This is a genomic window from Flavobacterium sp. CFBP9031, from assembly GCF_034044945.1.
GTDB lineage: Bacteria > Bacteroidota > Bacteroidia > Flavobacteriales > Flavobacteriaceae > Flavobacterium.
The window spans coordinates 344,897-401,781 of record NZ_JAXCWF010000004.1; the positions used below are offsets into that span (position 1 = coordinate 344,897).

At 32.8% G+C, this 56,885-nt stretch carries 61 protein-coding genes, 4 tRNA genes and 1 riboswitch (2 of these 66 running past the window's edge); of the genes, 21 read left to right on the forward strand and 44 right to left on the reverse strand.

Features of this window, described 5'->3' with window-relative positions; genetic code table 11:
- Positions 1-67, forward strand: partial view of a carbamoyl-phosphate synthase large subunit gene (gene carB / locus SOM12_RS09350; protein ID WP_320493185.1) — the end only. Its footprint begins 2,789 nt before the window's first position; only the last 67 of its 2,856 coding nucleotides appear in the window; its start codon lies off the left edge, out of view; it ends in the stop codon at positions 65-67.
- 77 nt (positions 68-144) lie between these two features.
- On the opposite strand, the gene SOM12_RS09355 is transcribed toward carB, so the two are convergent.
- The 7 genes from SOM12_RS09355 to SOM12_RS09385 all read right to left on the reverse strand — a co-directional run bounded on the left by SOM12_RS09355 (position 145) and on the right by SOM12_RS09385 (position 4,705).
- Positions 145-666 carry a hypothetical protein gene (locus SOM12_RS09355; RefSeq protein WP_320493186.1) on the reverse strand — a complete coding sequence of 174 codons (522 nt, stop codon included), beginning with the start codon at positions 664-666 and terminating at the stop codon, positions 145-147.
- Positions 667-755: 89 nt separating this feature from the next.
- Positions 756-1,802 carry a virginiamycin B lyase family protein gene (locus tag SOM12_RS09360; RefSeq protein WP_320493188.1) on the reverse strand — a complete coding sequence of 349 codons (1,047 nt, stop codon included), beginning with the start codon at positions 1,800-1,802 and terminating at the stop codon, positions 756-758.
- Positions 1,803-2,027: 225 nt separating this feature from the next.
- Positions 2,028-2,426: an inner membrane protein YiaA gene (yiaA, locus tag SOM12_RS09365; protein WP_250837242.1), complete on the reverse strand. Its 399-nt coding sequence runs from the start codon at positions 2,424-2,426 to the stop codon at positions 2,028-2,030.
- A gap of 185 nt (positions 2,427-2,611) precedes the next feature.
- A complete protein-coding gene (locus SOM12_RS09370) occupies positions 2,612-3,151 on the reverse strand; it encodes a DUF4252 domain-containing protein (RefSeq protein WP_095929517.1) in 540 nt (179 codons plus the stop codon).
- 2 nt (positions 3,152-3,153) lie between these two features.
- A complete protein-coding gene (locus SOM12_RS09375) occupies positions 3,154-3,729 on the reverse strand; it encodes a DUF4252 domain-containing protein (RefSeq protein WP_320493190.1) in 576 nt (191 codons plus the stop codon).
- Between the two features lie 18 nt (positions 3,730-3,747).
- Positions 3,748-4,209 (reverse strand): hypothetical protein, encoded by a 462-nt coding sequence (locus SOM12_RS09380; protein ID WP_320493191.1) that lies wholly within the window; start codon positions 4,207-4,209, stop codon positions 3,748-3,750.
- Positions 4,196-4,705 (reverse strand): RNA polymerase sigma factor, encoded by a 510-nt coding sequence (locus SOM12_RS09385; RefSeq protein ID WP_008464858.1) that lies wholly within the window; start codon positions 4,703-4,705, stop codon positions 4,196-4,198. Before SOM12_RS09385 ends, SOM12_RS09380 begins: the two co-directional genes overlap by 14 nt.
- A gap of 168 nt (positions 4,706-4,873) precedes the next feature.
- Here SOM12_RS09385 and SOM12_RS09390 point away from each other — a divergent pair, with 168 nt between their 5' ends.
- Positions 4,874-6,334, forward strand: coding sequence for a S41 family peptidase (locus tag SOM12_RS09390; RefSeq protein ID WP_320493192.1), 1,461 nt, complete (start codon positions 4,874-4,876; stop codon positions 6,332-6,334).
- A gap of 82 nt (positions 6,335-6,416) precedes the next feature.
- Here the strand turns inward: SOM12_RS09390 and SOM12_RS09395 are convergent, their stop codons facing one another.
- The 8 genes from SOM12_RS09395 to SOM12_RS09430 form a co-directional block, all read right to left on the reverse strand.
- Entirely contained in the window at positions 6,417-7,475 is a 1,059-nt protein-coding gene (locus SOM12_RS09395; protein ID WP_320493194.1) for a YncE family protein, read from the reverse strand.
- Between the two features lie 4 nt (positions 7,476-7,479).
- Positions 7,480-9,333: a TonB-dependent receptor plug domain-containing protein gene (locus SOM12_RS09400; RefSeq protein ID WP_320493196.1), complete on the reverse strand. Its 1,854-nt coding sequence runs from the start codon at positions 9,331-9,333 to the stop codon at positions 7,480-7,482.
- Positions 9,334-9,361: 28 nt separating this feature from the next.
- A riboswitch (cobalamin riboswitch) is annotated at positions 9,362-9,569 on the reverse strand.
- Between the two features lie 65 nt (positions 9,570-9,634).
- A complete protein-coding gene (gene cobC, locus SOM12_RS09405) occupies positions 9,635-10,168 on the reverse strand; it encodes an alpha-ribazole phosphatase (RefSeq protein WP_320493198.1) in 534 nt (177 codons plus the stop codon).
- Positions 10,153-10,950: an adenosylcobinamide-GDP ribazoletransferase gene (locus SOM12_RS09410; RefSeq protein ID WP_320493200.1), complete on the reverse strand. Its 798-nt coding sequence runs from the start codon at positions 10,948-10,950 to the stop codon at positions 10,153-10,155. Before SOM12_RS09410 ends, cobC begins: the two co-directional genes overlap by 16 nt.
- Before the next feature lie 179 nt (positions 10,951-11,129).
- Positions 11,130-12,809, reverse strand: coding sequence for a nicotinate-nucleotide--dimethylbenzimidazole phosphoribosyltransferase (cobT, locus tag SOM12_RS09415; protein ID WP_320493202.1), 1,680 nt, complete (start codon positions 12,807-12,809; stop codon positions 11,130-11,132).
- Positions 12,810-12,952: 143 nt separating this feature from the next.
- Positions 12,953-13,462 (reverse strand): bifunctional adenosylcobinamide kinase/adenosylcobinamide-phosphate guanylyltransferase, encoded by a 510-nt coding sequence (gene cobU, locus SOM12_RS09420; RefSeq protein WP_320493203.1) that lies wholly within the window; start codon positions 13,460-13,462, stop codon positions 12,953-12,955.
- Positions 13,463-13,482: 20 nt separating this feature from the next.
- A complete protein-coding gene (locus SOM12_RS09425; protein ID WP_320493205.1) occupies positions 13,483-13,863 on the reverse strand; it encodes a four helix bundle protein in 381 nt (126 codons plus the stop codon).
- A gap of 30 nt (positions 13,864-13,893) precedes the next feature.
- Positions 13,894-14,256, reverse strand: coding sequence for a DUF5522 domain-containing protein (locus tag SOM12_RS09430; protein ID WP_320493207.1), 363 nt, complete (start codon positions 14,254-14,256; stop codon positions 13,894-13,896).
- A gap of 94 nt (positions 14,257-14,350) precedes the next feature.
- Between SOM12_RS09430 and SOM12_RS09435 the strand changes: the two genes are divergently transcribed.
- From SOM12_RS09435 to SOM12_RS09445, 3 genes are all read left to right on the forward strand, one after another.
- Entirely contained in the window at positions 14,351-15,493 is a 1,143-nt protein-coding gene (locus tag SOM12_RS09435) for an ABC transporter substrate-binding protein (protein WP_320493209.1), read from the forward strand.
- 2 nt (positions 15,494-15,495) lie between these two features.
- Complete coding sequence (locus SOM12_RS09440; protein WP_095929527.1) at positions 15,496-16,521, forward strand: iron ABC transporter permease; 1,026 nt, start codon at positions 15,496-15,498, stop codon at positions 16,519-16,521.
- Positions 16,522-16,607: 86 nt separating this feature from the next.
- Entirely contained in the window at positions 16,608-17,384 is a 777-nt protein-coding gene (locus SOM12_RS09445) for an ABC transporter ATP-binding protein (RefSeq protein WP_320493213.1), read from the forward strand.
- Positions 17,385-17,493: 109 nt separating this feature from the next.
- Here the strand turns inward: SOM12_RS09445 and SOM12_RS09450 are convergent, their stop codons facing one another.
- The 3 genes from SOM12_RS09450 to SOM12_RS09460 form a co-directional block, all read right to left on the reverse strand.
- Positions 17,494-17,949 (reverse strand): tRNA (cytidine(34)-2'-O)-methyltransferase, encoded by a 456-nt coding sequence (locus SOM12_RS09450; protein ID WP_320493214.1) that lies wholly within the window; start codon positions 17,947-17,949, stop codon positions 17,494-17,496.
- Positions 17,950-18,018: 69 nt separating this feature from the next.
- Positions 18,019-18,591, reverse strand: coding sequence for a pseudouridine synthase (locus SOM12_RS09455; RefSeq protein WP_095929530.1), 573 nt, complete (start codon positions 18,589-18,591; stop codon positions 18,019-18,021).
- Positions 18,592-18,637: 46 nt separating this feature from the next.
- Entirely contained in the window at positions 18,638-18,844 is a 207-nt protein-coding gene (locus SOM12_RS09460; protein ID WP_320493215.1) for a hypothetical protein, read from the reverse strand.
- 143 nt (positions 18,845-18,987) lie between these two features.
- Between SOM12_RS09460 and SOM12_RS09465 the strand changes: the two genes are divergently transcribed.
- The 3 genes from SOM12_RS09465 to SOM12_RS09475 all read left to right on the forward strand — a co-directional run bounded on the left by SOM12_RS09465 (position 18,988) and on the right by SOM12_RS09475 (position 24,027).
- Positions 18,988-19,362 carry a hypothetical protein gene (locus SOM12_RS09465; RefSeq protein ID WP_320493216.1) on the forward strand — a complete coding sequence of 125 codons (375 nt, stop codon included), beginning with the start codon at positions 18,988-18,990 and terminating at the stop codon, positions 19,360-19,362.
- A gap of 155 nt (positions 19,363-19,517) precedes the next feature.
- Positions 19,518-20,270 carry a glucose 1-dehydrogenase gene (locus tag SOM12_RS09470; RefSeq protein WP_320493217.1) on the forward strand — a complete coding sequence of 251 codons (753 nt, stop codon included), beginning with the start codon at positions 19,518-19,520 and terminating at the stop codon, positions 20,268-20,270.
- 310 nt (positions 20,271-20,580) lie between these two features.
- Positions 20,581-24,027: a T9SS type A sorting domain-containing protein gene (locus tag SOM12_RS09475; RefSeq protein WP_320493218.1), complete on the forward strand. Its 3,447-nt coding sequence runs from the start codon at positions 20,581-20,583 to the stop codon at positions 24,025-24,027.
- 273 nt (positions 24,028-24,300) lie between these two features.
- Here SOM12_RS09475 and SOM12_RS09480 read toward each other — a convergent pair whose 3' ends face one another.
- From SOM12_RS09480 to SOM12_RS09500, 5 genes are all read right to left on the reverse strand, one after another.
- The gene (locus SOM12_RS09480) at positions 24,301-24,810 is read right to left on the reverse strand and encodes a MepB family protein (protein WP_320493219.1); all 510 of its coding nucleotides are present in this window, start codon (positions 24,808-24,810) and stop codon (positions 24,301-24,303) included.
- A 45-nt stretch (positions 24,811-24,855) separates the two neighbouring features.
- Positions 24,856-26,601 (reverse strand): hypothetical protein, encoded by a 1,746-nt coding sequence (locus SOM12_RS09485; RefSeq protein WP_320493220.1) that lies wholly within the window; start codon positions 26,599-26,601, stop codon positions 24,856-24,858.
- Entirely contained in the window at positions 26,598-27,113 is a 516-nt protein-coding gene (locus SOM12_RS09490) for a sigma-70 family RNA polymerase sigma factor (RefSeq protein ID WP_320493221.1), read from the reverse strand. Before SOM12_RS09490 ends, SOM12_RS09485 begins: the two co-directional genes overlap by 4 nt.
- An 87-nt stretch (positions 27,114-27,200) precedes the next feature.
- Positions 27,201-27,602: a hypothetical protein gene (locus tag SOM12_RS09495; RefSeq protein ID WP_095929538.1), complete on the reverse strand. Its 402-nt coding sequence runs from the start codon at positions 27,600-27,602 to the stop codon at positions 27,201-27,203.
- A gap of 7 nt (positions 27,603-27,609) precedes the next feature.
- Positions 27,610-28,485 carry a protease complex subunit PrcB family protein gene (locus tag SOM12_RS09500; protein WP_095929539.1) on the reverse strand — a complete coding sequence of 292 codons (876 nt, stop codon included), beginning with the start codon at positions 28,483-28,485 and terminating at the stop codon, positions 27,610-27,612.
- Between the two features lie 184 nt (positions 28,486-28,669).
- Between SOM12_RS09500 and rmuC the strand changes: the two genes are divergently transcribed.
- The 5 genes from rmuC to SOM12_RS09525 all read left to right on the forward strand — a co-directional run bounded on the left by rmuC (position 28,670) and on the right by SOM12_RS09525 (position 32,447).
- A complete protein-coding gene (gene rmuC, locus SOM12_RS09505; RefSeq protein WP_320493222.1) occupies positions 28,670-30,043 on the forward strand; it encodes a DNA recombination protein RmuC in 1,374 nt (457 codons plus the stop codon).
- Positions 30,044-30,187: 144 nt separating this feature from the next.
- The gene (locus SOM12_RS09510) at positions 30,188-30,736 is read left to right on the forward strand and encodes an acyl-CoA thioesterase (protein WP_095929541.1); all 549 of its coding nucleotides are present in this window, start codon (positions 30,188-30,190) and stop codon (positions 30,734-30,736) included.
- A 42-nt stretch (positions 30,737-30,778) separates the two neighbouring features.
- Positions 30,779-31,174, forward strand: coding sequence for a VOC family protein (locus SOM12_RS09515; protein ID WP_095929542.1), 396 nt, complete (start codon positions 30,779-30,781; stop codon positions 31,172-31,174).
- 15 nt (positions 31,175-31,189) lie between these two features.
- Positions 31,190-31,648 carry a hypothetical protein gene (locus tag SOM12_RS09520; RefSeq protein ID WP_141248135.1) on the forward strand — a complete coding sequence of 153 codons (459 nt, stop codon included), beginning with the start codon at positions 31,190-31,192 and terminating at the stop codon, positions 31,646-31,648.
- Between the two features lie 232 nt (positions 31,649-31,880).
- Positions 31,881-32,447, forward strand: a complete 567-nt coding sequence (locus tag SOM12_RS09525; protein WP_172426887.1) for a YceI family protein — start codon at positions 31,881-31,883, stop codon at positions 32,445-32,447.
- A gap of 3 nt (positions 32,448-32,450) precedes the next feature.
- Here SOM12_RS09525 and SOM12_RS09530 read toward each other — a convergent pair whose 3' ends face one another.
- Positions 32,451-33,362: a TIGR01777 family oxidoreductase gene (locus tag SOM12_RS09530; RefSeq protein WP_095929545.1), complete on the reverse strand. Its 912-nt coding sequence runs from the start codon at positions 33,360-33,362 to the stop codon at positions 32,451-32,453.
- A 98-nt stretch (positions 33,363-33,460) separates the two neighbouring features.
- Between SOM12_RS09530 and SOM12_RS09535 the strand changes: the two genes are divergently transcribed.
- Both SOM12_RS09535 and SOM12_RS09540 read left to right on the forward strand, forming a co-directional pair.
- Positions 33,461-34,120, forward strand: a complete 660-nt coding sequence (locus SOM12_RS09535; protein ID WP_095929546.1) for a TetR family transcriptional regulator C-terminal domain-containing protein — start codon at positions 33,461-33,463, stop codon at positions 34,118-34,120.
- Positions 34,120-35,424, forward strand: coding sequence for an ABC1 kinase family protein (locus tag SOM12_RS09540; RefSeq protein ID WP_095929547.1), 1,305 nt, complete (start codon positions 34,120-34,122; stop codon positions 35,422-35,424). Before SOM12_RS09535 ends, SOM12_RS09540 begins: the two co-directional genes overlap by 1 nt.
- 238 nt (positions 35,425-35,662) lie before the next feature.
- Here SOM12_RS09540 and SOM12_RS09545 read toward each other — a convergent pair whose 3' ends face one another.
- From SOM12_RS09545 to SOM12_RS09615, 15 genes are all read right to left on the reverse strand, one after another.
- Positions 35,663-36,958, reverse strand: a complete 1,296-nt coding sequence (locus tag SOM12_RS09545; RefSeq protein WP_095929548.1) for a cryptochrome/photolyase family protein — start codon at positions 36,956-36,958, stop codon at positions 35,663-35,665.
- Positions 36,959-37,170: 212 nt separating this feature from the next.
- The gene (locus SOM12_RS09550) at positions 37,171-37,641 is read right to left on the reverse strand and encodes an SRPBCC family protein (protein WP_095929549.1); all 471 of its coding nucleotides are present in this window, start codon (positions 37,639-37,641) and stop codon (positions 37,171-37,173) included.
- 62 nt (positions 37,642-37,703) lie between these two features.
- Entirely contained in the window at positions 37,704-38,144 is a 441-nt protein-coding gene (locus SOM12_RS09555) for a sterol desaturase family protein (RefSeq protein ID WP_320493225.1), read from the reverse strand.
- Positions 38,145-38,379: 235 nt separating this feature from the next.
- Positions 38,380-39,219, reverse strand: coding sequence for a phytoene/squalene synthase family protein (locus SOM12_RS09560; RefSeq protein WP_095929551.1), 840 nt, complete (start codon positions 39,217-39,219; stop codon positions 38,380-38,382).
- A gap of 3 nt (positions 39,220-39,222) precedes the next feature.
- Complete coding sequence (locus SOM12_RS09565) at positions 39,223-40,689, reverse strand: phytoene desaturase family protein (RefSeq protein WP_320493228.1); 1,467 nt, start codon at positions 40,687-40,689, stop codon at positions 39,223-39,225.
- A 39-nt stretch (positions 40,690-40,728) separates the two neighbouring features.
- A complete protein-coding gene (locus tag SOM12_RS09570) occupies positions 40,729-41,628 on the reverse strand; it encodes a MerR family transcriptional regulator (RefSeq protein WP_095929553.1) in 900 nt (299 codons plus the stop codon).
- Between the two features lie 217 nt (positions 41,629-41,845).
- The gene (locus tag SOM12_RS09575; protein ID WP_253251808.1) at positions 41,846-42,346 is read right to left on the reverse strand and encodes a tetratricopeptide repeat protein; all 501 of its coding nucleotides are present in this window, start codon (positions 42,344-42,346) and stop codon (positions 41,846-41,848) included.
- A gap of 133 nt (positions 42,347-42,479) precedes the next feature.
- Positions 42,480-43,196 (reverse strand): hypothetical protein, encoded by a 717-nt coding sequence (locus SOM12_RS09580; RefSeq protein WP_320493231.1) that lies wholly within the window; start codon positions 43,194-43,196, stop codon positions 42,480-42,482.
- A gap of 124 nt (positions 43,197-43,320) precedes the next feature.
- A tRNA-Lys gene (locus tag SOM12_RS09585) sits at positions 43,321-43,393 on the reverse strand.
- 156 nt (positions 43,394-43,549) lie between these two features.
- Positions 43,550-44,698 carry a DUF6438 domain-containing protein gene (locus tag SOM12_RS09590; protein WP_320493233.1) on the reverse strand — a complete coding sequence of 383 codons (1,149 nt, stop codon included), beginning with the start codon at positions 44,696-44,698 and terminating at the stop codon, positions 43,550-43,552.
- Positions 44,699-44,900: 202 nt separating this feature from the next.
- Positions 44,901-45,638 carry a hypothetical protein gene (locus tag SOM12_RS09595; protein WP_320493235.1) on the reverse strand — a complete coding sequence of 246 codons (738 nt, stop codon included), beginning with the start codon at positions 45,636-45,638 and terminating at the stop codon, positions 44,901-44,903.
- 33 nt (positions 45,639-45,671) lie between these two features.
- Entirely contained in the window at positions 45,672-46,229 is a 558-nt protein-coding gene (locus SOM12_RS09600) for a suppressor of fused domain protein (RefSeq protein WP_320493237.1), read from the reverse strand.
- Between the two features lie 257 nt (positions 46,230-46,486).
- Positions 46,487-46,569 (reverse strand) — tRNA-Leu (locus SOM12_RS09605).
- Positions 46,570-46,613: 44 nt separating this feature from the next.
- Positions 46,614-46,686, reverse strand: a tRNA-Lys gene (locus tag SOM12_RS09610).
- Between the two features lie 40 nt (positions 46,687-46,726).
- Positions 46,727-46,799 (reverse strand) — tRNA-Lys (locus tag SOM12_RS09615).
- A gap of 126 nt (positions 46,800-46,925) precedes the next feature.
- Between SOM12_RS09615 and SOM12_RS09620 the strand changes: the two genes are divergently transcribed.
- Positions 46,926-47,444, forward strand: a complete 519-nt coding sequence (locus tag SOM12_RS09620; protein ID WP_320493239.1) for a shikimate kinase — start codon at positions 46,926-46,928, stop codon at positions 47,442-47,444.
- Here the strand turns inward: SOM12_RS09620 and SOM12_RS09625 are convergent.
- Positions 47,436-47,936, reverse strand: a complete 501-nt coding sequence (locus SOM12_RS09625) for a phosphoribosyltransferase domain-containing protein (protein ID WP_320493241.1) — start codon at positions 47,934-47,936, stop codon at positions 47,436-47,438. The genes SOM12_RS09620 and SOM12_RS09625 overlap by 9 nt on opposite strands.
- Before the next feature lie 177 nt (positions 47,937-48,113).
- On the reverse strand, positions 48,114-48,506 hold the full coding sequence (locus tag SOM12_RS09630; protein WP_320493243.1) for an RNA-binding S4 domain-containing protein: 393 nt from the start codon (positions 48,504-48,506) through the stop codon (positions 48,114-48,116).
- A 79-nt stretch (positions 48,507-48,585) separates the two neighbouring features.
- Here SOM12_RS09630 and SOM12_RS09635 point away from each other — a divergent pair, with 79 nt between their 5' ends.
- Together SOM12_RS09635 and SOM12_RS09640 are read left to right on the forward strand one after the other, a co-directional pair.
- Entirely contained in the window at positions 48,586-49,779 is a 1,194-nt protein-coding gene (locus SOM12_RS09635) for an FKBP-type peptidylprolyl isomerase (RefSeq protein WP_320493245.1), read from the forward strand.
- 192 nt (positions 49,780-49,971) lie between these two features.
- Positions 49,972-50,922: a hypothetical protein gene (locus SOM12_RS09640; RefSeq protein ID WP_320493247.1), complete on the forward strand. Its 951-nt coding sequence runs from the start codon at positions 49,972-49,974 to the stop codon at positions 50,920-50,922.
- Between the two features lie 77 nt (positions 50,923-50,999).
- Here SOM12_RS09640 and SOM12_RS09645 read toward each other — a convergent pair whose 3' ends face one another.
- The 3 genes from SOM12_RS09645 to SOM12_RS09655 form a co-directional block, all read right to left on the reverse strand.
- A complete protein-coding gene (locus SOM12_RS09645; RefSeq protein WP_095931689.1) occupies positions 51,000-51,953 on the reverse strand; it encodes a transketolase family protein in 954 nt (317 codons plus the stop codon).
- 78 nt (positions 51,954-52,031) lie between these two features.
- Positions 52,032-52,880: a transketolase gene (locus tag SOM12_RS09650; RefSeq protein ID WP_320493251.1), complete on the reverse strand. Its 849-nt coding sequence runs from the start codon at positions 52,878-52,880 to the stop codon at positions 52,032-52,034.
- 231 nt (positions 52,881-53,111) lie between these two features.
- Entirely contained in the window at positions 53,112-53,411 is a 300-nt protein-coding gene (locus tag SOM12_RS09655) for a hypothetical protein (RefSeq protein ID WP_320493253.1), read from the reverse strand.
- A 375-nt stretch (positions 53,412-53,786) separates the two neighbouring features.
- Between SOM12_RS09655 and tgt the strand changes: the two genes are divergently transcribed.
- The 3 genes from tgt to SOM12_RS09670 form a co-directional block, all read left to right on the forward strand.
- Entirely contained in the window at positions 53,787-54,917 is a 1,131-nt protein-coding gene (tgt, locus tag SOM12_RS09660; protein WP_095931686.1) for a tRNA guanosine(34) transglycosylase Tgt, read from the forward strand.
- Positions 54,918-55,015: 98 nt separating this feature from the next.
- Positions 55,016-56,104 (forward strand): LptF/LptG family permease, encoded by a 1,089-nt coding sequence (locus SOM12_RS09665; protein ID WP_095931685.1) that lies wholly within the window; start codon positions 55,016-55,018, stop codon positions 56,102-56,104.
- On the forward strand, positions 56,091-56,885 hold the 5' portion of the coding sequence (locus SOM12_RS09670) for a DMT family transporter (protein WP_320493258.1). It continues 96 nt past the right edge of the window; 795 of the gene's 891 nt are visible here — the first part of the coding sequence; the start codon lies at positions 56,091-56,093; the stop codon falls past the right edge of the window. The genes SOM12_RS09665 and SOM12_RS09670 overlap by 14 nt, the downstream gene beginning before the upstream one ends.

A 56,885-nucleotide genomic window follows, 5' to 3' on the forward strand; every position in this document is an offset into this window, starting at 1 on the left:
TGATGACTTAAAAGACGATCAATTTTACGAATTGTACTCTAGAAGAAAAATGTATTTGAGTAAATAATCTCAGATTCTATTATAAAAGAAAAAGCTCCAATGAAGATTGGAGCTTTTTCTTTTATAATGTCAAGATACTGAAAGTTAGCCTCTGTTTTTAGTGTATTCTTTTTTAGCATGATTATAATTAAAGTATCTGTTTTCGTTTGCTATCCATGAAGAATTTAAGCCAATGAGATTATTGTATTTTTCGCGATTATTAGAATTTCCAATATATTTTTCATCTTCAAGTACAATAGAATCTCTTTTTATTTCTCCATTTACTATTGCAATATAGAAATCATCATCGGGGATATCTGCCCATTCTGTATAATATCGAATTGAAAAAGTCTTTAATTCATATGTTTCAATAATGTCAACTATTGATTTGATATTATGTTCATAATCGGATGAGTTTGCTTGAGTTTCATAAATTGGAAGTGTTTTTAAATATTGTAAGTACTCTTTTATAGTATTAAAACTGTCAGCTTCCTTAATGAAATATTCTATTGTACTTCCGTTCAAATCTAAAGGTATAATTACTATGCTCTCTTCAAAAAAATGAACTAAATCTTTATTGTATTGACTTTTTTCATTAGTTAAAATTGCGCAAATTTTTTGTCCCATGATTTTATTACTTATTGAATTAAGTATTGGTTTTGTTATTAAAAAAAAGCTCCAACGTAAATTGGAGCTTTTTGTTTTAGAATGTTTTATTACTTCACAATAATCTTCTTAGTCGTATTGTTTATTTTTAGAATATAATTTCCTGGAACTACATTCGATACAGAAATAACATTGTCTTTTACATCTGCAGATTTGTAGCTTTTAACGTTTCTTCCTGTCACATCATACAAATCAATAGTTTCGATTGTAACATCACTGCCATTTTCAATGTGTACCAAATCTGTTGCTGGGTTTGGATATATTGCAAGACCTTTTTCAGTTTTTTTGATATCACCTAATCCTAAAGTTGGAGATGTGATTTTAATAACTTTTTTAGTGCTAGAGCTTGTACTAACATAAAGAGCTCCATCATAAATTGCCATTTGAGCTGCATTGTCGTTGATACTCAATTTGATAAATAGTTCTTCGTCTCCGTCTACTCCTCCAGCAGGGAAACGGTAAATATTTCTTAGTGAACCTGTAGAAATATACAAATCGCCATTTCCTGCGACAATTAAGTTCGTCGGGTTACTAATTCCTGAAATTAATGTACTTACGACACCTGCTGGTGTGATTTTTTTAACTACACCATCTAGTTTGTCAGCAACAAGTAAATTACCTGATTTGTCAAATGCTAAACCATTAGGCTGGGAAAAATCTGTAGCAAAAGTTGAAGTTACTCCTGCAGCAGTTCTTTTTTTGATGTTTCCTGAATTTGATTCAGAGTAAAATACATTGTCGTCTGCATCGATGGCAATTCCGTAAGGGCTTCCACTTGCTGGATACGCGGTAACTACTCCTGATGGCGTAATTTTTTCTATTTCCTGAATGAAACCAGATCCTGCCATCCAAAGATTTCCACTCTTGTCAAAAGCAATTTGTTGTGGTGTACCATTTACTGTTGCAAAATTGCTTTGTACTAATTGAGGTGTAACTTTTGTTACTTTGTAAGTGTAGAAATCAGCAACAAATAAATTTCCAGAAGCATCAAAAGCAATTCCGGTTGGAGTGTTAAATCCTGTAGTTACGTAATCGGTTGGAGTTTGTGCATTTGCGCCAAATGCTGATAATAATGTAAGGAGTAAAATTTTTTTCATATAGTATATTTAGGGTTTGGTCAAAGATATAATTTTAAGTGAATAAATTATTTCTTTTGTAAGAAAATATATTTTGAAGATTGTATTTTTAATTTACTATACTATTGAGACACTTTTGTTTAGTTAAAAAGAAGTCTGATTTTAATGCTAACAATTGAAATTTCGCACAAAAAAAGCCTCATTTTTTTAAATGAAGCTTAGTGCTGTTTTTTATTGATTTAAACTTTACTCAACCTGATTAAAGCTCATATTATCTCGAGTATTTTTTTGAACTGAAATAGCACCGAACAATGCTAGTAAAAAAGCAAAAGCATAGAAACCTTTTTCGCTAGGAAGAATTGTTGCATTCCATAATCCAACAACCAAAAGAACGATTGAAAGCAATGTTCCGAACCAGCAAATTCCGTAATAAATATCTGTCACAGGAAGTTTCTCAAGTCTGTCTCTTACGCTTTTTTGCAAAGAAACTACGGCAAAAAGACCGAACATTAGAACGGTAAAATAGTATCCTTTTTCATTTAATAACATTTCAGCTCTTGCTAGTCCAACGATAAAACCGACAGTTCCAGCTCCAAGAGCTACCCAAGATGCCGCAATAAAGGCATTTGATGTTTTTTGTATCATATTAATTCTGGTTAAATTAGATTTTTGAGATTTGTTTTTTTGGTAATCTCAGTTCGTAAATGTAATTAAATTTGATTAATGGCAAAATGAAAACGCAAACAAATTAATAAGTATAATCTTAGCAGATGTTATAAAAAAAGCTCCAATATATTGGAGCTTTCTTAATTTTAAAAAGTAAGATTGTATTATTTTTTAAGCAATTGTTCTAAAGGTTTTAACTGTTCCATATCTATTTTAGATTTCTGTAAAACAGACATTAAAGTCATAATGTTGTTTGGATTCATATTTTCGCCTAAAACCCTAACTACGGCAAACCCATTTTCTTTTCTATTGGCAAAAATGATAAACTCTTTAATATTATCATCACTACCAACATAGCTAACAGAAGCACCGTCTTTGCCAGAACCAATTTTCATTAACTCTTGATATTTCGGATCTTTTAATATGGCTTTTACTTTGTTTCGTTCTGTCTCAAACTGTGCCTGATTGTTTTGATCAGCTTTGAAAGCTAGAATATTCATTTTGTCAAACGAATTTAAAGCTTCGTTTTGTTCTGCTGATAGATTTGTTTTATCCACATTCAGGATGTTTGGTGAAACATCTAATGCTATGAAATCTTTTTTCTCCGAATTTTCAACAAAATACTTTTGTAATGTTGGTTCAGAATTACAGCTTCCTAAAGTTAGAAGAGCCGTAAGTGCTAAGATGAAAATATTTGTTCTCATTGTTATTTTTTGCCTTTAGAAGCTTTCTTTAAGTCTGTACCGCCAGGAAGTTGCATCTTATCTGTTAATACTGAGATTTCGTTTAGATCAAAATTACCAGTTAAAGATAATAAAACAGTTTCGTCGTTTTTTGCACCATCCACATACATTAATAATTCTTTTATTTGAGTATCTGTAGCACCAGATTTCACCATTATTCTAACATTTTTTCCGCCATCATTTACACGCATTAATTCTTCTAGACCGGCAGTTTTTACGTATTTGTCGGCAGTAGCTTTCATGTCTGCTTCGATTTTTGGATTTTTAGTGGTAAACACTTTTAAGTAATCCAGTTTTTTAATTAGAGCAATATACTGCTGTGTTTCTTTATCAGAAGCGTCAACTTTTACTTTGCTCATTAAATCGAACATTTTTTTGTTTACAATTACAGAGGTTACTTCATCCTGACCATCAAATTTGTCAAAAGCGCCTTGTGCGTAGAATGTTGTGGTAACAAATGCGAATACTAAAGTTATAATGAAATTTTTACTCATACTTAGTTTATTGCTTTTTTGGTATTCGTGAATCGTTGATTTCATGACTATTTTTGTGTTTAATTACTGTTTAAAAATTTTGTTTTTTGATTGTTCGAATTCATTAATGTACTGTACACTTTCAATACCTACATTAACATTGTTTGATAATAAAGCCAAAGCCTTTTGAGTTGCTTTTAAAGCTTCTTCGGGATTATCGTAAGTTCCTAATTCTGTTTGCGATGCCACTGCAGTTGCTTCTTTTTGCTCGCTCATAAAAAAGTAGGTTCCAATTCCCAGCAAAACAACAGCTGATGCCGCAATCGATAACCACGCTACGTTACGTTTCTTAGATTGTAGTGGAATTTCATACGTTGATTTCTGTTCTTTTGCTTGAGAGAAATAGCCAAACATAGGTTTGTATTGCTCCAAATGCTGCGCAACATTTGGTGAAGAGAAATATTCTTTTAATTGATTTTCCTCAGCAATAGAAGTTTCTCCCTGAAAGTATTTTTCTAATATATCTTCTATTTTATTTAGTTCCATAAAGGTGTGTATTTGTCATTGATTCTCTAATTTTTTTTCTCGCTCTCGAAAGCGCCACTCGTATTGCCGTTTCATTCATATTTACGATTTTGGCTATTTCTTCAAATTCATATTGCTCCACATCTCGTAGCTGAATTAATAATTGCATTTGTTCAGGCATCTCATTTATAATTTTTTCAACCCATTCTAAACTGTCTTGATCTTCCAGTTTTTTATCCAATTGCGGCTGCCGATCGGTAAAGTTGTTGTGAACAATTTGCAGATTGCTAGCCCTTTTAGATTTTAGCTGATCGAGACAATAATTTTTGGTCATAGTCATCGCCAATGCTTCTACGCTATTATAGCTTTGCAGATTGTCTTTTTTGTTCCATAATTTTACCATTACTTCCTGAGTTGCATCTTCTGCTTCTTCGGTGCTAGTAAGCAATCTTTTTGCCAGACGAAAAACTTTGTCTTTAAAAGGATTTATTAATTCTATAAATACAACTTGGTTCATTAATCTGATGGTTAATCGTTAGCTTATATATTCAAGACGAGACACAATTATATTTGTTACAACAAAAAAGAAAATATTTTTTTATGTAAAAAAAATACTGCTTTTAAGATAAAGCTAAAACTAAAGATACTATTTTTACGTTTATTCAGAATATATAACCTACACGATATGAAAACAAATTTAAAGAGTGTTCTTCTTCTCTTTTTATTCGCATTTTCTTTACAGTCTTGTGAAGATCAGGATGATGTTGCAGCTCCAGCAGACTTGCAGATTAATAATTTTATTTGGAGAGGACTAAATGAAGTCTACTTATGGCAGGCTGATGTGCCCAATCTAGCAGATGGCCGTAATTTGCAGCCCAATTTTAATCAGTTTTTAAGAGGATATTCTCATTCAGAGGATTTGTTTGAAGATTTATTGAACAGGCCTGTGAGTAAATATCCAAATGGCGATGCCATTGACCGTTTCAGTTGGATTGTTGAAGATTACACTGTTTTAGAACAGGAGTTAAGCGGTGTTACAAAAAATAATGGGGTCGATTTTAGATTGAGCCGCGTATCTTCAGGATCGAATGATGTGGTAGGTTTTGTACGATATATTATTCCAAATTCTGATGCTTCTACTAAAGCCATTAAGCGTGGTGATTTATTTACGAGTGTAAATGGTGTGAAACTTACGGTTTCAAATTATCAGGAATTATTATTGAATAAGGATAGTTATACGCTAAACTTGGCAGATTATAACGGAAGCACTTATGTTTTGAATGGAAAATCGGTTGACTTGACGAAAACTGTTTTAGAAGAAAATCCTATTTTAATCAGTAAAGTGATTCCTTCTGGAAGCCATAAAATTGGTTATTTAATGTATAATGGTTTTTATCCAGGATATGATGATAAATTGAATCAGGCTTTTGGCGAATTCAAATCGCAAGGAATAACAGACCTAGTTTTAGATCTTCGATATAATGGAGGAGGATCTGTTACATCTTCTATTAGACTTTCTAGTATGATTACAGGACAGTTTGACAACCAGATTTTTGCTAAAACGCAGTTTAATACAAAGTGGATGAAAGATATGACTGCTGATGATTTAGAAAGTTTGAATTACAGATTTGTAAATAATATTGATGGAAAAGCGCTAAATAGCTTAAACTTAAATACAGTTTATATCATTACAACGGCTAGTACGGCATCTGCCAGCGAATTGGTTGTTAACGGATTAACGCCTTATATTAATGTCGTTCAGATTGGAGAAACTACGACAGGTAAAAATGTGGGTTCGTATACGATATATGATTCAGAAACTTTATTTACTAAAAAAGGAATTAATCCAAATCATAAATATGCAATGCAACCTTTAGTGTTTAAGATTTCAAATTCTGCAGGTTTTGGAGATTATACTCAAGGTTTGCAGCCTACTTATGTACAAAGAGAATATTTGGATACCTATGGTATTTTAGGTGAAACGTCTGAGCCTTTGCTTAATCTAGCTATTTCAAAAATTACAGGTGTTTCTGCTAGAAGAGTTCTAAACGATTCTGAACCGGAACATCCTTATTTGACCGATTCAAAAATTATAAATGGATTAAGACACGGAATGTATTTTCAAAATGCTCCAAAGAATTTTTAAAAAATCATGTAATAAATAGAAAAGGCTTTCATCACTGAAAGCCTTTTCCATAAAAAAACAAAAACTAATTCTAAAGGTAAAATTAATCGTTAAAGTAGAATCCGTTTGGACCTAAACCAACAGTTAATTCTTTTAATAAGCTTCCGCTTAAGTTATAAATATAAGCTTTACTGCTTGAAGCAAAATCACCACCATCTGCAATAAAAATTCTATCATCTTTTACAGCAAAACCATACATTTTTCCGTACTCAGAAGTTGAACTGTATTCGAAAATTGGAGTTGTAGAAGCTGATGTTGCTGTGTAATCCATAGCGTAAACTGCCGTTTCTAGAGTATAGTATATTTTATTGTTGTAAATGTCTAGGTTTTTAACTCCATCAAGAGCTTCTGGAAAAGTAATTTTACTGATAGAATTATCAGATAATTTTACTTTTACAATTTCACTTCTTTCTCCGTATGAGCTTCTAATAGTGTATAAAACACCATCTTTAATTTCCATTGTATCTGCTCCTTGACCAAGAGTTAGAGAAGTTTCAAGTTTGTTTGTTGCATTATTTACTATAAGTAATTTGTCATTGTTGTATGGTTCTGTTACATAGAGTTTATTGTTGTAAACTTCGATATGATTAGCCGTTGCGTTTAAAGCAATTGTAGATTCTACTTTGTTTGTAGCTAAATTGATAACAGCTATAAAATCATCTGTATTACCAGCTGGGTTTGTGTTCGACGCATAAGTATTGGCATTAGTTACATAAGCTTTTCCGTCTTTTACAACACCGTATCTTGGAGTAATTAAGCCAGTCTCAATCTTTGCTTCAAGTTTAAATGTATAACGATTTACTACATTTATAACATTAGAACCGCCAGCAATGATGTATGCTTTATCTCCATCAAAAAAGATATTCTGAAGATATTTTCCAACAAAATCAGAACCATTTACAGTATTGTATACATCTTTTGTGAAAGTATTTAAATCGTCGCTAACGAAAGAAACAGAACCTCCATCAGTAAAATTTCCCTCATTTAAGATGAAAATTCCATCATCATAAACTCCTTTTGGATCATTGGAGTCATCGTCATTAGAACAAGAAACAAAAAGCGAAACGCTAAGTGCTACTAAAAATAATCTAGTTAGTTTCATTATATTAAAATTTAAGGTTTAAGTACAAATTAAAATTCCTTCCTGGCATTGGTCTATATTCTAAACTTTGATAAAATGTATTCCAAAGATTTAAAACCTGAAATCCTACTTTAAAAGAAGACAAAAGTTTAAAATCGTAGTCAATTCCAATATTTGATACATTGTAGGCATCAACAATTTTATCAGGATCGTTGTCAGATTGTGTATAGACAAAGCCATTGTAAAGAAATTGATAATAGGCAGAAATGTTTTTTCTTGAATAAGCAACAGAAGCAGTGACTTTATTAAAAGGGACAAAAAACAATTGTTTTTTGGTTTCAACATTTTCTGAAACTGTATAAGCGTAAGTTGCATTTGCAGTCAGGTTGTTTTTGCCAAAACTTTTTTTCCAGCCAAACAATGTTTCTGCTCCATAGCTATCTACTTTGTCTGTATTTTGTGGCATCCAAATACCATTTGTTCCAGGAACCCATCTTAGCAAATCTTTTATTTTCATATAATAAAAGGTCTGAGTTATACTAAAATTTTGAAAAGTAAAAACATTGCCAATTTCTGCCTGATAAGAACTTTCGGGTTTTAAGTCTGGATTTCCGCCTTCTTCCCAATACAAATCATTGAAGGTTGGAATTCTGAAATTTCGTGATGCATTTAATTTCAAATTATATAATTTCCCAAACTGATAAGAAGAACCAACTGAAAATAGGACAGGAGATTGGTAGTTGTCTGTGAATTCTTTTCGAATGCCAAATTCGTTTTTCCAATTAACTGAAGCATCTTGTTTAAGAAGCAAAGCTGCGGAACTTATTTCTCTTACATTGTCGCCAAAACCACTGCCATATCCTTTTGTTCGATTATATTCTAGGATTCCATTGGCTTGTAATGATTTGAATATTTGATACCCCAGATCTGCTTTTGTGATTAAGCTTTCTGTTTTTCCGTACGTATAAATATTACTCGAATTATCGGCATAATATTGATAGTTCTCGAAAATATAAGCAGTTTTTAAATTGGTAGTAAACTTCCCAAAGTTACCATCGTATTCTAGTAAATTTCTATTAAAGCCATTAACATATTTACTCTTCATTTCAGATTCAGAGACCAAAGACGTATTTCTATCTGTGTTTGAGGTTTGGGTGTATAGTTTTAGAGTGTTTTTGGCATCAATTTTATAGCCAGCATTAGCACTTAAAGTAATAACGTCATATTGGCCATTTTGGTTCCAGCGCTGTTCGCCTTTCCAGTTGTACTGGTTCAGATATTTATAATCGTTTGTCGAGCTATTTTTAGAAAATCCGATTTGAGCACTCCATTTTTTGTTAGAAATAGAAGTTTTATAATTAATCCCAATCGTATTAAAACTACCGTAATCTAGTCTTAAATTATTCTCAAACCGATTAAAAAACAACAGATCGTTATTTAAATGTACGGTTCCTCCAACAGCACCGCTTCCGTAAATAACACTTCCACCACCCGCTTTTACGCTTATCGAATTATAATCGGAACCCGAAATGGTATTAAAATCGGTGCTTCCGTTCATTTGGGAATTAATGTTAATTCCGTTCCAGATTACTGCGGTCTGAGAAGAGGTAGTTCCTCTAAAAGCTACGGTAGATAACATTCCGCGACCGTATTCTTTAAAGTAAATCGTAGAATTAAAGTTTAATAAATCGGTTAGAAGAGCTTCGTTTTTGCCAATGACAGAATCGTTTAATTTTAAAACAGATTGTGAAACTGAATATTTTTTTAAATTTTTGTCTGAAACCAATACTTCTTTAAGACTAGTAATAGAATCGCTCTGCGCCGAAATAATTTGGCACATTACAAATAAATAAAAAGCAAGAAGTCGTTTTAAAGTCATAATTCCTTCACTCTTTTTCCCGAGAGCTCGATAAATTGTTACAAAGGCAGGTCTCCTGGCTTGCGTCTTGCTGTTTACCTTCCCATCACGCAGGGCGTGACAGTGGTGATGTAGTTACAGCAAGCATTCATTTTTGTGAACTTAGCTTACAGTTGCGGGTACAGCTCAAGAAATTACTTGATTCCCTTTTAATGTGTTTTTGAATTAAAAACACAACCTTAATTTGCTGCAAAGATAAAGTTAAAAATACTGATTATTCAAATTTCTTTTACGTTTCATGGAAAATTATAAATTATTTGCATTAAAAATCGATTTTTATAACTTCTCCGAAATCAACTTTATTATTGAAAGCTTCTTTTAATGGCAGTGAACTCTGATGGCATAAAATACTTCTAATGATTCCGGCGTGGGCTACAATAACAATTGGCTGGTTTATTTTTGAAATGGTATCAGATAAAAAAATGCCAACTCTTTCATGTAATTCAACAAAAGATTCTCCGTTTGAAACTTTGATATTTACAAAATCTTCCATCCACGGATTGAGTTCTTCAGACGGAATTTCGTTCCAGCTTTTCAATTCCCAATCGCCAAAATTCATTTCCTTTAAACGTTCGTCTTCGTAATAAGAAATGGTTTTAATATTTTCTTGAATATGTTTTGCTAAAATGACACAGCGCTTTAACGGACTAGAGAAGATTATTGCCTCCGAAGGAAGTTCAGAAATAATTCTGCCGAAAATTTCATCAAATGGAACTGCAATATCAACATCTGATTGTCCGTAACAGATTCCTTTTTCGCAGATGGTTTCGGTATGGCGAACTAGATAAATTTCCATAAAAATAAAATGCTTAAGTAAAATATCACTTCGCAAACTTGTTGTGTTGCGCCAAGACAATCTCCTGTATAACCGTCAATCCATTTCTGAAAATATCGAGCTAAAAAGTATCGAGTTATAAAAACGGGAATTATAGCCAGAAGAAATTTTAAATCAAAATAAGAAAATACAATCAACGGAATTAAACCAAAAAAGAATGATCCAAAAACTTCTTTCCAAGTGTATTGTTTCGCAATTGGTTTGCTTTTGCTAGAAGCATCTTCGCGCGAATATTCGTGTGTAAAAATAATGCTTATTGCTGCCAGACGACTTAGTGAATGAGCAGAAATGAACAAGAGGTAAATTTTTAAAACGGCTATAGAATCATAATCGTTGAATAATAAAATAGATTCTGAAAGCAGTTTGAATTTTAGTAGAAAAAGTAAAACCAATCCGATTGCTCCATAAGCGCCAATAGCGCTGTCTTTCATAATCATTAGGATTTTTTCTTTGGTCCAACCTCCGCCAAAACCATCACAAACATCGGCAAATCCGTCTTCATGAAAGGCACCGGTAGTTAAGATAGAAGCAATAATTGCCAATATAACAGCAATTTCCGTTGAAAGAAAAAATGAAAAAAGATAAAAAGCCAGAAAGGAAATACTCCCAACAATCCAACCAATAAATGGGAAATATCTTGTGGCTTTATTTAAATAATCTGGATGATGTGTAATGTTTTTTGGACACGGAATTCTGGTGTAAAACATTAAACAGGTGAAGAAAATATGTAGTTCTTTTTTCATTTATATAATTAGTTTTCCATTTAGTATGTCATTTCGACGAAGGAGAAATCTCCACGAGAAGCTCGACAAAGCTTGGCGTCTGTTTGGACGGAGTTACTTGCTGAGATTTCTCCTTCGTCGAAATGACAAAAATGAGAATAAATCACCATGAAACATAATTGTTTTTTAGAAATACAAAACTATTTGCGACTTATCCCCGCACTTTCAAAACTCGCCATTTCATTCAAAAAAGCTTCAGCCGATTTTAAAATAGGAAACGCGACAGCACAGCCTGTTCCTTCTCCCAAACGTAAATCGAGATTTAAAATAGGTTTAGCTTCTAAATAATTTAGCAATTCCGAATGCGCTTTTTCAGCAGAGCAATGGCAAAAAACAGCATTTTGTTTGATGTTCGGATTTATTTTAAAAGCAATTAAATAGGCCACAGTACAAATGAAACCATCAACGAGAATTAGCATTTTATGATCAAAAGCAGCGATCATTCCGCCAGCCATTTGAAGAATCTCAAAACCGCCAAAATAGGAAAGTTGCGAGATTAATTCGGCTTGACCAGAATAATTATCTAATGCTTTTTGGAGTAAATTTTGTTTTAGAAGCAGTTTTTCGTTTTCAACTCCAGTTCCTTTTCCGATACATTCTTGAATAGGGAAGCCGGTTAAAAGGCTCATTAAAACAGAAGCGGTTGAAGTGTTTCCAATTCCCATTTCGCCAAAACCAATGCAGTTTGAACCAGATTTTGCAATATTTTCAACAATCGATTTTCCTTTCTCAAAACAGAAATGAACTTCCGATTCGCTCATTGCGGGAACATGGAGGAAAGACTGCGTTCCCTTTGCAATTTTAGCATCGATTAATTTGGCATTAGTTGGAAAATCATAGTTGACGCCTGAATCTACAATAGACAACTCAATATTGTTTTGTTTGCAGAAAACGTTTATTGCTGCACCGCCATCGAGAAAATTATTGACCATTTGTCTTGTAACATCCTGCGGATAATCACTTACGCCATGATTTGCAATTCCGTGATCTGCTGCAAAAACGACAATATTTGGTTTTACGATTTTCGGATTTAAAGTTTCAAAAACCGTTGCCATTTGAAAGGCCAGAGATTCTAAAGTGCCTAAAGAACCTACAGGTTTTGTTTTTGAATCTATTTTTTCTTGTAAAAGTGTATTGAAATCAGATTTGTTTCCGATTTCGTTTTCTGATTTCAAATCAAAATCTGGAACATTTATTTGATGAATTTCTTTGATTTCAGTGCAAATAGGCGCTTCCGATTTTTGTTTCCAATGCAATTGCTGCAGCATTGGCTGATTGTTGTAATTGGTGGCTGGTTTTCCGATGCAGAAATATCCCAGAGGTTCTATATTTTCGGGTAAATCAAGGATTTTTTTAAACTGATAATAATTGAGAATCGAAACCCAGCCCATTCCATAACCTTGTTCTGTCAGCGAAAGCCAAATGTTTTGCGCGGCACAAACCGAGCTGAATTTTACTGCTTCGTTACTGCCAATTGTTCCAATCGTAAACTGATTGAGAACCGAACGGTCGTAAGCAATGACGAGCCCGATGGGTGCTTCTTCGATTGCTTCGAGTTTTAGTGATCTGTAAAGTTCTTTCTGTTCAGGATTATCGGTAAGTTCTTCGGCTTTTTTATTATAGTCTAAAAAAAGTTTTTTAATAGACGTTTTAACCTCGTCTGACTTAATCAGAAAATATCTTGTAGCATCGGTCAATCCGACAGAAGGTGCCCAATGCCCAGCTTGTAAAGCTTTCTCAATTACTTCATCTGGAACTTTATCGGCTGTAAAATGTCGTGTGTCTCGGCGGGATTTTAATATATCGTCTAAATTACTCATAATTTTCAATTTCAAATATCAATATCAATATCAATATCAATTTACTCTTTATGTAAAGATACTTCACGATATTGGAATTTGAAGTTTAAAAATTCAGAATTTGTTTTATTGATTTTTGAAATTGACATTGAATTTTGCCATTGTTACCCTTTTATTTTAACTGGAATTCCCGAAAGCATCAGCACAACTTGATCGGCATTTGCAGCAAGAAATTGATTCATCCAACCCTGAAGTTCAACAAATTTCCTCCCTATGTGAGTTTCTGCATGAACGCCCATTCCGATTTCGTTTGTTACAATAATGATATTGGCATTTTCATGTTTGGCAATGGCAAGAAATTCTTTTTTTGCTTCTTCCAAACTAAGCTCCACATCGTTTTTAGTATCAATAAAAAAATTAGTCAACCAAAGCGTTACACAGTCAATTAAGGCCGTTTTTCCAGAAAAATCAATTTCGCTTAAGTATTTCTCTTTTTCAATATTGGTCCAATGTTCGTCTCTTTCCTGCTGATGACGATCAATTCGGTTTTGAAAATCTGCATCCCACTTTCGAGCAGTCGCTACATATAAAGGAGAGTCGGAAAGTTCTAAAGCTAATTTCTGAGCATACCCGCTTTTTCCAGAACGCTCGCCGCCAGTTATTAAGTAAAGCATTTTTATATAATGGTTAATTATTAATTGTTAGTTGTTAATTTTTTTATGTTTAATTGACTTTTGGAAGTTTTAAGTATGCTAGTAATTAACTTTAATATAGCAATCGCATCATTAGAAATGTTTTGAAATTCCTTTTCGTTAAGATAATCAGTTGCTTTTAATAATTCCAGCCAATAGACAGTTTCATTAGCTTCTTTTTGAGCAATTGCAAATTTATGAATAAAATCGCTTTTACTTTCGGCGTGTTCTGCTTCTCGAATCATTGCACCAACACTCGTTCCAGATCTTAAAAGTTGCTTTGCTAGAATAAATTCTTTTTTATCATTATTTAAATATTGATATAGTTTGACAATTCTTACAGCGAAATCAAAACTTTTATTTCGAACAATATTATTTTTCATAATTTACAATTAACAATTTATAATTAACAATTAAAACGGGCAATGTCGGCAGTTGTTTCCGCAGCAAGTTCCTCTTTTTAAATGAAACCAAGCTTTAAAAACGTAATTGCCATTTTCGATATAATAGTCAATTCCTTCAATTAAATTGTCGTTTTTCGGCAATAGCATTGCCTTATTATTAAGAGCCTTTTTTGGAGTTACGGTTTCGACATAAGCATCAATTTTATCTTCGCAGGCTTCCTTAAAGCACACAGGACAAAGGCAATCGCCTCCTTCAGAAAGATTGAAAATGGGTGGGTAATCATTACACCAACACTTGTTTTCGGGTGAAGTGTCTCCGCATGAAAAAGCGGTTTCACAACTGGAGCAGATTTTTGTTTTTGGTGCATTCATCAAATAAAAGGCTATTTGTTTAAATTTGTACGAATAAAGGTAAACAAAAAAAATAGAAATTAATTTACCTTTGTGGCTACACAAAACATAAAATATGAAATATTTTTTCCATAAATTACCTGTCGTTTTTGTACTACTTATCCTAATCGGGTGTAAAAAAAATGAAGCGCAAGATGTTGTAAAATCTGCTACTGCCAAAGAAAGTATCGAATTTGCTTCTGGACTTTCGATTGTGAAAAACGAAGGCTATTCGATTGTAAATGTGAGTAATCCATGGCCAAATGCTAAGACGAAATTTACTTACATTTTAAAAGAAAAAGACGTACAAATTCCAGATAGTTTAAATAAATATATTGCTATAAAAGTTCCTCTAGAAAGTGTTGTTGTAACTTCAACTACAAATATTCCTTTTTTAGAAATGTTAGAAGTTGAGAATAAATTGGTCGGATTTCCACATACTGATTATATTTCTTCGGAAAAAACAAGAGCGTTAATTGACAAAGGTTCTGTAAAAAACGTTGGACAAAATGAAAAACTGAATATCGAACAATTAATAGAATTATCCCCAGATTTGATTGTTACGTTTGGTGTAGATAACAATAACCCGATGCTGGATAATCTTAAGAAAAGCGGTTTAAATGTTTTGATTCAAGGTGATTGGATGGAACAATCTCCGCTAGGAAAAGCAGAATGGATTAAACTTTACGGCGCTTTATTCGGAAAAGAAGAAAAAGCAAAAGAATTGTTTGATAAAATTGTAGAAAGCTACAATCAGGCGAAAAAATTAGTTAGCGATAAACCAGCAACTTCAAAAGTGCTATACGGTTCTATGTACGAAGATGTTTGGTATGTTGCCAAAGGGAATAGTTGGGTGGCAGAGTTTATGAAAGATGCAAAAGCCAATTATTTATGGGCTGATTTGAAAGGAACTGGAAGCGAAGGTTTGTCTTTTGAAAAAGTTTTGGACAAAGCAAAAGATGCGAATGTTTGGATTGCTTCTGGATCTTTTAAAAGTATGGATGAATTGCAAAAAGCAAATCCGCATTATGCTGAATTTGATGCTTTTAAAAATAAAAGTGTTTATAATTTTGAAGGTAAAATGGGAGCAACAGGCGGAACGGTTTATTACGAATTAGCGCCAAGCCGCCCAGATTTGGTTTTGAAAGACTACATTAAGATCTTTCATCCCGATTTACTGGCGAGCTACGAGTTTACTTTTGCTTCTAAACTGAATTAGTTTTGGTGAGTAAAACACGAAATACCATTTTATTTGTCGTTCTGGCTTTAGGTCTATTATTAATGTTTTTTGCTAGCATTAGTTTAGGATCGGTTACAATTCCGTTGAAAGATGTTTTTGCCAGTTTAACAGGTGGTCATGCTGCAAAATCAACTTGGGAATATATTATCATTAATTATCGTTTGCCAAAAGCGATTACGGCAGTTTTAGTTGGAACGGGACTTTCAATAAGCGGACTTTTAATGCAGACTTTGTTCCGAAATCCGCTTGCTGGACCTTATGTTTTAGGATTAAGTTCTGGTGCAAGTCTTGGTGTGGCTTTTGTAATTTTAGGAGCAGGGTTTCTGCCTTCTTTTTTAAGTGTAATTGCATTGTCTTCTTACGGAATTGTTTTGGCATCTACTTTAGGAAGTACTTTGGTTCTTTTTTTAGTTTTAGTTGTTTCGCAACGATTACGAGATACAATGGCAATCTTGATTGTGGGTTTAATGTTTGGAAGTTTTACCACAGCAATCGTAAGTGTCTTAACTTATTTTAGTACGGCAGAACAACTTCAGAAATTTACTTTTTGGTCAATGGGAAATCTTGGAAACCTTTCTTGGACAACCATTACAATTTTAACTTTCTGTGTTGGAATTGGATTGGTTTTAAGCGCCAAAAGTATCAAACCATTAAACGCCTTGCTTCTTGGAGAAAATTATGCAAAAAGCATGGGATTGAATTTTAAGCAGGCCAGATTAGTTATCATTTTTGCAACGAGTATTTTGTCTGGAGCGATTACAGCATTTGCAGGACCAATTGCTTTTGTGGGTTTAGCAGTTCCTCATATTGCAAAACTGACTTTTCAGACCAGTAATCATACTATTTTGTTTTGGAGCACTTTATTTTTTGGTTCGATAATAATGCTATTTTGTGATATTGTTTCGCAAATGCCAGGCTTTGACGTTACACTTCCAATAAATGCCGTTACGTCTATAATTGGTGCACCTGTTGTTATTTGGCTTTTAGTTAGAAAAAGAAATTTTTAATACTATTTAGCCACAGATTAAAAGGATTTTGTTTTTAGAAAAAAAAACTTAGAACCTCAGCATCTTAGTAACTTAGAATCTCAAAAATGAAAAATATCTTAAAAACATCGGATTTAAACATTGGATACAAATCCAAGAAAGGAGTGACGACTATTGCTGAGAATCTTAATCTTAATCTTGAAGCGGGTAAATTAATCACTTTGATAGGGGCAAACGGAATTGGAAAATCAACTTTACTCCGAACGATTACTGGAATTCAAAAGCCTTTATCGGGAAATGTTTATTTGAACGAAAGAAATATTTCAGACTATCAGCCTTTAGAATTGGCACAAAATCTTAGTTTGGTTTTAACCGAAAAGCTACCGCCAAGTAATCTTTCTGTTTTTGAATTAGTTGCTTTGGGGCGCCAGCCTTATACCAATTGGGTTGATAAATTGTCTAACGAAGATATTCTAAAAGTTCAGGAAGCAATGCAATTGACACAAATCGAACATTTGGCTTCAAAAAAACATTTTCAAATTAGCGACGGACAATTACAAAAAGTTTTAATTGCACGAGCATTGGCACAAGATACGCCGTTAATTATTCTAGACGAACCTACAACACATCTTGATTTACTGCATAAAGTTTCCTTGTTTAAGTTATTAAAGAAACTAACAAAAGAAACGCAAAAATGTATTTTGTTTTCGACACATGATATCGATTTGGCCATTCAGTTAAGCGATGAAATGATTATGATGACGCCAGAAAATATAGTGCAAGATCAGCCGTGTAATTTAATTTCAAACGGAAGTTTCAGCAATTTGTTCAAAGATGAAAATATTGTTTTTGATGCTGAAAAAGGGAAGTTTATTGTGAGTTAATATTTCGGCTGTCCTGCAAGGTTTTCAAAACCTTGTAGGTCTCAACTTCAGATCTTAACTAAAAATATAAATACCTACAAGGTTTTGAAAACCTTGCAGGAAATCGAGATTATTTCTTCAGCCGAATCTGTCTCTTCGCTTCACCAACTACAAAAGCAACCGAATTAGCAATATTAAAACTGCGAATAAGCGGTGACATCGGAATCGTTAAATGATTTTCGAATCTCGCCATAAATGCTGCGCTTAAACCAACGCTTTCTTTTCCGAAAACTAACCAGTCACCATCTTGAAATTCGTTTTCTAAATAAGATTTATCAGAATGCGAACTCATTAAAAATACTCGAGAATGATCTGGAATCTGTGAAATCCATTCTTCTACATTTTGATATTCGGTAACATCAAGATGAACCCAATAATCCAATCCCGAACGTTTTAGATTCTTGTCGTTTATTACAAATCCGAAAGGATGAATTAAATGAAGACGACTTTCTGTGCCCACACACAAGCGGCCGATATTTCCAGTATTATTTGGTATTTCTGGTTCTACAAGAACAACGTTTAACATCTTTTTTGAGTTATGAATTATGAGTTATGAGTTTTTTAGAATTATCTAATTGTCACATTGTCTAATTATCTAATTCTCTAATTGAAAATCGGAAACTTCCAAAACTTCACCTGCTTTTAGGTTTTGCAAATATACGTTTCCTATTCGAACGCGAACCAGACGAAGCGTTGGAAAACCAACTGCAGCAGTCATTTTTCGAACCTGACGAAACTTTCCTTCCTTTACAGTAATAGAAGCCCAAGAAGTGGGGCCATGTCGTTCGTCTCTAATTTTTTTGGCTCTTGGTCCAAAATCTGGAATTTCAGTAACGATAAAAGCAGAGCAGGGTTTTGTTTTGTATTTTCCGCCATCAAGACCAATTTCGACACCTTTTTGCAATTGCTCGATAGCTTCGGCAGTAATGACGCCGTCAACTTGAACGTAGTATTCTTTGTCTACTTTTTTGCTTCTTACTTGTTCGCTTACCATTCCATCAGTTGTCAATAAAAGTAGACCTTCAGAATCTTCGTCCAATCTTCCAATTGCCATTGTTCCTTCGGGAAAATCATGCAATTCGCCCAAAAGCTTTTTCTTTCTTTTTAATTCATAAATAAATTGGCTTAAGTAGCCGTAAGGTTTAAAAAGAATGAAGTGTTGGTGCATTTTTAATTTTTTGCAAAGATAGTTCCTTTCTTAAAATTAAAACCGATTACGGCTTTTGAGATTTCATTTTTTTCAGCCATTGGTACACAAACCAAATTACGGTTGTAGCAAAAATGACAATTAAAATAGGATAGTAGTTTTTAAAAAATTCATGAAAATAACTTCCGACTAAAATATAAACAGAAGCCATGCAAAGTTTAATCAAGATAAATTCGGAATTGGACCAGCTGGTTTTGATTTTGAAGAAATTCATAATATGAAGTCTTAAGTTGCTTTGAATAAAGGTAATAAATAAAAAATGAGATGGCAATTATAAAAGATATGCAATCTTAAGTCGTAATTTTTTTGGAGTTAGAATTCGTAATATTATCATTTAAATCTAAAAATGATATTGTTATGGAAACGAATAATTTAGGAACAAAAAAGATAAACGGAACGCAAAAGGATATTGATGAATCTAAAGGAAAAAACGTTTCGCACGATAAAGAACTAAAAGATGCCAAATTGAATAAGGAGTTGGTAACCGATACCGATGGGGATAAAAAAATTGTGGAAAGAGCCCGAAACGAAAATGAAAATATTAATGAAACGCTTCATCAAGTAAATCCTGATAATGCAAATGCAAATCGTGGAGTGGAAACAGAGGATGAGGCCAAAAAAACGGTGGAGAATAAAGACCGCAATTCTGATATAACACCCAATCGATATCCAAACTCACATCCAGATAATCATAAAGATCGTGGAAATATGAAATTGGATGAAGAGGAATAAGACAATACGAAATTTTAAGCAAAAAGGAGTCAAATTAATGTCAAATAACATAAGATTAGCGGTTCGCGTTAATGTTATTGTAAACTCTTTTTAAAACTTCGGTATCGGTTGAGATCTTCGTAAATTAGAGGTATCAATTTAAAAACATATTTAAAATGGCACTTTTAGAAAATAAAGTAGCTTTTGTATCTGGCGGAGGATCAGGAATCGGACGCGCGGTAGCAGAAGCCTACGCTCGAGAAGGAGCAAAAGTAGTAGTATCGGATATAAATGTAGAACACGGTGAAGAAACCGTAAATAATATAAAAGAAAAGGGTGGAGAAGCTTTTTTCGTAAAAGGAGACTCGTCGAGTGCAGCTGATAATAAACATATGGTTGAGGTGACAGTTTCTAAATATGGTCGTCTGGATATCGCGTGTAATAATGCAGGTATGGGAGGACCAGCCAAACTAACAGGAGAATATGATCCGGAGGCTTGGGATAAGGTAATAGGATTAAATTTAAATGGTGTTTTTTATGCCTGTCGTTACCAATTAGAACAAATGGAGAAAAATGGAGGAGGAAGCATCGTTAATATCGCTTCAATTCACGGGCAAGTTGCGGCTCCACTTAGTCCAGCTTACACCGCTTCTAAACATGCCGTGGTTGGATTAACAAAGAATATAGCAGTAGAATATGCACAAAAAAATATTCGATGCAATGCTGTTGGACCAGGTTATATTGAAACAGCTCTTTTAAAAGACAATTTAAATAAAGAAATGATGCAGGCCGTTGCGGCAAAATCTGCAATGAATCGTTTAGGAACAGCAGAAGAAATTGCCGAATTGGTAACTTTTTTAAGTTCTGAAAAATCTTCTTTCACAACAGGAAGTTATATTATAGCCGATGGTGGTTATACAGCTGTCTAATTATTTTTTAGAGTAAATAACAAGACAATTGAAAAAAGCAGTAAGCGAAAGTTTACTGCTTTTTTTGTTTAAAATAAGCTGAATTTGTAGGAAAGACGGGCGTTTGTGAGGTTTTTTGATGTAACTGATGTTTTGAATAATGTTTTGTGTTAGGTGTTTTTTATTGATTTTATTTTATTATCTTTAAGATTGTGTTAAGTTTTATTGAATTATATTGATAAATGACCAAACATTAAGTTTATGGTTTTGTAACATTAGCTTAATTTTAAAGACAATAAATTTGAACTCTAAAAACTCTATTCTTTAACGTATGAAAAACAATTACTCTTTTCGTCATGTAATGACTTTTTTAAGTTTTTTCTACTGTCTGGTGCTAAGTGCACAGACAATGCCAGATAAACGTTCAATACCTTACACGCAAAATTTTGAGGAATTAGTAGCTGGAACTACTACAGTATACCCTGTGGGTTTTCAGGGATGGACAGTTACGGGGCAACCAGGAGCCAATTTTAAAACTATTGCGCCTGTAGCCAATGCAGTTTTGGCAGCTGTTGCATCTAATTTGCCAGCGTCTGCTGCATCCGGTACGGGGAATGTTTATAATTATGATGGTAAACTAGGCTTTTTAAACACTGGAAGTGTTGATTATACTATTGGTTTTGCCTTTTCAACTTCTGGAGTAACAAATGTGAGGGTTAAATATGATGCAATGACTATTCGTAATCCATATGGGCTTCCTGGAAATCCAGTTTCAAGCCGAATAAATGAAATGGTATTGCAATATCGTATTGGAACAACTGGAGAGTTTACATCTTTGTTAGGGACAGTTTATACTAATAATACAGTTTTGCAGACTGGAAATACTACCGAACCGCAAAATCTTCAGACTATAAAAGTAACTTTACCAGCAGCATGTAATAATCAGGAGGAAATTCAAATTAGATGGATTTCAAGACAAATTTCAGGTGCGGGTTCTCGTCCATCTTTTGCAATTGATAATATAGATATTGAAAAAGATCTTTTTGCTCCAGTTAATATTACAGGCTATCCAAAGGCAACTAATGTTTTAGGTGATAGTTTCAATTTTATTGATAAAATAGATGAAATCGGAAAGACATATTATGTACTATTGCCTGGTGGCAGTACAGAACCAACAATTGCACAAATAAAAGCAGGACAGGATTCAAACGGAACCGCAGCACTGCGATCTGGTTTTTTTGATATAACAAATCCGGCTCAGGAATATGTAAAAAGTTTTACAGGATTAAATTTAAATACTGCTTATAGTGTTTTCTCTATTTCTGAGGATCCTTATGATAATTTACAAAATTCAGTTAGTAAAACAGATGTTACAACACTGAGCGTGATGCCTCCTGCGATTTCTCCATCTGTTGCTGTATTGAATTTAGGAGGTACTGAACCAAATTTTGATCCTTTAACAAAAAGCTACCAAATAGGAGCTTCTGATCTTACTGCGAATGTAGTAGTTACTGCATCAGGAAGTTTTACTATTTCAAAGGATAATACTACATTCTCAACATCTTTATCATTTGTTCCTGCCGATTTTGATTCTAATGCAACACCAACGGTTTATGTAAAATTTACTCCAACTTCTGTTGGCAGTTTCACAGGTTCTATAACTCATGAAACAACAGGCGGTACAACTAAAACAGTTAATTTGACTGCTTTTGGAGTAAATCCTTATGTACAAAATTTTGACGATCCAAATGTTTTTGTAAACAGTAAATGGTCACAATACAATGAAGCAGGACCTATAAACCAATGGACTCACACTACACAATCTCGAAATGTTAATTCTGGAACTGGAGCGGTTTTAATGAATGGATATTCAGACAGTGGAGCAAGTAAAGATTGGTTAATTTCTCCAAGATTACGTTTAGATGGCTTTACTCAAATTCCGTTATTATCTTTTTATTCTCGTCAATTTTATGATGGACCATCTTTAAAATTAATGGTTTCAATCAATTATGATGGAGTTAGCGACCCAAACACAGCAATTTGGATACCACTAAATGGTAAATTTCCGGAAACTACAGGAAGTTATGCAAAATCTGAGTTTATAAATTTAGCCGCTTATAAAACAGATCATACGTATTTGGCTTGGGTTTACGAAACTACTTCTGGCGGACTTGATAATGCTGCAGAATGGTCTTTTGATGACTTTGCTATTATGGACGAATCGAAATATGTAGATTCTAACCCGCGTTTAGATTTTGCAGATGTAAGCCCGAATTCAGTTTCTGCTAGTCAGTCTTTTGTTTTTAATGCGGCAGGTTATGGTGATATTACTATTGCTGCTCCAGCTTCGTATGAATTATCGGGAGATAATATCTCATTTGCGTCAAGCATTATTGTTTCTTCTGCAGATGCCTTAATAGGAAAAACAGTTTATGCGAGATTTGCACCAACAACAAAAGAACCAACTATTTCTGGTGTTTTAACTATTACAGGAACCTCTCTAAATAAAGAAATTGGTTCATTTACGGGATCTTCTATATTAAAGGAAGATACTTATGATGTGGTGTCTTATAATTTAGAGTTTTTTGGAACTGATGTTAAAGATAAAACGGGTAAAGAATTTGGACCAACAAATGATGCGTTGCAAATAGAAAACGTGGCTAAAGTAATGAACAAATTAAATGCTGACGTTTATGTAGTTCAAGAAGTTTCAGATGAACCGGCACTAGATGTTTTAATTCAAAAAATTAGTGTTAACGGAAAAACATTCGATAAAACAATTTCAACTTCTTGGTCTTACTCATTCCAAGCTTTAGATCCGTATTTCCCACCTCAAAAATTGGTTGTAATTTACAATACGCAAACGACTACTGTAAAAAGCACAAAAGTTTTGTTCAAAGATTTATACGATCAAGTTCGTTTTAACACGGTAGTTTTACCAGGTTATCCAGGAACAGATACTCCAGAAAAAAACGATGATAGTTTTTTCTCATCAGGACGTCTTCCTTATTTGGTTCAGGTTGAAGCTAATGTTGGCGGAGTTAAAAAAGAAATTAACTTGATTGATCTTCACGCACGTGCAAACAGCGGAACTGATATTTCAAAATACAATCAGCGTAAGTATGATATTGACTATCTAAAAGATGCATTAGATGCTGAATATCCAGATGCAAATTTAATTCTTTTAGGAGATTTTAATGACGATGTAAAAGCGTGGGTTGGAAATGCAAATACAGCTTCGTCTTATAAGAAATTTGTAGATGATACTACTAATTACAATGCATTAACATTAGGTATTAGTCAGGCTGGAGCATATAGTTTCTTAAGTTCGCAAGGATTTTTAGATCATATCTTAATTTCAAACGAATTGAATGAAGATTATATCGCCAACTCAATTGCAGTTTACGATCCAAGAAATGATATCGCAAATTATACGACAACAACTTCAGATCACGGACCAGTAATTGCTCGTTTCGAATTGAAAAAAGACGTGCTTTCTACACCTGATTTTGGGAAAAATAAATATTTCGTAAAAGCATATCCAAATCCTGCAACAGATGTTTTGAATTTTGATATCAAAACAACTTTAGGGAGAGATTTGAAAATTAGATTATACGATTTTAATGGTCGTGCGATTGGAAATCCAATTAGCGTTAAAAATGAATCTGAAGTTAGTACAGCAGTTGTTGCAGTTGGTAATCTAGTTTCTGGAGTTTATTTCTACACAGTTACAGAAAATAATAAAGTAATTTTCAAAGATAAAATCATCAAGAAATAATTGATTTTCAAGAAAAGAAAAAAGCTGTCTCAAAGGGACAGCTTTTTTTGTTGAACGAAAGATTCTTTCTCTCTAAAACCCCAGCGGGGTAAAATATTTATAGAGCTAAAACAACACAAATAAAAAAAGCTCCGGAGGAGTGACATGTTTTTTCTGCAACATAAACATGTCACTCCTCCGGAGCTTTCTGTTGTAAACATTTATACTTTACTATAAATATTTCGCTTCTCCGAAGCTTACAAAAAAAGCTGTCCTTTTGAGACAGCTTGCTTTTTATGCAAATATTTTTCTGATTTCATTTAAATCAATTTGATCTCGATCGGTAAAAGAAAAGAAATAATCCAATTGCCATTTTTGAGTTTTTTGTGCTTGTTTGCTCGTAGTTTCATCCCAAGGCGGGTAAACTCTTGTCGCTCTAATTCCTTCTTTATTTTGGGTAGAAAAAATATCTTTTTCAAGTAGCGTTTTCTTCGGAAAAATAAATTGACCCCAATTCTGATCTTTTCGAACATTGACAATTACAAAATCAATAGCATCAGAATAATCAAAAGGTTCTATCGTTCCAGTTTGATTTCGTTTCCATAGAGTAACAAACTGACCTGTTTTGGTTGGAGTTATTTTGGCCTCGCGATAACAAATGTTTTTATTGTTTAGCAGAAAACGATAGGCGCTGTATTCGTCGCTTTCGCTTTCTTTTTCAACAGAAGTTATTAATAATTCAGCCTTATCATAAACGATTTCTTTGCTTAATGATAAATCAGCAGGAGCTGTAGTAAAATTCATAAAATTCAATTCTCAAGTATTCTTGAAATTTACTGCAAATTTGTTTTAGAAAGAAACATTCAAACCAAAATTTAATCCCCATTGGAATTGGTTGAAAGACTGACTGTTTAACGGATTGATATAATAATTCATAGCAGGCTCAACAAAAACATTGGTTTTTTTATACACACGATATTGAACCGTACTGCTCAAAGTAGAACCATAAACATAATCATTCGCATTCATGTTTTCTCCTATAGAATGCCCATCCAAATTCACACTATTAGAAATTAATTTACCCACAAAACCACCTGTATTTAAATTAATGCTGGCTTTGTTTTTATTAAAAATAGAATAAGAAACCTCAAGAGGCATTTCTACATATCTTAAATTTTGATCCAGTTTACCTGTTTGCACATTTTCACTTTTTAGAGCTTCTTTTGTACTATTTGAAATCAAAAGATAATCTTGGGCTGGTGCATTAGACGAAGCGACCGGATAACTATCAGGGGCAAAAAAAGCATTGCTTTTGGCAGATAGATAAGATACATTGGCAACACTTTGTCCTAATTCGCTAATTTTCAAACCAGAACCAACAGCCCATTTTTTGTTAATGCTGTATTTTGTTTTTACACCATAAGAATTAGATTGTTTAGAATCGTTTACGTTACCCAATGTTTTTTCGTTCTTGGTGTTTTCAGAACTTGCAACACCAGCAAAAACGGCAACAGCCCATCTTTCTTTTTTATTGATAAGATTGTCTTTTTTCTCTTTTTCTTCTTTTTTCTTTTCTGGACTTAAAATTCCTTTTTCTAAATTCTGAAGTTCAGCCAACTGCATAGAATCGGTTTTGCTCAAACTGTTGGTGATTTTTACATCTTCTTTTATAATAACAGCTTTGTCATTGCGTTTATTCTCATTTTTACTAGAAACCCCATTATTTGAATTATATGCATTGCTGTTTGTAAAAGAGTTATTATTTGCAGAATAGCGCTGATTATTGAAAGCAAGATTTTTATTGTTTTTTGGAGCAATCTGTTCTTCAAAAATCGAATTGGAAAGCTGTTTTTTTGCTGTCGAATTAAATTTGTTTTGTTTGCCAAATGCAACTCTTTCTTCAGAAATTCCTTTATTAGAAGATTTTGCATTGTTTTCTAAAATAGATTTTTTAGAAGATTTCAAAATAGATTTATTTTCTGCTAAACCTGAGTTTTGATAGGCAACAGATTGGTTCGGAGTATTTGCTGGAACTCCTGTACTAGATTTTTTAGAAGATTTTGCAATTGCTTTTTCTTCTGATGAACCCGAGTTTTGATAAGCGACAGATTGATTCGGAACATTGGCAGGAGTTGGTGTGCTATATTTAGAATCTTTATTATTGGTTTCGTTTTTAGAATTTGTTTCCGCTACAGAAGTTTCTTGAACTGGAATTCCTGATTCTGTATTGAATTGATTTTTCCTTGTCGAATTGTGGTTTAAAGAATCTGCTGTTTTGCCAAGATTTTTATTTTGATCTAAATTTCTGTTGTTAGAATTATCGTTTGTTTTTTTATCCAAAACAACACTATTGTTGCTGTTTTCTAAACCGCCATTGTTGATTTTTATATTTTCAGGCGAAGCAGTAAAATGTAATATTGAAGGCAGAAGCAACCCTAATAATAAGCATGCAGCAGCCGACCACCAAAGAACAACTCGCTTCTTCTTTTTAGGTTTGTCTAGTTTTTCTTCAATCTGACTCCATAACTCTGGAGGCGGAACACTCGAAAAGTCTTCCATTGATGAAAAAATATCTTCTATTTTGTGCTTCTTCATGCTGTTTTAAAATTTTTTATGCTCAAAATTCGCTTTTGTAATATATGCTTGGCGCGATTTAAATTTGATTTTGATGTCCCTTCGGAGATTTTTAAGAGTTCGGCGATTTCTCTGTGTTTCATTTTTTCAAATACATACAAGTTAAAAACCGTCCGATATTGATCTGGTAAATCCCGAATGTATTCCAGCAGTTTTTCCTGTTCTATCGGAATAGCTTCCAGTTCCTCTTCTTCTACAAAATCGGTATCGGGATCAAAAACATCCAAAAAGAAACTCTCTTTTTTCTTTTTGTTTAAAGTCTCGATAAGCTTGTTTATAAAAATCCGTTTCAGCCAGCCTTCAAAACTTCCTTCAAATTTATATTGGCCTATTTTCTGAAACGCAATTACAAAGGCCTCCTGAAAAACATCTTTCGCGTCATCTTCGTTCTTCATATATTTCAAACAGATACCATACAAAACAGGAGAGAACAACTGATAAATTTTCAGTTGTCCCTCCCTGTCATTTTTCATGCACAGTTTGATATATTTTTCTAACTCGTCTTTCAAGAAATGGTTCAAATTTGATTTTGCAAAAATAGTTTTAAATAGCTTACAAAACTATCTTTTAAAAATAGTTCGAGTACCGTCTTGACTGTTGCTTACAATTGTTAGGTTTTGATTGTCAAGGTTTTCTATTACGTAAGTTTTGCCTTCAAACGTAATTAGATCATGTTCCGACTGGTCAAAATACCCTTTTCCTTTCTCTATCTGATAAGCGCTGTTTCTTATCTCCACATTGTCTTTATAAGTAATAACCCTTCCATCTTGAGTAAAGATGATTTTTTTGTTAAACCCAATTGATTTTGGGGTCGCCACATAAGGATTGTTAGAACCTCCTATAGATTTTTCCCAAATCCAAGTATTTATTATTGATCCTGCCGCTTCTTCTCTAGAAGCATTTACAGAAATCATTGATGTAAAAAGAAAACAGACAATAAAAGATAAAAAGAGTTTCTTCATGATTGTATTATTTTAAGCTTGTAATTTTTTCTTGAATCGTTTTTTTGAAAATTTTTATTTCGGCACTTTGGTCTGCAGTGTCGTTGTTGTCAATATAAACCTTAGTAAGGCTTGCTCCTTGACGCAATTCAAAATAAATTCCGCCTTGATCTCCAGCATCAGGAGTACCATATGTTTTAGTTTGTCCTTTTAAAGCCAAAATCTCTGCAGGAACATCTTTTAATAATAGAGTATATTCGCCTCTTTTGATTGTTGGAGTATATCTGTATTGCCCAAAATCATATTGTTTTGCTCCAACATTTAAGAATTTTAAAGTGTTGTAATCATTAATCTGATAGAATTTTTGACAGTCCGAGCTTAAACATTGGTTATTGAAGCTTCCAATAATAATATTATCTGCATTTTCTGTAGTTTTATTGAAGATCATTCCTTTTGATGTTTTCGGAATCAAAACAAAATCAGTTGGGTATGTAGGAGCTTGAGTTACGTTTTCGCCCACAGCAGGAGTTCTTTCGTAATAGTTTACCACGATTTCACAATTGTTTTCTACAATAGAGCTAATTACAATTTCGTAACCGCTTGTAGGTTTAGCACCAGCAAAAATTCCAACTAAATATTCTTTTGTAAAATCAATATTTGGGTCACTTGCAACAGGACAGCTGTTCGCATGTTTTGTGAAATACTCATTCATTTTTTCTTGAGATCCCACAACAATTGCTGCTGGATTATTTTGTAATGTTTTTTCAGTATAATTACAAGAGAAAGGAAAACCAGTAAAATTTACAACTGTATTTGTACCGCAATCTACATAGTTATTTCCGTCATTGAGAGAACAGGCGCTGAATCCGAAGGCTACAAATAAGCCAAGCATTAATTTTTTCATAATTATTTTAATAGGTTTATATTTTAGTAGATAGGGGTTTCAAAAAAAGGTTGCGTTGAGGTGAATTTTTTTTTTGAAATAAAATGTTGGTTTAGTTTGGATTGGGAATGAATTAGTGAAATTTCTATTTTAAAAACTAAGCACTACGTATTATTGCGTACTTTTACGTAAAATAGACTTAGTTATGACCGATTATATACCGTTTTTATTAGGATTTGTTGTTACGCTATTTATAGGGATATACTTAGGCAGGATGCTTTCTGCGTCAAAATTTCAGTCAGAAAAAGCTATTTCTGAGGAAAGATTAAATGCTATAAATGGTCAATTGCAAATGCAGAAAGAGCAGTTTGAAAACGAAAAAAATAATTTGCAGAAACAATTGCAGCTGAGTATTGCTGAGAAAGAAAACATTCGAACAGAAAAAGATAGTTTGGCCATTCAGCTTTCTAAAAAAGAAGTAGATTTTGAAAATTTATGGGAACGCCATAAAGAGCAAAAAAGTGAAATCAACGAACTTCAAGAAAAATTCACCAAAGAATTTGAAAACCTTGCCAACAAAATTTTAGAAGAAAAATCGGCAAAGTTTACAGAACAAAATACCGTGAACATGAAAAATATCCTGACGCCTTTGCAGGATAAGATTCTGGTTTTTGAGCAAAAAGTAGAGCAGACCCATAAAGAAAGTATCGACTATCATGCAGCGCTTCGTCAGCAGATTATTGGTTTGAGCGAGATGAACGCGCAAATGAGCAAGGAAACTTTAAACCTTACCAAAGCATTAAAAGGCGACAGCAAAATGCAGGGAAATTGGGGCGAATTGGTTCTAGAACGCGTTTTAGAGAAATCTGGATTAGAGAAAGGAAGGGAATACGAAGTGCAGCAGAGTTTTACCAATGCAGAAGGAAATCGCGTTTTGCCAGATGTTGTCATTAATCTTCCAGACGGTAAAAAAATGATTGTCGATTCTAAAGTTTCGCTTTCCGCTTACGAAAAATGGGTTAACGAAGAATCTGAACTTTTAAAAATAGAATTTCTTAAAGAACACGTAATCTCTATAAAAAGACATGTGGAACAGTTGGGCAGTAAAAACTATCACGATTTGTACCATATGGAAAGCCCAGATTTTGTACTGCTGTTCATTCCGATGGAACCTGCTTTTGCAATTGCTTTAAACGAAGATCCTTCTTTATACACAAAAGCATTTGACCGGAATATTGTAATTGTAACGCCAAGTACACTTTTGGCAACGTTAAGAACAATTGACAGCATGTGGACCAATCAAAAACAGCAGGAAAACGCCTTGGAGATTGCAAGACAAGCCGGAGCGTTGTATGATAAATTTGAAGGTTTTGTTTCTGATTTAGTCCGAATTGGAAATAAAATTAAAGATACCAAAACAGAATATGAAAGCGCCATGAATAAATTGGTGGACGGAAAAGGAAATCTTATCTCAAGCGTAGAAAGATTAAAGAAAATGGGAGCAAAGGCAAAAAAAGCGCTTCCAGAAAATATTATTGCAAGAGCAATCAATTCAGATGAAAATGAATTATTGAATTAGAAAAGAGCTAAGAAGCAAGAGAAAAGAATATAGAATATAGAATATAGAATATAGAATATAGAATATAGAATATAGAATATAGAATATAGAATATAGAATATAGAATATAGAATACAACTAATCAACAATACCAAAAACAAAAACATGAGTACAGATTTTAAGCCCGTTTCATCATCAAAAGTTAGTATATCAGAATTAATGTTGCCTTCGCATACTAATTTTAGCGGAAAAATTCACGGGGGATATATTTTACAATTATTAGATCAAATTGCCTTTGCATCGGCATCAAAATTTAGTGGAAATTATTGTGTAACCGCTTCAGTAGATACCGTAAACTTTCTGAAACCAATTGAAGTTGGAGAATTGGTTACCATGAAGGCTTCTGTCAATTATGTCGGAAGAAGTTCTATGGTCGTAGGAATTCGTGTAGAAGCAGAAAATATTCAGACAGGAGTTATTAAACATTGTAATTCGTCTTATTTTACAATGGTTGCCAAAGATAAAGAAGGAAAAAGCGTTCAGGTTCCAGGATTGATTCTGTCTAATTTGCAAGAAGTGCGTCGTTTTAGAAAAGCAATAAAACATATTGAAGTTCGAAAAGAAGTTGAAGAACACGAAAAATTAGCCAATATAAATTCTATCGAAGATCTAGCAAGCCTAGAAAAATATAATGTTCTATTAGAAATCAGCTAAATTTTCTTATATTTAGGAGTTATACATTAAATACTAGAAAATATGATCAAGTTTGGATATACAATTTTATACGTTGAAAATGTCGAAGAATCTATTGCATTTTATGAAAACGCATTTGGATTTTCGAGAAAATTTGTCTCGCCAGATGGCGATTATGGCGAATTAATTACAGGAGAAACAACACTTTCATTTGCTTCAAAAAAACTAGCTTCAAAGAATTTACCTGATGGTTTTATCGAAAGCAGTTTAGAAGACAAACCTTTTGCAATAGAAATTGGTTTTATAGTAGAGAATGTACCTGAAGTTTTACAGAAAGCCACTTCTTTTGGAGCAGTTATGGTTTCAGAACCTGTAGAAAAACCATGGGGACAAGTTGTAGCGTACGCAAGAGATTTAAATGGCTTTTTAATCGAGATTTGTACAGAAGTAAAAGGTTAATGTAAAAGTCTTTTTTTGAAAATGAATTACATACAGAACAAACCTTATTTTGTGTTTTTAGGATTAATAGTAGTTCTTTTACTATATGGCTTTTATAAAGGGAATGAAACCATTGTTCTCAATATTCATGCGACTTATTTTGTAATCTCTTGGAAACACTTAATGATTCTTGTTTCATTTTTTTGTGGAATATTGTCTTTGGGTTATTTTGGTATGCTGAAACTAAATTTTGTTTTAATAAATTGGATGACAGTTTCTCACGTTTTAATAAGCCTAATAGGTTTGTTTATAGTTTTTATTTTGCCTAAATTTTTTAGAGAAATTGTTCCGGGAGATATATTGTCAGTTATAAATGACTCAAATTTTAATCAAAGAATAGAATCAGGAATCTTGATTTTGATTTGTGTATTATTAGGAACTCAACTTCTGTTCTTTGCAAATGTAACTTTTGCTTTAATAAAAGGAAGATCTTAAACATTTTGCCTTTCACGGTTCTCATTTTACAACAAAAAACATTCACAAATATTTAGCATAAGTACCAAAACTTTGCATGCATAAATTCCGTAACTTTAAGTATAATTATTGGGTTACGGAATTTTTTCACTGAGTATTGCCGTTCGATTTTTCAGATTATTAAGAATCTGATTTTTTATTTTCTCTTAGTCCAGATAAATTGAATGACATAATTGTTTAAATGCAGACGATTATGAAAACAACTACTTTATTATTTTTATTTTTTACGGCCTTTTCAGTCATTGCCCAAGACAAATTTTTTACTAATACGGGAACAATAAACTTTGAGGCGTCTGTTCCTCTGTTTGAAGAAGTGAGAGCTGTAAATAGACAAGTTGCTATACTTTTAGAACCTAAAACAAGTACTTTTATTTGTACTGTTATCATCAAAGATTTTCGTTTCAAATTGGACTTAATGCAAGAGCATTTCAATGAAAATTACATGCAAAGCAATCGCTATCCGAAAGCGGTGTTTAAAGGCAAGATTGAAAAATTTGATTTGAAAAATATTAATGAAGTAGAAAAAGAATATCAGATAAAAGGGAAACTGAACCTACGCGGAAAATCGAAGGAGATTATTGTAAAAGCTTTGATTAAAAGAGTTCCAGAGGGAATTCAGATAATTTCAGATTTTCCAATCGCAGTATCCGATTTTAATATTAATATTCCAACTCCTATAGCATCGAAAATTGCAAAAACAGCCAATACCGAACTAACGGGTATTATTCGTAGTGATGAGACCATGCTGACTTTGAAATAAGAATTACTTGATACAATTAATAAGAGTCTTTTCTAAATCTGTAAATTGAAACTCAAAACCTGTTTTCTGAATTTTTTCTGAAGAAACGCGCTGTCCTGTTAAGATGGCCTCACTCATTTGTCCCAGTAGAATTTTTAATACAAATGCCGGAACTTTAGGAATCCAGATACTGTAATCGTAAAGTTTGGCCATAGTTTTAGAAAATCTAGAATTTGTGGTATTGTCGGTTACACATGCATTGTAGGCACCTTCGAGTTTGGTGTCTTCAATGCTTTTTAAATAGATCTGGCACAAATCTTCAATATGAATCCAAGGAAGATATTGTTTGCCAGAACCCAAAACAGCACCAAATCCAGATTTAAATGTGGGAACCATTTTTTTTAAGAAACCTTCGTTTTTACCAAAAACAATTCCAGTTCTAATTTTGACTGTTCGAATATTTAAAGAACCAATTTTATCGGCGGCATTTTCCCATTTCTGACAAGTAATGCCAAGGAAATCATCGGCTGGAGGGGTGTTTTCAGTACAGATTTTATGACTAGTAATGGCGCCATAAATTCCGATGCCTGAAGCAGAAATAAAGGCTTCCAATTTTTTATTGTTCATTTCCAAAATAGAATAGATCATTTCAACCGGTCTTACGCGACTTTCAATAATGGCTTTTTTGCGTCTTTTGGTCCACCTTTTTTCTACAATTCCTTCGCCAGCAAGATGAATAATGTAATTGGCATTTAGAACTGCATTTTTGTCAATGTAGTTTTTCTTTAGATCCCATTTGTAATATGTGACTCTTCCGTTGTTTTCTCTATCAGAACGACTCAAAATGGATACAGAAAAACCTGCTTCGATCAGAACATCTGTCAAATATTTACCGACGAAACCAGTTCCGCCTGTTAATAGAACATTTTGAGCCATAATAGTTTATAATATTTTTAACAGTGTATCGTGTTTAATGATTAGTAAAGGTACTTAAACAATGTTTACCTTTATGGCAAATTCTAAATTTTAATAAAATGGCGACTAAAAAAAAGGTAATTACCAAAGATGATATCGTTTCAAAATATATGGAAGAAGTTTTAGAAAAAGGTCAAAAACCAAAATCGGTTTATCATTTTACCAAAGAAAATGATTTTACTGAAGCTGAGTTTTATACTTTCTTCGGAACATTAGAAGGTTTAGAAAAAGAAATATTTCGATTGTTTTTTGAAAACACGGTTAATCTTCTTCACAAGAATGAAGAATATCAGGGATATGATATGAAGAATAAAATGCTGAGTTTTTATTTTACTTTCTTCGAAATCCTGACAGCCAACAGAAGTTATGTTTTGCAATCCCTTAAAATAGATCGAAACCCAATCAAAAATTTAGTTCAGTTAACAACACTTCGAAATAGTTTCAAAGACTATGTTGCTGAGATTTTAACAGATGATTACAGATTAGAGCAAGAAAGATTCCAGAAATTTCAAGAAAAAGCCATTCAAGAATCTTCTTGGTTACAATTGATGATGACCATTAAATTTTGGATGGAAGATGAATCTCCTGCTTTTGAGAAAACGGATATTTTTATTGAAAAATCGGTTAACGCTTCATTTGAGTTAATGAATGTTGCACCAATGAATCATCTGATTGATTTTGGAAAATTTTTGTTTAAAGAAAAAGTACACAGCAGATAATGAAAACAATTGATTATATCCCAACTTCTAAAATTGAACGAGCGGGAAAATTGGTTCAGACTGGTGCTAAGATTGGTGTAAACTATGTAAAGCATTATGCCGAAAAAATGGTAAACCCAGATTTAACCCGCGATAAGCTAAATGAGAACAATGCAGAAGATATTTATGACGGACTAAAAAGCTTAAAAGGAAGCGCTTTAAAAGTAGCTCAGATGCTGAGTATGGATAAGAACTTTCTGCCTCAAGCTTATGTAGAAAAATTTTCTTTATCTCAATTTTCTGTTCCGCCACTTTCTGCTCCTTTGGTTTTAAAAACGTTCAAAAGCAATTTTGGAAAAACACCTTACGAAATTTTTGACGAGTTCAATCCGAATTCTGTAAATGCGGCAAGTATTGGTCAGGTGCATTTGGCAAAGAAAAACGATAAAAAACTGGCGGTTAAAATTCAATATCCTGGAGTTGCCAATAGTATTTCGTCAGATTTAGCTTTGGTAAAACCAATTGCGATTAGAATGTTTAATCTTCAAGGAAAAGATTCTGATAAATACTTTAAAGAAGTTGAAGACAAACTAATTGAAGAAACCAACTATTTTTTAGAATTACAACAAAGTCAGGAAGTTGTTGATGCTTGCAGTAAAATTGAAAACATTACTTTTCCGAAGTACTATCCAGAATTTTCATCAGAGAAAATTATAACAATGGATTGGATGACGGGAATTCATCTTTCTGAATTTACGGCCCTAAATAAAGATCAAGAAGCGGGTGATAAATTGGGTCAGGCGCTTTGGGATTTTTACATGTATCAGATTCATGTTTTACGAAAAGTACATGCAGATCCGCATCCAGGGAATTTTTTGGTTGACGATCAAAACAAATTAATCGCTTTAGATTTTGGTTGTATGAAACAAATCCCAGAAGATTTTTATACGCCCTATTTCGAATTGATCAATAAAAATGTAATTACAGACCAAAAGCTTTTCAATGAGAAATTATTCGAATTAGAAATTCTGCGCAAAGATGACACGCCTGCAGAAGTGGAATATTTCACCGAAATGTTTCATGATTTATTGTCGCTTTTTACAAAACCTTTTCAAAACGAAACTTTCGATTTTGCCGATGAAAAATTCTTTAATGCAATTGCCGAATTAGGAAAACGTTTCTCAGAAGATACAAACTTGAAAAAAATGAACGGAAATCGAGGTTCTAAGCACTTTATTTACATGAACCGTACTTTCTTTGGTTTATACAATTTAATGTTTGATTTGAAAGCTAAAATTGTGGTGAACGACTATTTGAAATATTAAGTTTTTTTGTTTCAGGTTTCAAGTTTCAGGTTGGCTGAACTTTATGTATAGAACTTTGTCAAAGTTTAAAACTTTGACAAAGTTTTTTTTATTTAGTTGTCATCCTGAGCAACGAAGGATCACACTCGTAACTCTACAAGATTATCGATTCTGATTGCAGAGTTTCTAGTGTGATCCTTCGTTCCTCGGGATGACAAGATTGTGTATAATTGGAATTTGGATTTTTTATATTGGAATTTTACTTAAGTATTCCCTTCTTATAAGTCGCAATCGCTCGATCTCTCGCAAAAGCATGATCAACCATAGGTTCTGCGTAACCAAAATCAAACTCGGGAATCCATTTTCTAATATATTTCCCTTTTTCGTCAAATTTCTTTTGTTGAATTTCGGGATTAAAAACTCTGAAATAAGGAGCAGCGTCACAGCCTGTTCCTGCTGCCCATTGCCAATTTCCTACATTTGAAGCCAATTCAAAATCTAAAAGTTTTTCTGCGAAATATGCTTCGCCCCACTGCCAGTTAATCAGTAAATGTTTGCAAAGAAAACTAGCTACGACCATACGCACGCGATTGTGCATATAGCCTGTTTCGTTTAATTGTCGCATTCCAGCATCGACCATCGGATATCCTGTTGTTCCAGAACACCAACGTTTGAAATCCTCTTCGTTATTTCGCCATTGAATTCCGTCGTAATTGGACTTAAAATTATGATTAACACAATTTGGAAAACTAAATAGAATCTGAATAAAGAATTCTCTCCAGATTAATTCGCTCAAAAAAGTTTGATTTTTTCGGTTTGCCCAGTTTACTAATTTTCGGATGCTTACTGTTCCAAAGCGTAAATGCGGCGAAAGATAAGAAGTGCTGTCCAAGGCAGGAAAATCTCGGGTTTCTTTATATTGGGCAATTTGCGTTAAGTTGTGCGGAAGAACTTTTATAGAGCTTCTTTCAAAACCTATTTCAGCCAAATCTGGAAACTTGAATTTGTTTTTCGAAAAATTAGATTGATATGGCGTCGAATCATATTCTGGAGCAGATCCAGAAAGATTGTATTTCTCCAACCATTTGTTTTTGTAAGGTGTGTAAACGGTATAAGGAAGTCCGTCTGCTTTGGTTATTTCTTTTTCTTCAAAGATTACGTGATCTTTAAAAGAAAGCGATTGAATGTTATTTTCTTTTAATAAAGATGAAATCAAGCTGTCGCGTTTAATGGCAAATGGCTCGTAATCTTTATTGAAGAAAACTTCTTGAATGTCAAATTCCTCAATTAAAGATTTCCAAACGGCATTTGTTTTTCCTTTTTTGATTAAAATGGAAGAATCAAATGAGTTTAATTCTGAGTTTATTTTTTCTAATGAATCATAAATGAAAGTTACTCTCGCATCGTTTTTTGGAAGATGCTCTAAAATATCATCATCAAAAATAAAAAGAGGTACAACAGGAAAATCGGATTGTAAAGCATGAAATAATCCTGTGTTATCTTCTAAACGCAAATCACGTCTAAACCAGAATAAAGTAACTTTTTGTTTTGTCATTTTTTTTTATTTTTTGCCACAGATTAATGGATTTCAAATGATTTTTTATTCTCTGGGCTATTTTTCTCAACACATAGAAACATAGATTTTACTTTTCTTTTAAAAAGAGTTTAGAAAGAAACTAGTTTCTAACACATAGCTATGTGTATTTATGCAAGTGAAACGCCTTTTTTTGTAAATCTAAAATCTATGATTCTATGTGTTTAAATTTTTTAAGCTTTTTTAGAATTAAATAATTCTTCAATTTTATTAAATCTGTAATCGAAAATACTTTTCAGTTTGTTTTTTACGACTAAGCTATTCATGATTCGGCCTAAGATTCCGAATGGAAGAGCATAATGAACAATGTCGGTCATTTTGGTTCCTCCGTCTGGTGTTGGTTCAAAGAAATGCTTGTGATGCCAAAGTTTATAAGGTCCAAATTGCTGAATGTCTACAAAATATTCGTTTTCTTGGCAAGCCGTAATTTCGGTAACCCAAGAGGTTTTAATTCCGAAAAGAGGTCTTAAGGTGTATGCAATTATTTGCCCGTGATACATGCGCTTGCCGTCGTAATCCTGAATTTGAAAATTCATATTATCGAGGGTAATGGTCTGCAGATTTTTCGGACTTGAGAAAAAATCCCAGCAATCTTCTACACTTGCATTTATATGTTGTACGGTAACTATCTTATATAATTTCATAATCACAAATTTTTCTTGTATCAAGGGCAGACACAAAAGAAAAGGTAACGCCCCAAATAATGCTACATTTTATAATATTTGAATGGTACGAACAACATTCCGAAACATTCTCCTTTTTCTTTTTGTAAATGTTTGTGGTGTATTTTATGGGCTTTTCGTAATCCGATGAGGTATTTGTTTTTGGTGTTTTTAAACCATTTAAAACGCTGGTGAATCAAGACATCGTGAATTAGAAAATAACAAACGCCGTAAAGTGTGATTCCGCAGGCAATGAAAAACAAATAGTTAAATCCGCTTTGAACGCCAAAGTAGAATAAAATAATACTTGGAGTGGCAAAAATGACGAAGAAAATATCGTTACGCTCAAAGGTATTTTCGTATTTCGGCTGATGATGATCAGCATGAAAATACCACATAAACCCGTGCATTATGTATTTATGCGTGAGCCACGTAACACATTCCATGAAAAGAAAAACGCCTAAAAAGATTAAAAAAGAAATCATTTTATAAATGTTGAGGTTTTAAAATTATCGTTTTATTGATTTTGAGTTTAGCTTTGGATTATAAAATATTGACTCAAAAGGTTTTGGTTTATATTTTTAAACACATAGAGACATAGATTTTTGTTTTCTTGAAAAGATTGTTGAAAGAAACTAGTTTCTAACACATAGCTATGTTTTTTATGCAAGTGAAACGTCTTTTATAGGTCTAGCATTCTATGTTTCTATGTGTTTAAATCTAAACCAACTTCAATTTATAAGTCACAAAAGACTGCGCCAAAAGTCCCGCTTTGGTATAATTAGAAACACGAATTCTCGAATTTCCAATCTCGTAGTATGGCGTGTGTTTAAGCTTTTGAAGTAGTTTTTTGTAATAAACATAAGCGGTGTAAACGCCAAATTTGGCTTCGATTGGTAATTTTACAATTCCTTGATAGGCAATTCTAAAATCTTCTTCGATTTCTTTGATGATTTGATTTTTTGAATCTTCGTTGAAATTATTCAGATTTACGCCTGGAAAATAAGTGCGATTCAAGATCGTATTATCGTCTTTTAAATCTCTTAGGAAATTGACTTTCTGAAAAGCAGAACCTAAACGCATAGCTTCATTTTTCAGCTGTTCGTATTTATGTTCTTTTCCAGATACAAAAACTTTCAAACACATTAATCCGACAACATCTGCAGAGCCGTAAATGTAATCTATGTATTCGGTTTGCGTTTGGTAATTTGACTTTATAAGATCCATTTTCATGCTTTTTAGAAAAGCCTGAACTAAATCATCGCTAATGTTGTATTCTTTTACAGTCTGTTGAAATGAATTCAAAATCGGATTTAAACTGATGCCCAATTGCATTGCTTTGTAATATTCTTTTTCGAAATCTTCAATAAGATATTCTTTTTCATAATCGTGAAATGAATCCACAATTTCGTCAGCAAAACGAACAAATCCGTAAATACTGTAAATGGCATCTCGAATGCTTGGCGAAAGCATTTTTACGGCTAAAGAAAATGAAGTACTGTAATTTTTGGTTACCAGTTTGCTACATTTGAAAGAAACGGCGTCGAATAGTGATTTCATTTTTTAAGATCTAAAAGATTTTTGAATTAATTCAGCTGCGAGTTTTCCTGAAATTAAAGCAGGCGGAACACCTGGGCCAGGAACGGTTAATTGTCCTGTGAAATATAGATTCTTGACTTTTTTACTTTTTAATTTTGGCCTTAAAAAAGCGGTTTGTAAGAGGGTATTGGCCATTCCGTAAGCATTTCCTTTGTAGGCGTTGTAATCGCTTACAAAGTCGTTTTTACAAAATGATCTCTTAAAGATAATGCTATTTTTTATTTTTTGTTGCGTAAGTTCTTCAAAACGAGTGATTATCTTTTCGAAATATTCTTCGCGTAACGCTTCGTTATCTTCGATTCCGGGAGCCAGCGGAATTAAGAAAAATCCAGATTCCATTCCGTTTGGCGCTGCTGTCACATCTGTTTTGGATGGGAAGTTGGCATAAAATAAAGGTGCATCGGGCCATTTTGGATTATCGTAAATATCTGCAGCATGCTGATTGAAATCGACATCAAAAAATAAAGCGTGATGCGAAATGTTTTCTATTTTTTTATTGAAGCCAACAAAAAACAGGAGAGAAGAGGGAGCAAAAACTCTGCTTTCCCAATATTTTTCAGAATACATTCTGTGTTCTTTTTCGAGTAAAATTTCCGAATGATGATAATCGGCACCACTCAAAACAATATCTGCCTTAAGGGTTTCTCCATTAATTACAATTCCTTTCGCTATTTTGTTTTCAACAATTATTTTATCAATTGGCGAATTGGTTTTAATGGTTACGCCAAGTTCTAATGCCAATTTTTCGATTCCTCGAATAACATCAAACATTCCAGTTTTAGGATGCCAAGTACCTAAACCGAAATCGGCATAATTCATAAAATTATAAAAAGAAGGTGTTTTAGTTGGTTTTGCTCCAAGAAATAAGACTGGAAATTCGAGAATCTGAATTAATCTTTCATTCTTGAAATTTTTTCGAATATCGGTACTTACGTTTTTAAAAAACTGATTGAGTTTTAATGCCGTTTCTTTGGTAATTAATTCAAGAGGAGAAACTCCAGGGCGATAAACCAAATCTTTGATTGCAATGTCATAATTGCTTTTGGCTTGGTCAATAAAGCTTTGCAGTTTTTGACCGCTTCCTTTTTCGATCGTTTCAAAAGTATATTTGATCTCTTCTAGATTATCGTAAATGCTGATGAAATCATCCATTCCGAAATAAACACGATAAGCCGGGTTTAATTTTATCAGTTCATAATAATCAGAAGTTTTTTTATTGAAGTCTTGAAAAAATCGTTCAAAAACATCTGGCATCCAATACCAGCTTGGTCCCATGTCAAATGTAAAACCATCTTCTTTAAATTGTCGCGCGCGTCCGCCAATTGTACTGTTTTTCTCGTAGACAGTAACTTTGTTTCCTTGTTGTGCAAGGTAACATGCGGCCGCCAAAGAAGAGAAGCCTGAGCCTATTATTTGGATAGTTTTTCTCATTTGTTTAACAAATATAAGAAAAACTTAAACAAAAATAAATTAAAGCATGTTAATAGTTTCTTCCATCGAATCAAAAACTCGAATTCTGTCTGTTAGGACTTTCTCATCAATGTATTCAACCATTTTACCCATAAGCCAGATTTCGTTGTTTTTCTGCAATAATTTCTGTCCCATAGATTTTACATATTGATTAATTACGCTTCGGTCTGGTTGGACAGTCATAAAGGAAATGAACGTAATGTTCTCAAAATGTTTGGTTAAATCCTGTAAGTTTTCAATTGGCATACTTTCTCCTAGATAAATGGTTTTGTAGCCTTTGTCAAGAATTTCGTATTGCAGGTATAATAATCCTATTTGGTGAATTTCGTTTAACGGAAGTGATAAAACAAAAATTCGATCGGTTTTGATTGGTTTTCTAATTTGAAGACTTTCTGTGTAAATCAATATTTTCTGCTTGATTAAATGACTCATGAAATGTTCATTTGCAGGAGTAATTGTTTCAGACTGCCATAGTAATCCCAACTCTTTTAAAAGAGGTAAAAAATGTTCTTTAAAAACTTCTTTAAATGTTTTTTCGGTAATAAGCCAATCAAATGTATTGAAGAATAATTCTTGATCAAAGTTCATCATCGCCATTTTAAAAGAAGTGATGGCGTAGTTTTGAGAATTTTTCTTCGAAATGATTTCGCGTACCAGTTGTGGTATTTTTTCTTCAGGATAGGTTGCAATTTTAGAAATCTTATACCCGTATTCATGCAGTAACGTAATATTTAAAAGTTTCTGCAGGTTATGAAGATTGTAAAATCTGATATTAGTGTCGGTTCGCATAGGTTCAAGGATATTGTATCTCTTTTCCCAGATGCGTATGGTATGCGCTTTTATTCCAGATAAGTTCTCAAGATCTTTAATGCTGAAAACAGTTTTAATATTGTTTATCATTTTTCGCGATTAAGTCAACAAATGTAAAATAAAATCTTAGATTCGACATTAAAACTAAATTAAAAAGATAGAGAATTAGAGGTTTACGTATCCATAATATATTTTTTACCTAAAATCAGGTATTTTTTTCTTAAGAAATATATTACTTTGATAAAAAAGAAAACAGCCTGCTAGATTAAAATCTTGACAGACTGTTCTTATTTTTTTACTTTATGTATTATTTGCAGAAAGTGGCTCTGTTTTTTGCGGCGCTTTGGCTTCCTAACTCAATTGCTTTTGTAAAATCCTTACAGCAATTTTTCTTATCGCCAATTTTGTTATAGGCCAATCCTCTTAAATTGTAGGCAACATAATCTTTCGGGTTTAAACCTAGAGAAGCGGTGCAATCTTCAATTGTTCCTTCGTAGTTTTGCAGTTTGTAATTGACATTGGCTCTGCCTGTAAAAGCGTCTGCATTCATGTCGTCTAACTCGATAGTCTTGCTAAAATCAGCTTGAGCGCCTTTTAAATCGTTTAGCTTGAATTTTGCTACACCACGGTTCTGATAAGCTTCGACAAATTTAGAATTCATGCTTATAGCTTTGGTGTAATCGGCGATGGCGCCTTTTGTATTTCCGGCTTCCGCTTTTTTCATGGCTTTGTCAAAATAGCCTGTTGCTGATTGTGCCCAGATTGAGCAAGACATCATAATAAGTGATGCTAATAGTAGGTTTTTCATAAACTAATTTGGGATTAGTGATTTAATTATTTCCCAACGAATTTAAGAAAGTTTTTATCTTGTGAGAAAATTTCTTTTTTTAAATATTGGTTAGAAAAAAAGGTGCTTTGATATTTCGTGTATTAAAAGGCGTTTAGCGATAGTATTTCTTACTGACTACTTTGTTTTCATGATTTTCAATTTCTATAAAAACGTAATTTTTAGTGGCTTTTTTTATTTTTACAACCTGATTTAGTTCACTAACCATGCAGTCAATTACTTTTGATTGATTTAGATTCTCTATAAAATTGTCTTTCTTCTTTTCTAGATCATATAGCATTAAAGAATCGTAGCCTTTCGCATACAAAAGAAGCTCTGGGTTTTTAAAACTGTCTACAATAAATCCTGATTTTATTATTTTGCCATTCTGTTTTTCGATTAGTTTGAAATCATGTGGATTTCCGCTTCCAAATGAATTTACAAAAACGAAATATTTATTGTAGTCTGCGCCAATGTATCCTAGATTTTTATGAGGCGCGCCATATCCCATAATGTTTAATGTGTCGATAGTTTTGTCTCCTTTTTTTAAATTTAAACACATTTCAATGGGGCTGTTTTTATCTTCCTGAAAATATTTAAATTCTAAACTGTATCCATTGCTTAATTTGGTTTCGTAATCGTACGGATTATATTTATTAAGATATTCAATAGTTATTGTGTCTCTTTCTAGAGTTGCCTTTTCCTTGTTTGATTGAGAATTGTTTTTGTCAGTAATAATGTTGGTTGCTTTTTTTTTGTAGCTTTTTGTCTTTTCTTGGCAGGAGAAAAAAAGAAGGCAAAATGTAGAAATAAGTAATGCTTTGGTTTTCATAGATGCTTAATTAATGCAATTAAGCTAATGTAGTTTATTTTATCATTGATTATGTAGATATAAATTCTAAGAGGAATAATTCTAAAACAAAAAAGGCCAAGTAAAATAATTACTTGACCTTTTGTGACCCGACTGGGGCTCGAACCCAGGACCCCATCATTAAAAGTGATGTGCTCTACCGACTGAGCTATCGAGTCTTCATTTCTTCAATGAGGGTGCAAATATAAGTACTTTATTTAGCTTATCAAGCCTTTTTTTAAATGAATTTTGAAATAAATTTTCATGAGAGGGGTAAGTGTTTGTTTTGTAGTGAAATAAATAGATTCTTTTTTAAATAAAAAATAAGATAGAAGTTAATCGTATTTGTCTTTTAGTCTAAATTTTGTGATGAAATTGTTTGATATCATGAAATTATAGCCAATGTCAATAGTTTTGTCTTTGGATTTGAAATATCTTCCATCTGTATAAATTATTTCTTTTTTGTCTTGATCATTCCAGAATTCGATATAATATTTGTATTCAAAAGTATCGTTTGTTTCTTTGCCTTTAAGGATTTCTGTAAATAAATAAAAGCTTTCAGATTTTGTTAAATCACAAATCTGATTCCCTTTTCTGAAACTGATTCTCCATATTGGAAATAAAAATTTTTCTTTTTTTAATGGAGTCAGTTTTATATGTTGGTATAAATATCGAACAGGTGTATATGCCCAAACTAATGCAGTGGGTGATTGTCTTCCGTAATCACGGATCGTCTTTATAATTTTGTTGTTTTTTACAAATGTTATAGTAACAGTCTCATCATCCGTCCAGTTTGCTTCATAACTGTTTTTAAGATTGATTATGTCAGATTTTTTAAAATTGGTTTGAATTTCTTGATATTGGTCTTTGGTAATTTTAGATTTGAAAAGGCCATTTTGTGTATTGTACTCTTGTCCATAATAGATAATATTGCCATTGTTGTCAATGCTTATATTTAAAATGGGGCAAGAGCCATAGCAGCCTGAAGAAGAAACTATAATTTGGTCATAATTCTCATTTGGATTGATTTTGTATTTTGTTCTTGCGTATTTTACAAATATGCTATCACCTATTTTTGTTATTAATGTGTCTCCTGTTATCGAATTTAATTTCTGATTTTCCCAAGTTTTGCTTTCTAAGTTGAAAATTTTCAAACTATCGTCTTCGATTTTGTATTTAGTTGTAGTTCCTAAAAAAAATGTCTTCCTATTTTCTCTTTCTACAGCATTAATTGTATTAAAATAACCAGATTTGTTTTCGGCTATATTGTTTTTTAAAAAGATATATCCTCTTTTAGGCGAGCCAAATGGAGGAGGAGGAGGTGGGATATTGGGGTTGCTATTTGTCTGTGGTTTTCGCTGATGGTCTGTTTTGATGTAGATCCATTCTCCAAGTAGATCTTTTTCTAGTTTTTTGTCATTATTCTTTTGACAGGAATATAAAATGAAAAATAATATGATAGGTAATAGGTGCGTTAGCTTCATATATTTACTTTGATTGGGTCTATGGCAGTGTAAATATAATCGATTTTTGAGATAGTTTTAATGATAAAACTAAGGATAGATTTTGAAATGAAAAAAGCGGAAATCTTTAACTAATAAAGATTTCTGCTTTAAGTGACCTTGACGGTACAGAATTCGAACCATTTATTGGAAGATCTAGAGATTTTAGTTCATATTTAAATGTTTAGATTCTACTATTTTCTCGTTCATTTATTTCGTCAATTGCACTTTGAATAAAATATTTTAAATCATTACTTCTTGTTTTTTTAAACTCTGCTTTCAATGTTTCTAATGACTTTATTGTTCCAGTAGATCTAAGGGTTGCACAAATCATACCTTTAGTATGCTGATCACTAGTCTTCAATTTTAGAATTAAAATTTCTTCTAAATCTTTGTGCTCTGAGTTTTGTAAAGCGCTAAGTGCGTCAATCCTATTCTGATATGTTCCATTTAATAGTAATTGTTTAAGATAGTCAATATTTAGAGTGGCTGGTTTTCTCAACTTATTAAGCCTGCTTAAAACAGTTGTAATTACTTTTTCTTCGTCAGTTTTTTTGAGTTCTGAAATCAAAAAGTCAAAAAGCTCATAATCTTTACAGTTTACACATAAGCTACTTAAACATCTTAAAACGTATTGTTTATATTGAACAAAATCTTTATCTTTAAGTAATTCTATAAGTTCGGGTTTTAAGTTTATATCACTTAATTCATCAGAAATTCTATAAGCATACCAACTAGGAAAATCTTTGCTTTCAAAAGATTGATCTCGTTTCTGCCTTTTAATTATGTTATTTGAAATAGGTTTGTTATTTCCCATTTCTATAATCAAAGTCTTTAACTCAGAGTTCTTTAATCTAGCTATTAGATTTTCTTTATCTTCTTTAACTTTTTCATCTAAACTTTTAAATAGTCCAAATAACATATGCTTTATAATAATATTTCTGATTTTAATCACTTAAACTAAGGACTTTCTCAATGGATTTAAGTAATCCAGTTGTTTCTCTTCGAACAATTCTTCTAATGCCTCACAACCATTTTCAATTTTATAATCCCTCTCCACCTGTGTAATTGGAATAAGCCAATAACAATGAATAATCTTTTCTTCAAATTGAAAAATTTCTAAATTCTCTCCGTCAAGATAAGGTAATGAAATAAATGCATGGTCACAGATAGAATTTTCAAGCCAAGGTCTTCCAATATTTGATGTATGGTGGATATTAAAAGGTGTCAGTCTGTGATGAGAAGCATGAACAGTCAATAATTCAACCAAAGAATTATCTTGTCTCGGAGAATAAATGACTAACTCAATTAAGTTATCATCTATTAAATCGGCTGACATGCCAACAGTACAATACGTCCACATGTTGTGAACTTTATTTGGAGCAAATTCTAAAACGAAGAACTCAGGATGGGTTTTCCATGTAGGACCTATTTCCCATTTCATTTTTTTTCCAACAATTCCAAAATAGGAATTATAGTGATATGTTAAGTTTGTAGAATATTCTTTTTGCATTTACTTTTTATTGTGAAACAGAGTCAGTTTATGTCAAATCAATCTTGCAGACTATTATTTGACAAAGTGAACTTAGTAACTTTATCTTCAATATGCAAATAATAATGATGTTCTAGAAATTTAGAGACTTGACGGAGTTCGAACCAAAATTTGCCGTTAACACTGATATTGCAAAAAAATTAAAATTTTAGATAATAATTTTCGAACCAAAAAAAGCCTGCAAAATAAATACTTTGCAGGCTTTCATATTTTTATAGTGACCATGGAGGGATTTGAACCCTCACGCCCTTGCGAGCACCACCCCCTCAAGATGGCGAGTCTACCGTTTCTCCACATGGCCTAAAAAGAAAAAAGGTCGAGTAAAATAAATTACCCGACCTTTTGTGACCCGACTGGGGCTCGAACCCAGGACCCCATCATTAAAAGTGATGTGCTCTACCGACTGAGCTATCGAGTCATTGCTTTCAAGAAATTTAATTTGTTAATCACAAAATTTGTGACCCGACTGGGGCTCGAACCCAGGACCCCATCATTAAAAGTGATGTGCTCTACCGACTGAGCTATCGAGTCATTTAATTTCTTGAATGCGGGTGCAAATATAAGGAGTTTTTTTTGAAGTTTCCAAGCTATTTTATCATAAATTTGTCTTTTTTTTGGAAAAATTCTCAAATGCTTAGTTTATAAGGTTTTATTAATATGAAAAAAATTGTGTTGTTAGGTTATATGGGCTGCGGAAAGTCTACAATTGCCCAAAATTTGTCAAAAATTACAAATATTCCGTTCTTAGATTTAGATAAATGTATCGAAGAAAGAGTAAATTTATCCATAAATGAGATTTTTGAGAAGCATGGAGAAGTATATTTTCGAAAATTAGAGCATGAAATGTTTGTCGAATTGCTGCAATCTTCAGAAAATACTATTATTGGTCTTGGAGGAGGAACTCCGTGTTATGCCAATAATCATGAATTATTAAAAGGAGATGATGTAGTGTCAGTATATTTAAAAGCATCAATTGATACCTTATATAATAGATTGGTGCATAATAAAAGCAAACGCCCTTTGATTGCCAATATGAATGAGGAAGAAATGAAAGAGTTTATCGCGAAACATTTATTCGACAGAAGTTTTTACTATAATCAGGCAAAACATAAAGTTTCGGTTGATGATAAATCTGTCGAAGAAACGGTTCAGGATATTTTAGATATATTAACTTAAAGAAGCATAGTCGCCGTTTTCTGAATTGAAAACAACTTGAACATGCTCTAGTAAAGAAGTTGAAAGCGAAATGCCTTTGAAATCTGCCTTTACGGGATATTTTTTATGATTACGATCAACAAGTACTGCTGTTTTGAATTTTTTAAGCGGGACGTCTAAGAAATGACGAACAGCATAGATTAATGTAGTTCCAGAGTTCAAGACATCATCAACTAGAACTAACCCTTTGTTTTTGTATTCTTCGGCGGTTAATGAAGTTTGTATTGCTTGTTGCGGATTTTGTTTGTTTATTTTGACTTCGCAGATCGAAACTTTTAAGGTTGAAATATTGCTAAGCGCCGAAGCGATTTTTTCGGCAAAAAGAAATCCGTTAGAAGCAATTCCGGCAATAACAACTTCTTCTTCGTCTACAAAAGTCTCGTAAATTTGGTAAGCGATACGTTTTATTTTATGTTCGATTTCCTGATTGGTCAAGATTATATTGCTGCTCATAGTGTATTTTTTTGCTAAGATAATTAATTTAAAATCCAATATAGAAAATCCAAATTCCAATTTTTTTTATAAAATGTCAATATTTTAAATTCCAAATTCCAAGTTTTGAGATAGGTTTATTTTTGGGATCTGGAATTTGATTGCTTTTTTGGAATTTGGAATTTGAAGTTTTAAAATTTATTCTACTTCTTCCTCTTCATCATAAATATCGTCTCCGTAATCGTCAATATCTCTTCGGTCTTTTTTGGTCGGACGTCCCGCGCCAGTTCTTCTCGAATGTTCTTTAGATAATTTTAATAACTCTAAATGTGCAAAAGCTTCTGGAGGCGTTTCGTTTTTTTGATAAATATCTACCAACTTAGCTCCCACTCGATTTTGCGGAATGTCTAAAACCGTTATAATTTGTGTAATTTGATCTTTTCTAAATGTAATTCGGTCTGTGGGAAAAACTTCTTTTGAAGGTTTTGCAACTTGCCCATTTACAGTGATCTGATTCTTTTTGCAAGCTTCGGTTACCATGTTTCTAGTCTTGTAATATCGAACGCACCACAAGTATTTATCTATTCTCATAATTTTTCTAAAATCCAAGTTAAATTCTTTACAAAAATAAATCAATATTGTATCTTGCGCACCTAAAAAAATGATAATAATGAATAAATTTAAATATTATTTTGTTTTGTTACTTGCTGGTCTTGCCATCGTTTCTTGTAATAAAAATGACGATGATAAAACAGAAGTTGTTCCCTTGAGGGATTATCAAGAGCAATTTAATACTGATAATGCAGATATTGAAGAGTATTTAAAGACAAATTATATTACTGTGACAGCCGATATGGATGTAACAATTTCGCCCATAACCGATGCTGCTTCACAACCCTCAATAATGTCTTACTTAAATAGCGCTACTTATCCAAAGTTGGTTTTAAGAGAAATCCCATACATACATGGTATAACTTATAAAATGTATTATTTGGTTTTAAGAGAAGGTACTGGTGTTGCTCCAATGAATACGGATGGTGTTTTTACTGCTTATAGAGGAGAATATTTAAAACGTGTGGAAAAGACAGATACAGAGCCAGAACACTTAACAACTACTTTCTTTGATCAGGTTGTATATCCAAAGAGTATTATTGATATGTATGTGCTTAATGTTGTAAAGGGATGGAGTGAGATCTTTCCTCTGTTTAAAACAGGAACAACGACTTATAATGATGATGGAACCCCAAATTACCAAGATTTTGGTGCGGGTGTTTTATTTATACCTTCAGGATTAGGATATTATGCTGCGCCACCTTCTTCAAGTACCATTCCAGCATATTCACCTTTAATCTTTAGCTTTAAGCTTTATGATATTAGAAGAATGGATCATGAAAATAATGGTTACTCTAATGGTGTTTTATTAGAAAATCCAGATGGTGTATTTGATTATCAGGAGGATATTAACGGTGATGGTTTTGTTCGTGATTATAGAGATACAACTACATATCCTAATCCACCTGCTAACCCAGATGATACAGATGGTGATGGTATTCCAGATTTTCTAGATCATGATGATGACGGAGATGGTTATACGACAAGATTTGAACTTACAAAACCTACAGATGCTCCTTTTTCAGGATTAAGCAAATATTATCCTTACGATCCTATTTTGGATAATCCTGCTACTCCAAATGTAGATGAAAGCGAATTGTGGGCTATTCCTAGAAGACCAACAGGAGAACTTACTGATCCTGCAAAGCCAGAGTCAATCACAAATCCTCGTAAGTATGTTCCTGAGGATTATACAGCGCCAGGAAGATTAAGAATTCATTTGGATAAAACGTATCCTTATCAAAAGAACTAAAATATAGAAGTTAAATAAGAAGCCTCGAAATGTTAATTTCGAGGCTTTTTTAGTTTGTGTTTAGTTGTTAAGTATTGATTTTTAGTTCGTTATGTTTTTGTTGTAAGATTTTATTTCTTTTTACGGAATCACGTAAGGATTTTATTTCTTATTGTTATAGATTTGAAAGAATAATATTAAAATTTTACAAAAATGAAAAAAATTATTGCATTGTTTTTAGTGCTTACTGCTTTGTCATGTAGCAGCGAAGATCAGGTCAATCAAGAAGTTTCGGCTGTAGGAGATTCAGCTTCAGTTTTAGATGGTAAAATGTTATCATTTAAAAATGAAGAACTTTTTGTTAAAGAATATTCGGATCTCGCAAGCTTAGGTTCTGATGAGCTTAAAAATTGGGTTTCTTCAAAAAAGTTGGTTTCATTGTTAAATACTTCAGATGATTCTGCAAGTATAGAAGGAGATGTTTTATCTGAATCAAGAATTATCTATTCAGATGCATTAAAGTCAATTTTAAATTCAGAATCAAAAGTAAAAATTAATGGGAACGTTTTATGGTTAAATGAGCGTACTTTTTATTTGCTTTCCAAAAATCAGATTAACAAAACTCCTGAACAACTTGTTGCTGAAAAAGAAAATTTGGAAGTTTATGGCAGTTTGTTAAGCGTGTCTTCTCCTGTGAAAAATTCAACGGGTAGAGATGTTATTCCAAATGAAAATAGGATAAAGACCTTTGTTTCGGGAGAGGAAAATTTTAATGTTCCAGGAAGTAGAATTAGACTTGTTTTAGATCTTTATAATGAAACAATTGTTTTGAACAATGTAATTCAATCTAGTAAAATGTATTTAAGATCTACATTGCAATATAGATCATGCTCTACTTGGAGATGCACATGGAAAGAAGCTTCAAATATTAGGGTAATTGATACTTATAGTCTAAGTGGTTCTAATTCAGTGTTGTGGAAATTTTCATTATTTCAGATGACAACTTCGGCTACTCAAACATCATTGATTGCGACATGGAATCCAGCCAATCTTCCTGCACCAACTGCACCAACGGCTTGGTATACTAATTTTAATGTTTCTGGACCATTTAAAATTTATGTTGGAAATGGGCCATACCATGAAGTTCAACTTTCGTGGTATTAAAAACGGAATATTTTAGTATATAAAAAACCTCGGAATGTAAATTCCGAGGTTTTTTTATGTTCAAGAAAATCTAATAATTATTTTCTTTTGATAACTCTTTCTACAGCTTCAACAATTGCTTGATTGTTTAATTTGTATTTTTCCATTAACTGCTCTGGAGTTCCAGATTCTCCAAAACTATCTTTAACAGCTACAAATTCTTGTGGAGTTGGATTGTTTAAAGCCAATACGCCAGAAACACTTTCTCCAAGACCTCCAAGGTAGTTGTGCTCTTCAGCAGTAACTACACATTTCGTTTTAGCAACAGATTTTAAAATAGCTTCTTCATCAAGAGGTTTGATTGTATGGATGTTGATTACTTCAGCAGAAATTCCTTTTGCTTCAAGAGCTTCAGCAGCAATAAGAGCCTCCCAAACTAAGTGTCCAGTAGCAATGATTGTAACATCTGTTCCTTCGTTTAATAAAATTGCTTTTCCAATTACGAAAGGCTCATCTGCAGGAGTAAAGTTAGCTACAACTGGACGTCCGAAACGTAAATAAGCTGGACCATGGTGATCTGCTAATGCTAAAGTTGCAGCTTTAGTTTGGTTGTAATCGCAAGTATTGATTACAGTCATTCCAGGCAACATTTTCATTAAACCAATATCTTCTAAGATTTGGTGCGTTGCTCCATCTTCTCCTAAAGTTAAACCAGCGTGAGAAGCACAGATTTTTACATTTTTATCTGAATAAGCAACAGATTGACGAATTTGATCGTAAACTCTACCTGTAGAAAAGTTTGCGAAAGTTCCTGTAAAAGGAATTTTTCCACCAATTGTTAAACCTGCAGCGATTCCAATCATGTTAGCTTCAGCGATTCCGATTTGGAAAAAACGCTCTGGGTGATTTTTCTTGAAATCATCAAATTTCAATGATCCAATTAAGTCAGCACATAATGCAACAACATTTTCATTTTTTTGACCTAATTCAGTCATTCCCGCTCCAAAACCAGAACGAGTATCTTTACTTCCTGTATTTTCGTATTTTTTCATTTTTTATTTTTTGAGATGCTAAGTTTCTAAGTGACTAAGTTTCTAAGCTGAAAACTGTCTACTGAGACTGAACACTTTTTAATAATCCGCTAAAGTTGAAATGTTTTGAGCTAAAGCACTAGCCAATTGATCATTGTTTGGTGCTTTACCATGCCAAGCATGAGTGTGCATCATGAAATCTACACCATTACCCATTTCTGTATGTAATAAAATGCAAACTGGTTTTCCTTTTCCTGTTCTTGATTTAGCATCAGTTAAACCAGCGATGATAGCATCAATGCTGTTTCCTTCTTTGATTTCTAAAACATCCCAGTCAAAAGCTTCAAATTTAGCGCGAATACTTCCCATTGGCAGAACTTCATCAGTTGTTCCGTCAATTTGTTTACCATTAAGGTCGATTGTTGCAATAATGTTGTCTACTTTCTTAGCAGAAGCGTACATAATCGCTTCCCAGTTCTGACCTTCTTGCAATTCTCCGTCTCCGTGTAAACTATATACGATATGATTGTCTTTGTTTAATTTTTTAGCTTGAGCTGCTCCCAAAGCTACAGATAAACCTTGTCCTAATGAACCAGATGCAATACGAACTCCAGGTAAACCTTCGTGAGTTGTTGGGTGTCCTTGTAAGCGAGAATCTAATAATCTGAAAGTTGCTAATTCTGAAACTGGAAAATAACCGCTACGTGCTAGAACGCTATAAAAAACAGGTGAAATGTGTCCGTTTGAAAGGAAAAATAAATCTTCTCCAATTCCGTTCATATCAAAACCTTCTTTGCGGTCCATTATGTTTTGATATAATGTTACCAAAAATTCAGTACAACCTAATGAACCACCTGGGTGTCCAGAGTTTACAGCATGTACCATTCTAAGAATATCTCTTCTTACTTGGATCGTTAAATCGCTTAATTGTTGTGTGTTAGGCTTCATTTTATATGTAAAAGTTAAACTGAAGCAAAAGTAAACGTTATTTTGTGGGCAGGCAAATGATTTTTTGCTTTAGTTTTACAGCAATTGTTAAATTTTACTGTTTTTTTTACATTATGTAAAAAAATATCACGTCAGTTTTGCTTTCTAACTTTTTACAAGTGTGTTTTTTACAATTTTAATTAACTTAATAAAAAAATCCTGCATTTAGCAAGATTTTATTTTTTTTACGATTTACTCTGTATCACCTTCGCTGTAGTAATTGTTTTCTTCATCTTCTGAACCAATATCTTCCTGTTCGTCATCTAATTCAGCCCCTGGAATATCCAAATCATTTCCAATTTTGTCGCTGTTTTGTTTCCATTCGTTGTCATTATTAATTATTCTTTCTCCAGAAATATCTTGAGGATCGATATCTTCTAATCTTTCTTCTTGATTGTAAATATCTTCGTTTGCTGTATAATCCATGTTTTCAAGGTTTTTCTCAATTTGTTCATCCTTGATATTATCTAATTTATCTTCCGAGTTAATCATGATTTCTAAAATTTTAGTTGAATATTAAAATTACAAAAAGAAAGAAATGAGTTTGTTATACTTTAATAGTAGGATTGTTGCAGTTTTTACATTCCTATTTTACCGATGAAATTTCTTTTAGAGCCGTTTGCGTTAGGGATAGGAGCGGTATACTTTTGCGATAAATGTCTCGTCTTAATTGAAATGATATTTTCTTGAGCAAAAGATATAGCGGATAGCCCGACCGTAAGGGAACGCCCAAATCAGGATAAGTTCAAATCTTAAAAATAGAATCTGAAATTAAGAAAATATTAGCTAAATTTCTAATTGACAAATTTTCTAATTCATAAAATTTCCCTGAAATTAAACTATCTTTGCCGACTGAAAAACGAATTTATGAAGTTTGATTTATTACAAAAAGATCCGCAGTCAAAAGCAAGAGCGGGTAGTATTACTACAGATCACGGAGTTATAGAAACTCCTATTTTTATGCCAGTTGGTACTGTTGCTTCTGTAAAAGGAGTGCATCAGCGTGAATTGAAAGACGATATTAATCCGGATATTATTCTTGGAAATACCTATCATTTGTATCTGCGTCCGCAGACAGAAATTTTAGAGAAAGCCGGAGGACTTCATAAATTCATGAACTGGGATCGTAATATTTTGACTGATTCTGGAGGATATCAAGTATATTCTCTTTCTTCAAATAGAAAAATTAAAGAAGAAGGAGTAAAATTTAAATCGCACATTGACGGTTCTTATCACTTTTTTACGCCAGAAAATGTAATGGAAATTCAGCGTACAATTGGTGCAGATATCATTATGGCTTTTGATGAATGTACGCCATATCCTTGCGATTACCGTTATGCACAACGTTCTATGCATATGACACATCGTTGGTTGGATAGATGTATCAATCATTTGGAAAAAGTACCTTATAAATATGGATATGAACAAACGTTTTTCCCGATTGTTCAAGGAAGTACTTATAAGGATTTACGTCGTCAGTCGGCAGAATATATTGCGAATGCAGGACAGCAAGGAAATGCAATTGGCGGACTTTCTGTTGGAGAGCCAGCTGAAGAAATGTATGCCATGACTGAGGTAGTTTGCGAAATTCTTCCTGAAGATAAACCTCGTTATTTAATGGGGGTTGGAACTCCAATTAATATTTTAGAAAATATTGCATTAGGAATAGATATGTTTGATTGCGTTATGCCAACTCGTAATGCAAGAAATGGTATGTTGTTTACAGCAAACGGAACAATCAATATCAAAAATAAAAAATGGGAAGCAGATTTTTCTCCAATTGATGAAATGGGGCATACTTTTGTGGATACAGAATATACAAAAGCCTATTTACGTCACTTGTTTGCGGCCAACGAATATTTAGGAAAGCAAATTGCTACCATTCATAATCTTGGATTCTATATGTGGTTGGTTCGTGAGGCAAGAAAACATATCTTAGCCGGAGATTTTAGACCATGGAAAGAAATGATGGTTAAAAATATGAGTCAGCGTCTTTAAGAATTTAAAGTTTCAAGTTTCAGGTTTCAGGTTCTCTAGAGGACGAAATCCAACAACTTGAAACCTGAAACTAAAAAAACTTGAAACAATAAAATTATATGCTTTCAATAATAGATAAATACATCTTAAAAAGGTACCTCGGGACATTTTCTGTGATGCTTCTTTTATTTGCACCAATCGGAATCGTAATTGATGTTTCTGAAAAGGTAAATAAAATGCTTGAAAACAAGATTCCGTTTGGAGATATTGCCTTCTATTATTACAATTTCACAATTTATTTTATTAATTCGCTGTTTCCGATATTCTTGTTTTTATCGGTAATTTGGTTCACTTCAAAGCTGGCCAACAATACAGAAATTATTGCGATTTTAAGTTCTGGAATTTCATATACACGTTTCTTGCGTCCTTATATTATAGGTGCAACTATCGTTTCTATTTTTGTTTTGCTAATGGGATTTTTTATCGTTCCAGCGGCCAGTGAAGGCTATAATAATTTTAGATACACGTATCTGAAAGGTAATGGAAAGGAACTCATGCGTGGTGAAAATACCAATGTTTTCAGACAAATTAACGATCACGATTTTATTTTTGTAAACAGTTTTAACGAAGAATCAAAAACGGCCTTCAACTTTTCATTAGAACATTTTGAAAAAGAAAAACTGACTTATAAAATCACTGCAAGCCGCATAAAATGGGATCCTAAAAAGAAGATTTACGTTTTATACGATTATACTAAAAGAACCGTAGGAGAACTAAATGACGTAATTGAAAAATCTCCAGAAAAAAATGTTGCCTTCAAATTTGAATTGGCAGATTTAACTCCAGTAGTTTATATTGCCGAAACGCTAACTTTGGGTAAATTGATCGATTTTATTGAAAAAGAAAGAAAAAGAGGTTCAGGAAACATCAATACCTATTTGGTTGTTCTTTATAAAAAATACAGTATTCCGGTTTCAGCATTTATTTTAACGATTATTGCGGTTTCAGTTTCTTCTATGAAGCGCCGTGGCGGAATGGGAATGAACCTTGCTATTGGAATTGCAATTGCGTTTTCATTTGTATTCTTTGATAAAATATTTGGTACACTTGCCGAAAAATCTACATTCTCACCTTTATTAGCTGTTTGGTTCCCGAATATTGTTTTCGGAATTTTAGCAGTTTACTTATTACGTAATGCGAAACGATAATTTAAAAAGTTATTTAAATCTACACTTAATTGTTTTTATCTGGGGTTTTACAGCTATTCTAGGCGCTTTAATTACAATTGATGCCGATAATCTGGTTTGGTACAGAATGTTGATTGCCATGATTTTTCTTGGCGGATTTATTGCATTCAAAAAACAGTCTTTTCAAGTTCCGATAAAAGAATTTTTTAAATTGATTTTTGTTGGATTATTGATAGCATTACACTGGATTTTCTTTTTTAAAGCAATTCATGTATCCAATGTCTCCATTACGCTTTCCATATTTTCTTTAGGAGCTTTTTTCGCTTCTTTATTAGAACCTTTATTTTATGGAAGAAAAGTGCTTTGGTATGAAGTCTTCTTCGGACTAATAATTATAGCTGGTTTAGGATTGATTCTTCAAGTTGAAATAAAATATCTTACGGGAGTTTATTACGCTTTGGCAGCCATCATTTTAGGGGTTTTATTTACCTTAATGAATGGAAAATTAATTTCAGATCACGAACCTTCAGTAATTACATTTTATGAATTTGGAGCGGGCGTTTTCTTCATCACCCTTTATTTTTTATTTCAAGGAAAATTTACAGCAGATTTTTTCGAAATGTCTTTAAATAATTGGGTTTTATTATTGATTTTGGCCTCAATTTGTACGGCTTATGCCTTTACTGCTTCGGTAAAAGTAATGCAGCGATTAACGCCTTATACCGTAATGTTAACGACTAATTTGGAGCCAGTTTACGGGATAGTTTTGGCTTATTTTATCTTGGGAGGAAAAGAAAAAATG

Excerpts from the sequence above, each read along its gene's own strand:
- SOM12_RS09410 (WP_320493200.1), bottom strand. The coding sequence starts at position 10,950 with ATGAAAAAAGAACTACATATTTTCTTCACCTGTTTAATGTTTTACACC.
- SOM12_RS09360 (WP_320493188.1), bottom strand. The coding sequence starts at position 1,802 with ATGAAAAAAATTTTACTCCTTACATTATTATCAGCATTTGGCGCAAAT.
- SOM12_RS09575 (WP_253251808.1), bottom strand. The coding sequence starts at position 42,346 with ATGAAAAACCTACTATTAGCATCACTTATTATGATGTCTTGCTCAATC.
- SOM12_RS09620 (WP_320493239.1), top strand. The coding sequence starts at position 46,926 with ATGAAAAAAATTGTGTTGTTAGGTTATATGGGCTGCGGAAAGTCTACA.
- SOM12_RS09400 (WP_320493196.1), bottom strand. The coding sequence starts at position 9,333 with ATGACTTTAAAACGACTTCTTGCTTTTTATTTATTTGTAATGTGCCAA.
- SOM12_RS09465 (WP_320493216.1), top strand. The coding sequence starts at position 18,988 with ATGGAAACGAATAATTTAGGAACAAAAAAGATAAACGGAACGCAAAAG.
- SOM12_RS09540 (WP_095929547.1), top strand. The coding sequence starts at position 34,120 with ATGAAAACAATTGATTATATCCCAACTTCTAAAATTGAACGAGCGGGA.
- cobU (WP_320493203.1), bottom strand. The coding sequence starts at position 13,462 with ATGCTTTACTTAATAACTGGCGGCGAGCGTTCTGGAAAAAGCGGGTAT.
- SOM12_RS09395 (WP_320493194.1), bottom strand. The coding sequence starts at position 7,475 with ATGAAACTAACTAGATTATTTTTAGTAGCACTTAGCGTTTCGCTTTTT.
- cobT (WP_320493202.1), bottom strand. The coding sequence starts at position 12,809 with ATGAGTAATTTAGACGATATATTAAAATCCCGCCGAGACACACGACAT.
- SOM12_RS09380 (WP_320493191.1), bottom strand. The coding sequence starts at position 4,209 with ATGGAACTAAATAAAATAGAAGATATATTAGAAAAATACTTTCAGGGA.
- tgt (WP_095931686.1), top strand. The coding sequence starts at position 53,787 with ATGAAGTTTGATTTATTACAAAAAGATCCGCAGTCAAAAGCAAGAGCG.
- yiaA (WP_250837242.1), bottom strand. The coding sequence starts at position 2,426 with ATGATACAAAAAACATCAAATGCCTTTATTGCGGCATCTTGGGTAGCT.
- SOM12_RS09375 (WP_320493190.1), bottom strand. The coding sequence starts at position 3,729 with ATGAAATCAACGATTCACGAATACCAAAAAAGCAATAAACTAAGTATG.
- SOM12_RS09510 (WP_095929541.1), top strand. The coding sequence starts at position 30,188 with ATGAGTACAGATTTTAAGCCCGTTTCATCATCAAAAGTTAGTATATCA.
- SOM12_RS09525 (WP_172426887.1), top strand. The coding sequence starts at position 31,881 with ATGAAAACAACTACTTTATTATTTTTATTTTTTACGGCCTTTTCAGTC.
- SOM12_RS09630 (WP_320493243.1), bottom strand. The coding sequence starts at position 48,506 with ATGAGAATAGATAAATACTTGTGGTGCGTTCGATATTACAAGACTAGA.
- SOM12_RS09665 (WP_095931685.1), top strand. The coding sequence starts at position 55,016 with ATGCTTTCAATAATAGATAAATACATCTTAAAAAGGTACCTCGGGACA.
- SOM12_RS09645 (WP_095931689.1), bottom strand. The coding sequence starts at position 51,953 with ATGAAAAAATACGAAAATACAGGAAGTAAAGATACTCGTTCTGGTTTT.
- SOM12_RS09555 (WP_320493225.1), bottom strand. The coding sequence starts at position 38,144 with ATGATTTCTTTTTTAATCTTTTTAGGCGTTTTTCTTTTCATGGAATGT.
- SOM12_RS09545 (WP_095929548.1), bottom strand. The coding sequence starts at position 36,958 with ATGACAAAACAAAAAGTTACTTTATTCTGGTTTAGACGTGATTTGCGT.
- SOM12_RS09580 (WP_320493231.1), bottom strand. The coding sequence starts at position 43,196 with ATGAAAACCAAAGCATTACTTATTTCTACATTTTGCCTTCTTTTTTTC.
- SOM12_RS09570 (WP_095929553.1), bottom strand. The coding sequence starts at position 41,628 with ATGATAAACAATATTAAAACTGTTTTCAGCATTAAAGATCTTGAGAAC.
- SOM12_RS09475 (WP_320493218.1), top strand. The coding sequence starts at position 20,581 with ATGAAAAACAATTACTCTTTTCGTCATGTAATGACTTTTTTAAGTTTT.
- SOM12_RS09495 (WP_095929538.1), bottom strand. The coding sequence starts at position 27,602 with ATGAAGAAACTCTTTTTATCTTTTATTGTCTGTTTTCTTTTTACATCA.
- SOM12_RS09435 (WP_320493209.1), top strand. The coding sequence starts at position 14,351 with ATGAAATATTTTTTCCATAAATTACCTGTCGTTTTTGTACTACTTATC.
- SOM12_RS09485 (WP_320493220.1), bottom strand. The coding sequence starts at position 26,601 with ATGAAGAAGCACAAAATAGAAGATATTTTTTCATCAATGGAAGACTTT.
- SOM12_RS09635 (WP_320493245.1), top strand. The coding sequence starts at position 48,586 with ATGAATAAATTTAAATATTATTTTGTTTTGTTACTTGCTGGTCTTGCC.
- SOM12_RS09470 (WP_320493217.1), top strand. The coding sequence starts at position 19,518 with ATGGCACTTTTAGAAAATAAAGTAGCTTTTGTATCTGGCGGAGGATCA.
- SOM12_RS09640 (WP_320493247.1), top strand. The coding sequence starts at position 49,972 with ATGAAAAAAATTATTGCATTGTTTTTAGTGCTTACTGCTTTGTCATGT.
- SOM12_RS09590 (WP_320493233.1), bottom strand. The coding sequence starts at position 44,698 with ATGAAGCTAACGCACCTATTACCTATCATATTATTTTTCATTTTATAT.
- SOM12_RS09425 (WP_320493205.1), bottom strand. The coding sequence starts at position 13,863 with ATGAAAAATAATATTGTTCGAAATAAAAGTTTTGATTTCGCTGTAAGA.
- SOM12_RS09530 (WP_095929545.1), bottom strand. The coding sequence starts at position 33,362 with ATGGCTCAAAATGTTCTATTAACAGGCGGAACTGGTTTCGTCGGTAAA.
- SOM12_RS09450 (WP_320493214.1), bottom strand. The coding sequence starts at position 17,949 with ATGTTAAACGTTGTTCTTGTAGAACCAGAAATACCAAATAATACTGGA.
- SOM12_RS09595 (WP_320493235.1), bottom strand. The coding sequence starts at position 45,638 with ATGTTATTTGGACTATTTAAAAGTTTAGATGAAAAAGTTAAAGAAGAT.
- SOM12_RS09550 (WP_095929549.1), bottom strand. The coding sequence starts at position 37,641 with ATGAAATTATATAAGATAGTTACCGTACAACATATAAATGCAAGTGTA.
- SOM12_RS09355 (WP_320493186.1), bottom strand. The coding sequence starts at position 666 with ATGGGACAAAAAATTTGCGCAATTTTAACTAATGAAAAAAGTCAATAC.
- SOM12_RS09650 (WP_320493251.1), bottom strand. The coding sequence starts at position 52,880 with ATGAAGCCTAACACACAACAATTAAGCGATTTAACGATCCAAGTAAGA.
- SOM12_RS09625 (WP_320493241.1), bottom strand. The coding sequence starts at position 47,936 with ATGAGCAGCAATATAATCTTGACCAATCAGGAAATCGAACATAAAATA.
- cobC (WP_320493198.1), bottom strand. The coding sequence starts at position 10,168 with ATGGAAATTTATCTAGTTCGCCATACCGAAACCATCTGCGAAAAAGGA.
- SOM12_RS09370 (WP_095929517.1), bottom strand. The coding sequence starts at position 3,151 with ATGAGAACAAATATTTTCATCTTAGCACTTACGGCTCTTCTAACTTTA.
- SOM12_RS09455 (WP_095929530.1), bottom strand. The coding sequence starts at position 18,591 with ATGCACCAACACTTCATTCTTTTTAAACCTTACGGCTACTTAAGCCAA.
- SOM12_RS09390 (WP_320493192.1), top strand. The coding sequence starts at position 4,874 with ATGAAAACAAATTTAAAGAGTGTTCTTCTTCTCTTTTTATTCGCATTT.
- SOM12_RS09515 (WP_095929542.1), top strand. The coding sequence starts at position 30,779 with ATGATCAAGTTTGGATATACAATTTTATACGTTGAAAATGTCGAAGAA.
- SOM12_RS09480 (WP_320493219.1), bottom strand. The coding sequence starts at position 24,810 with ATGAATTTTACTACAGCTCCTGCTGATTTATCATTAAGCAAAGAAATC.
- SOM12_RS09430 (WP_320493207.1), bottom strand. The coding sequence starts at position 14,256 with ATGAATGCACCAAAAACAAAAATCTGCTCCAGTTGTGAAACCGCTTTT.
- SOM12_RS09460 (WP_320493215.1), bottom strand. The coding sequence starts at position 18,844 with ATGAATTTCTTCAAAATCAAAACCAGCTGGTCCAATTCCGAATTTATC.
- SOM12_RS09445 (WP_320493213.1), top strand. The coding sequence starts at position 16,608 with ATGAAAAATATCTTAAAAACATCGGATTTAAACATTGGATACAAATCC.
- rmuC (WP_320493222.1), top strand. The coding sequence starts at position 28,670 with ATGACCGATTATATACCGTTTTTATTAGGATTTGTTGTTACGCTATTT.
- SOM12_RS09535 (WP_095929546.1), top strand. The coding sequence starts at position 33,461 with ATGGCGACTAAAAAAAAGGTAATTACCAAAGATGATATCGTTTCAAAA.
- SOM12_RS09385 (WP_008464858.1), bottom strand. The coding sequence starts at position 4,705 with ATGAACCAAGTTGTATTTATAGAATTAATAAATCCTTTTAAAGACAAA.
- SOM12_RS09490 (WP_320493221.1), bottom strand. The coding sequence starts at position 27,113 with ATGAAAAATGACAGGGAGGGACAACTGAAAATTTATCAGTTGTTCTCT.
- SOM12_RS09655 (WP_320493253.1), bottom strand. The coding sequence starts at position 53,411 with ATGATTAACTCGGAAGATAAATTAGATAATATCAAGGATGAACAAATT.
- SOM12_RS09560 (WP_095929551.1), bottom strand. The coding sequence starts at position 39,219 with ATGAAATCACTATTCGACGCCGTTTCTTTCAAATGTAGCAAACTGGTA.
- SOM12_RS09600 (WP_320493237.1), bottom strand. The coding sequence starts at position 46,229 with ATGCAAAAAGAATATTCTACAAACTTAACATATCACTATAATTCCTAT.
- SOM12_RS09500 (WP_095929539.1), bottom strand. The coding sequence starts at position 28,485 with ATGAAAAAATTAATGCTTGGCTTATTTGTAGCCTTCGGATTCAGCGCC.
- SOM12_RS09565 (WP_320493228.1), bottom strand. The coding sequence starts at position 40,689 with ATGAGAAAAACTATCCAAATAATAGGCTCAGGCTTCTCTTCTTTGGCG.